Genomic DNA, 56,780 nt, shown 5'->3' on the forward strand with positions numbered 1-56,780 from the left:
ATGGGCAAAGGAGTCGAACTCGAACACGCCGACCGGGCCGTTCCAGACGATGGTGCCGGCGGCCTTGAGCTGCTCGGCCAGCATGGCGGCGGTCTTGGGGCCGATGTCCAGGATCAGGTCGTCTTCAGCCACATCGGCCGCATCCTTGACCGTGGCTTCGGCGTCGGCGGCAAAACGCTTGGCCACCACCACGTCCACAGGAATCGGCACGGCCGCGCCGCGCGCCTTCATGGCGTCGATCACGGCCTGCGCTTCGGCGACCAGATCGGGCTCAGCCAGCGACTTGCCGATCTTCAAGCCAGCGGCCAGCATGAAGGTGTTGGCGATGCCGCCGCCGACGATCAGGCCGTCGACCTTCTCGGACAGGGCCTTGAGGATGGTCAGCTTGGTCGAGACCTTGGAGCCGGCGACGATGGCCACCAGCGGACGCTTGGGCGCGCTCAGCGCCTGGCTGATGGCGTCGATCTCGGCGGCCAGCAGCGGGCCGGCACAGGCGATCTTGGCGAATTGGGCGAGGCCGTAAGTCGTGCCCTCGGCGCGGTGGGCGGTACCGAACGCGTCGTTGACGTAGATGTCGCACAGGGCGGCCATCTTCTTGGCCAGCTCTTCGTTGTTCTTCTTTTCGCCCTTGTTGACGCGGCAGTTCTCCAGCAGCACCAGTTGGCCCGGGGCGACATCCACGCCGTCCACCCAGTTGGCCACGACCGGGACTTCACGACCCAGCAGCTCGCCCATGCGCTTGGCCACCGGGGCCAGGGAGTCTTCAGGCTTGAATTCGCCCTCGGTCGGGCGGCCCAGGTGCGAGGTCACCATCACGGCGGCGCCGGCCTTCAAGGCCTGCTCGATGCAGGGGATGGAGGCGCGAATGCGGGTGTCTTCGGTGATGTGGCCGGCATCGTCCTGCGGCACATTCAGGTCGGCGCGAATGAAGACGCGTTGGCCGGCAACTTTGCCAGCGGCGATCAGGTCATTGAAGCGAATCACGTTCATGGGGTGAGCTCAGGGCTAGTTTGGAATTCGGGGCACGGCCGGGCATTCAGGCCTGGCCGTGCAATGGCCGCTAGCTTACCAAGCCCGCCGCCGGGCCCGCCGTCACAAACAGAAACCAAGCGGTTTCACCAACCGAGGCCGATGCGCAGGACCAGCATCACGGCCGTGCCGCAGACGATGGTGCCGAGGATGCCGCGCTTCCAGAAGAAATAGGCGGTGCCGGCCGCGGTGGCGTAGAGCCGGGCGTCTTGCCAGGTGCTGATCAGCTCACCCTGTGTCATGACGATCTCGGGCACGATCACCGCCGCCAGCGCGGCCAGGGGCGCGTAGCGCAGGCCGCTCTTGGCCCAGTCGGGCATGGGCAGCTCATTCTTGGGGATCATGAAGAAGCCTCGGGTCAGCACCGTGATCAAGCCCATGCCAACGATGGCCAGGGCGGTTTGCCAGTCGTTCATCATCACTCGCGCACCTCTCGCGCAGGCTCACTTTGCGCCGGCCACCAATGCTCCATCAGCAGGCCAGCCGTCACCGCCACGGCGATGGCCACCATGATGTTCAGGCGCAGCGGCAAGGCATAGGCCGCCACCGCGGCACAGCCTGCCAAGGCGGCCGAGACCCAGGTCTTGCGGTCCTTGAGCAAGGTGTAGGACAGGCCCAGCAGCGCCAGCACGCCGGCGAAACCCAGGCCCCACTGCGTGGGCACATGGTTGGCCAGCAAGATGCCGGCGATGGACGGGATCTGCCAAGCCGTCCAGTTCATGCAGACGCCGCCCCAGAAGTAAGGCGCTTGGTCGGGATGTGGCTTGGCCTCGGGAAAGCGCTTGAGGAAGGCCACGTAATTGAGGTCGGCCGCGAAGTAGGCAATGTGCAGGCGTCGCAGCAAGGGCAAGTGGCCGAAGTACATGCGCCACTGCACGCTGAAAATGATGAAGCGCAGGTTGACGCAAAAGGCCGTGGCCCAGAGCACCCACATCGGTGCACCGCTGGCGATCAGGGGCAAGGCGGCCAGCTGCGAGCTGCCGGCGAACACCACCAGGCTCATCAAGAGCGCCAGCCAGACGGACAGGCCGCTCTTGATCATGGCCACGCCGGTCACAAGGCCCCAGGCCGAAATGCCCAGGGTGATGCCGGCCATCTCGCGCGCACCGCGCTGGAATTCAGGGTGGCGGTACTGCGCCCTCAGAGATTGAAGCATGCGCCATTGTCGCGGCACGCCCGCTTCTGCGCTGTCGCGCCGACATCAAAGCCGGGCCGGGCGGGCGAACTCAGCACAGGCTCAGGGATTGTTGAGGCGGCGCACCCGGCCACTGCCGGCCACCGAAGTGCTGACCTCGGGCGAGCCCAGATAGGCGATATCGCCCGAGCCGGCGATCGAGATCTTGAGTGTCTTGCTGGCGTTCACCTCGGCATCGCCGCTGCCCGCAATCGAAGCCTTGACGTCATCGGCCAGCAGGCCGCGGGCACGCACATCGCCCGAGCCGGCAATCGACAAGCTCAGGTTGCTGGCGCGACCATGGGCCGTGACGGTGCCGCTGCCAGCCACCTTGAGGCCCAGGCGATCGCTGCTCAGATCCACGAACAGCACATCACCGGAGCCGGCGATGCTGGCGTCCACATCCGGAGACTTCATCGCCTCGACGCGCACATCGCCCGATCCACCGACCGCAATGCTGCGCAGCTGGGCCATGTCCAGCACGATCTCGGGTCGCACCGAGCCCTGGACCTCATAGCCACGCTTGGGGGCAATTTCCAAGGTACGGCCTTTCTTGCCGTCGACGACGCGCGTCTCGATATAGCTCTGCAGATTGCGATCGGTCTTCACCTCGACCCGGCTCTGTGCACCTTGTCGCACCAGCACCTTGAAACCTCCGCTGAGGCTGATGCTGTCGAAGCTGCCGAGATCGCGTGTCTCGCTGCTGACATCACCCGTGCCCTTGATGCGCTCGGAATTGCCCCAGCTCCAAGCATGGCTGCTGGTGGCGGCGAACAGGCTGAGGGCGCTCAAGGCGGAGAGGGCGAACAGGCGACGTTGCAGCATTGGGGGCTCCAGGTAAGTGAGGGGCGATCAAGATCCGTTTGGGATGACGGCATCTTCAGTGAATCACCCTCCAGCCCCCAGCTCGGTTCGACCAAATGCAAGGTCGGCGGCGCCAAGTGTAAAAAAGCCGTCACGGGCGGGTGACGGCAGCTTGACGGTCGTGAGGCAGCGGGCCTGACTCAATGGGCTTTGGCCTTGCCCTTGGCTTCCTTGCCGCCCTCTTTCTCTGCGCTGGCCTTGGCCTCGGCGGCTGCGGCCGCCTTTTCTTCCAGCGCGAGGGCCTCGGGACTGCCAGGCTTGGGCGGCCGCGGCACGACCGGGGCCACGCCTTCGAGCTTGTTCTCGCGCATGTACTCGTCCATCTCCTTCCAGCCATTGAAAACCGAGGCCTTGTGGGCCTTGGGGTTCAAGGTGTAGCAGTCTTCGATGGCGCGCATGGCGTGGCGGCAGGCGCTGCCGATGGCCTTGCCCTCGGCCTCCTTGGCGGCCATGACCTTGGCCGGGTCCTCGATGCCCAGCTGCTCGCAGCCAGCCAAGCCAAGCAGGCCGGCCAGCAGAGGCAAGGTCAGGAGGGCGCGATGAGGCGCAGTTGAAGAAGGCTTCATGTCATCAGTATCGGCCAGCCACGGGTCAGCTTGAGCACGGCGTTTGCATGCCTGCTTCAGCGCTGCGCCATGGCCATCAGCCGCGCCACCCGCTCCTCGGTGGCCGGATGCGTGCTGAACAGACCCGCCAAACCGCCGCCGGAGAGCGGATTCATGATCATCATCTGCGCCGTCTCTGGGTGGCGCTCGGCCGCCTCCATCGGCAGCCCTTGCGCAAAGCGATGGATCTTGTTCAGCGCCGAGGCCAGGGCCTGAGGGTCGCCGGAAATCTCGGCACCGCCGCGGTCGGCTTCGAACTCGCGGGCTCGGCTGATGGCCATCTGGATCAGGCCGGCCGCAATCGGCGCCAAGAAGGCGACCAGGATGCCGACCAAGGGATTGCTCTGCCGGCCCTCACTGTCGCGGCCGCCGAAGAACAGGGCGAAATTGGCCAGCATGGAGATCGCACCGGCCATGGTGGCGCTGATGGTGCTGATCAGAATGTCGCGGTGCTTCACATGGGCCAGCTCATGGGCCATCACGCCGCGCAGTTCGCGCTCGGACAGCACCCGCAAGATGCCCGTGGTCGCCGCCACGGCCGCATGCTCGGGGTTGCGGCCGGTGGCAAAGGCGTTGGGCGCGTCCTCGTCAATCAGGTAGACGCGCGGCATCGGCAGCTGGGCGCGCTGGGCCAACTCACGCACCATGCCGTAAAACTGCGGCGCCGAGGTCTCGTCCACCTCGCGCGCCTTGTACATCTTCAGCACCATCTGGTCGGAGAACCAGTAGCTGAAGAAATTCATGCCCAGCGCCACCAGCAGCGCCAGCATCATGCCGGCTTGGCCGCCGATCAGGCGCCCCAGGGCCATGAACAAGGCGGTGATGGCGGCCATCAGGATGGCGGTCTTCATCAGATTGAACATGCGATGGGCTCCTTGCAAAAGGACGGTGGAGTCCAGCAGATCGGGCCGAAAGACCCGGTTTCAAGCAAGTCTCAGGCCGCGCCGGACTCGAAACGAGCGCCCACAACCACCGGCCGGGCCTTCAAAAAGGCTGCGGCCGGCAAGCGTTTGCCCCCGGCGCGCTGCAGCTCGGTCAGGCGCACAGCGCCCTGGCCGCAGGCGACGACGATGCCAGACTCATCCACCCGCAAGACCTGCCCCTCAAGGGCAAGACCCTCCCCGCGCTCGCAGACTTCGGCGCGCCAGATCTTGAGCAGCTCGCCGTCCAGCTGTGACGCCCCGCCCGGAAACGGATCGAAGGCGCGCAGGCGGCGCGCGATCTGGGCGGCACCTTGCCGCCAATCGATCTGCGCCTCGGCCTTCTCGATCTTGTGGGCGTAGCAAACGCCCTCGGCCGGCTGGGGCGTGGCCGTCAAACCACCGCAAGCCCCCAGCTCCAGGGCCTCGACCACCATGCGGCCGCCCAGGGCCGCCAGCTTGTCGTGCAAGCTGGCCGTGCTGTCGTCCGCGGCAATGGGCAGGCGCTCGATCAGCAACATGTCACCCGTGTCCAAACCGGCATCCATCTGCATGATGGTGATGCCGGTTTCAGCGTCACCGGCCTCGATGGCGCGGTGGATGGGCGCCGCACCACGCCAGCGCGGCAGCACCGAACCGTGGATGTTGAGGCAGCCGCGCAGGCCCGTGCTGCGGCCGGCACCGGGCAGGTCCAGCACCCACTGCGGCAAGATCAGGCCGTAAGCGGCGACCACCATCACATCGGCACGGGCGTCCAGCAAGGCCTGGCGCGCGGCCTCGGCGTCTTCCGGGAACTTGCCATCCAGGCGCAGGCTGCGCGGCTGGGCGACTGTGATGCCATGCTGCAAGGCCAGCTGCTTGACCGCCGAAGCTTGCAGCTTCATGCCACGGCCGGCGGGCCGGTCCGGCTGGGTCAGCACCAGAGGAACCTCGAAGCCTGCCGCCAACAAGGCGGCCAGCGCAGTGGCCGCGAACTCAGGCGTGCCGGCGAACACGACGCGCGGGCCGTTCGAACGCGGGGCTGACACGGCAGTGCCGGCCATCAGCGGCGGCGCCCTTCTTCTTCGCGGGTCTTCTTGACCATCTTGGTCTTGATGCGCTCGCGCTTGAGCGGGCTCAGGTATTCAACGAAGACCTTGCCCATCAGGTGATCGAGCTCATGCTGAACGCAAACGGCCAGCAGGCCCTCGGCCTTGAACTCGTAGCTCTGGCCTTCGCGGTTGAGCGCGCGCACCGTGACGCGCGAATGACGCGGTACCTTGTCATAGATTTGCGGCACCGACAGGCAGCCTTCTTCGCCTTCGGTGAATTCGGCGCTGGTTTCGATGATCTCGGGGTTGATCAGGACCAGGGGCTGATCGCGCTCCTCGGAGGTGTCGATCACGACCACGCGCTCGTGGACATCGATCTGGCTGGCCGCCAAACCCACGCCCTCCGCGGCATACATGGTTTCCAGCATGTCATCGACGAGCTGGCGGATGCGCTCGTCCACAGCGGCGACCGGCTTGGCCACCGTGTGCAAACGAGGATCGGGATAACGCAGAATGTTCAGTTTCGCCATGAGCTTGCGTGTGTGGACTCAGCACAACGCCTGTTTGTAAGTGCTTGCAAGAGGGCGAAAGCGCCCTCTTTGTTCATTGCGACGCCCTGTTTTTGGGGGCAGAATCGTCGCGGCCTGGGGGGATTTTCGCTGAATTGGCGCCGCTGGTCTGAGGACGCGGCAAAGCACCCCGTGCAATGGTTTGAAAAAAAGACCCCGAAGTCTGTCCAACCCACCCGCAGCCGGTCTGCGGTAGAGAGTGCTCGATGCCTGTTTGTGAATCGCTGATGTCCGCCCGGCCCACCCAGAACACCCCCCTGAATCTGCTGCTGGCCGCCAGCCTGGCCGCCTTCAGCTTCGGCGCCGTCGCCCAAACCAGCAGCCTGCCCATCAGCGGCCAGCAGCGCGCCACCGCCGACCGGGTCGCCCAAGCCGGCGTGCCCCTCAGTGAATTGGCGGCCGATGCGCCGGACTCCCACACCGTCAAGGCCGGAGACACGCTCTGGAACATTTCCAAGCTGTTCCTCAAGAGCCCGTGGCGCTGGCCCGAGCTTTGGGGCATGAACCGCGATCAGATCAGCAACCCGCATCTGATCTACCCCGGCCAGGTGCTGGTGCTGGTCAAAATCGACGGCCGCGCCCGCTTGCAAGTGGCGCAGGCCCTAGGCAGCAGCGGCACGTTCAGCGGCGACACCGTCAAGCTGTCGCCGCGCGTGCGGAGTTCGGGCGTCGACGACGGCTCCATCAGTGCCATCGCACTCAATTTGATCGAACCCTTTCTGAACGATGCCGTGGTGTTCGACAGCGATGAGCTGGCAAAAGCACCGCGCATCGTCGCCACACCCGAGAGCCGCGTGCTCCTGACCCGCGGCGACTTGGCCTATGCCCGAGGCGACCTCAGCCAGGCCAGCGACTACCGGGTCTTCCGCAGCACCCGCCCACTGCGCGACCCGAGCACCGGTGAGATCCTCGGTTACGAAGCACCCTATCTGGGCACGGCCGAGCTGACTCGCCCGGAGCACAGCAGCCCCCTGCCCGACGGCAAGAGTGAGGTGGTGCCGGCAACGCTGACCATTAAGTCCGTGCGCCAGGAGATTGGCGTCGGTGACCGGCTTTCGCCGGTGCCGCAACGCAGCTTCTCGCGCTATGTGCCGCATGCACCGGCCCAGCCCATCGGCGGCCAGATCGTGTCCATTTACGGCGAGGGCCTCAATGCCGGCCAGAACCAGATCGTGGCCCTGAACCGCGGCAGCCGAGACGGCCTCGAACGCGGCCATGTGCTGGCCCTGTGGCAGCAAGGACGGCGCGTGGTCGACCGCACCGACGGCCTGCGCGAAACCATCAAGCTGCCCGACGAACGCCATGGCGTGCTGTTTGTGTTCCAGGTCTACGCCCGCGTGTCCTACGCCCTGATCATCTCGGTCAAGGACCCGGTTCGAGCCGGCGACCGCTTCAGCCAACCCTGAGGCCCGCCACGCGGCCAGCAGCGATGTGGGACCGCGCTGAACTGACCGCCTGGCTGCGTTTGCTGGAAAGCCCCGGCATCGGCCTGGAGGCCGCGCGCCAGCTGCTGAGTCAGCTGGGTTCACCCCAGGCGGTGTTCGAATTGCCCGGCAGCGCTTGGACCGATGCGCTCAGCCCTCGGCAGCGCGAGGCCTTGAGCCAGCCGCCCGAGTACCTGGCGTCGGTGCTGGAGCACACCTGGAACTGGCTGCAGGCCGACGCCTCGCACCAGATTCTGCTGCTCGGCGATGCCGACTACCCGGCGCAGCTGCTGGCCACGGGCGACCCGCCCTTATTGCTCTACCTGAAGGGCCGGCGCGAGCTGCTGCGCGAGCCCTGTCTGGCCATGGTGGGCAGCCGCAACCCGACCGCGCAGGGCCGCGACAACGCCCGCGCCTTCGCCCGCGAGCTCAGTCAATCCGGTCTGTGCATCTGCTCGGGTCTGGCCCTGGGCGTGGACGGAGCAGCGCACCAAGGTGCGCTCGCAGCCGGAGGCGCCACCATCGCGGTCATGGGCACCGGTTTCGACCAGATCTACCCCAAGCGGCACCGGGCCCTGGCCGAGGAAATCGGCCAGCAAGGCCTGCTGATCAGCGAGTACGCCTGGGGCATGCCGGCCCTGCCGACCAATTTTCCGCGCCGCAACCGCATCATTGCTGGGCTGAGCTTAGGGACCCTGGTGGTGGAAGCGGCCTTGGCCTCGGGCTCGCTGATCACGGCACGGCTGGCCAGCGAAGCGGGTCGCGAGGTGTTCGCGATTCCCGGCTCCATCCATTCACCGCTGAGCCGCGGCTGCCACGCCTTGATCCGCCAGGGCGCCAAGCTGGTGGAGACGGCAGCCGATGTGCTGGAGGAACTACCGCCGGGCATACTGGACCACCGGGAGGCTGCCTACCACGGCGACGTCAGCGCAGCCCTGTGCAGCCCGGCCCAGCAGCAGGTGCTGGACCTGATGGGCTTCGATCCCATCGGACTCGATGCCTTGCAGCAACGCGGCGGATGGACGGTGGCCGACTTGCAGGCCCAGCTGCTGGAGCTGGAGTTGGCGGGTCAGGTCGCGCGCCTGGCCGGGCAGCGATTTCAGCGCCGGGTCGGCGCTTGAAGGCAGGCTGCGGCTCGCGCGCCACAGGGGCTGAATGGGGCATTCCCGAGCATTTCCAGGCTCTTTGCGGCCATTTCTCGCCATTTTTCTGCGAAGTGCCTGGGTTATAGTCAGCCCATGTTTGACGTCCTGGTCTACCTCTACGAAACCTATTGGCGGCCGGACGCCTGCCCGGATCACGCCCAGCTGACGCGCAAGTTGTCGGCCGTGGGTTTCGAAACGGACGAGATCCAAGAGGCCTTGTCCTGGCTGGATGGCTTGGCCAGCGCGGCCACGTCCTTCCAGGGCCAGCAGAGCGAGAACAGCCTGCGTGTCTACTCGACCGCGGAACTTGACCATCTGGGCGAGCCCTCCGTCGGCTTCATCAGCTTCCTCGCCTCGGCCGGCGTGCTGCGCCCGCCCATGCGCGAGATGGTGATCGACCGCGCCATGGCCATTTCCGGCGGCCCCATGGATCTCGAAGACCTGAAGATCATCGTGCTGATGGTGTTCTGGAGCCTCGGCGAAGAGCCCGATGCGCTGATCCTGGACGAGCTTTTCGTGGCACCGGAAGACCGCCTGATCCACTGAGCGAATCCGTTCGCTCCATGACGACAAAGGGCTGCCTAGGCAGCCCTTTTGCATGGATACAGCGCAGTCTCAATTCAGCAGGCGAGAGGGGTCGACATCGAGCTTGGCCAGCGCATTGCGGGTGGCGCGCACGGTCAAGGCCTCGTCCTGAGCGGGGCGCAAGAGACCAGCTTGCAAGAAGGCGGCCATGCGGTTGAGAGGGAACAGCACGCCGCGGCCCGTGGGCGTGACGAACAAGGCCATCTGCCGGCGCATACCGCGCCAAGCCAGCTGCACGGCTTCGTTGCGGCCGCGGTAGTCCAGCATGAACCAACCGCCGACCTGGAGTTCGCGCGCCCAGGCCAGCATGGCCGGCGTCGGTGCCGAACCGCCTTCGGCCACCACCTCCATGCCGTCGGACTCATGCCCGGACAGATCACGCACCAACAGCTCGTTGATGTCCGCTTCCTCGCCGCCCTCAGGCAGCATGGTTTCCAGCGTTTCCAGCTGGTCCATCAGCTCGTCGAGGCGCTCGCGCGGGATGGCAGCGGTCTTGGCGGTGAAGGCCGCAGCCAAGGCATTGTTCAGGCCACGCACATGCTCGTCCTGCTTATCGACCGACAGCCCTGCCTGGCCCATGCCGTCGCGCAGGGTCTTGAGCAAGGGCGGCAGGCGACGAATCACCTCGGCACGCTCCTCGCGGGAGACCTTGGCACTGGCCGACCAGATCAGGTCGGCAGCGGCACGCTTCATCTGCTTAGTGTTGTCCGATTGGGCCCCAGTACGCACCGCAGTGACGGCGAGCACATCGGCCCAGATGTGGAACAGGAACTCGCGCACGCCGTCCTGCACCGGCACCTCGTTGAGCATCTTGCGCAACTCGATGGTGTACTGGATCGCCAGAGTCTCGCGTTGCTCGACCTGCTGGGCCAGCGAAACGCCATGTCGGGTGGTCTGGTTCTCGTTCTTGAAATAGTTGTCGAGGAACTTCTCGAACTCGGTCAGCACGGTCTGGAAGACACGGCGGCCGGTGTCCGGATAGGCCTCGACCACTTGCACCACACGCTTGATTTCGCGCTCCAGCGGGTCGCCGGCGGCGCCGCTGGTGCCGGTGTTGCCACTGAAACCCATGACGCAGGCGCCCATGCGGTCGATCAGCTGGCGGGCTGGATGGTCGGTGGTGGCAAAGAAATCAGGCTCGCTGACGGCGACGCGCAGCACCGGCATCTGCAGGCGGGCAAACCAGACCCGCACCGAGGCCGGGATGTGCTCCTCCATCAGGATGCTCTGGAACATCATGGCCACCAGCTCAATGGTGGCGCGCTCGGCCGGCGTGTCGGCGGCCTGTTTGAGCACCGACTTGAAGGCCTGGTTGCGGGTCTTGATCTCTTCCAGCAGCTTGGGGGCGGCCGAAGGCTGGCTCTCGGCGTGCACGGATTCGCGCTGCAGCGACTCCTGGGCATGCTTGATGGCCGCACTGAGACGGGGCGCGGCCGGGCGGGTGGCGGGGTGCGCCGGCTGAGCGGAAGCGAATGCCATGGGCTCGACCTGGGTCGGCGCCGAGCTGGGATCCATGCGAGCGGCCGCCTCACTGGCCACGGCAGCGGCACGCGTCGCCACGGTTTCGGCCATGGCCGTGGCGCCAAAGGCCGGCACCTGCCGGCCGACAATCTTCTGCAGCAGCTGCAGCACTTCTTCGGCCTGGCTGCTGGCCGGACTGCGCACGGCCGTGGCGGCACTGGCGTCGGGGAAGCCTGAAGCAGCCCGGATCTGCGGCGAACGCGCGGCGGCACCGAACTGGGTCGCGCCATAAGGCATGCCTGCACCGGGCACATAGGCCGAGGCGGAGGCCAGCGGCGTGCTGTCGCTGCTGCGGCGAATAAAGGGCCGCAGATCCACCTCGGGCAGCACCGACTGAGAAATCAGCCAGCGGTTGGTCTCGTGATAGCACTCGACCAGCAGCAGGGAGAACTCCTCATGCAGCGTGGTCCGCAGCATCTGCCAGTCCGAACCGGCCAGCCCGCTGCGTGTCCAAGCGTCCAGCACTAGCTTGGCCACAACATTGGCGCGAAGGAGGTCCTGCGCCGGCATGTCATCCTGCTTTTCCAGCACCTGCATGCGGGTGCGCAGGTCGGTGAACTCCCAGGTCGCCTTGTCCATCATGGCCAAGGCCAGGCGCGAGGCGGTGATCTCGCGCTCGATGGTGTCGTCGTCGACCAGGGACATGGTCACCTGCTCCGTCGGGCCTGAAGCCGCGGCTGCGGTAGACGCATCCACGATGCCGTAGACCGCCGCATGGCGCAGGCCGCTGATCACGCCAGACAGCCAGGCCGGGCCGTGCCGATTCCAGGATTGCACGCCATCACGGCGCGCCACCATCACCGCATACTCGGTCGTCTGCAAGAGCAGCTGGGCGGCAGCCTCATTGAGCACCTTGCCGAGTGCCGAGATGCCGCGCACCAGGGACTCGATATAGATGCGCCGCGCCTGGGAGGCCAAGGCCTGATTGCGGGCGGCTGCGCTCATGGGAATTCGTAGATCATGCTAAGTGGTTTTCGGCCACTCTACACCACGGCTCCAGAGTTTGGATCGTCAGGATCTTCCTTGTTGATGGGCGTCTTCACCAGATCTTCGCGCTTGACACCCAACCACATGGCGATCGCCGCGGCCACGAAAACCGAGGAGTAGATGCCGAACAAAATGCCAATGGTCAGCGCCACGGCAAAGTAGTGCAGGGTCGGGCCGCCAAAGATCAGCATGGACAACACCATCAACTGGGTGCTGCCGTGCGTGATGATGGTGCGGCTCATGGTGCTGGTGATCGCGTGGTCAATCACCTGATGGGTGTTCAACTTGCGGAACTTGCGGAAGGCTTCGCGCACCCGGTCAAAAATCACCACCGACTCATTCACCGAGTAGCCCAGCACCGCCAGGATCGCGGCCAACACCGCCAGAGAGAACTCCCACTGGAAGTAGGCAAAGAAACCAAGAATGATGACCACGTCGTGAAGGTTGGCGATGATGCCGGCCACGGCAAACTTCCATTCGAAGCGGAAGGCCAAGTAGATCATGATGCCGACCACGGTCACAATCAGAGCCAGGGCCGCGTCATGGGCCAACTCTTCGCCCACCGCTGGGCCCACCACCTCACTGCGAGAGAGCTTGACCGGCTCGGCGCCGGCCTCGGTCAGGCAGACCTGTTTGCTGATGGCCTCGCCTTTGTCGCTGACGACTTGACGCTGGCTGATACGGCCAGATTCGGCCGAGCACAGCTCGGAGAAAACGCGGTCCACCTGCTCGGTCTGCTTGATGTCGCCGCGCAAAGGCAGGCGCAGCATGACGTCATGCGAACTGCCGAAGTTCTGCACCACGATTTCGCCAAAGCCCATCTTTTCGACCACATGGCGGGTCTTCTCGAGTTCCGCCGTCTTGGCGTACTCGATCTCGATGACGGTGCCACCGGTGAATTCCACCGAGAAGTTCAGGCTGCGCGTGACCAGGAAGAAAACGGCTGCGGCAAAAGTCAGGAAGGAGATGACGTTGAAGATCAACGCATGCTTCATCAGCGGGAGATCCCGCTGGATTCGGAACAGTTCCATGATTCGAGGCTTTCTTGATTAGGCCTTGGCCGCGGGCTGCTGCTCAGCCTCGGGACTCGCTGCGGGTTTCCAGATCTGCCCAATCGACAGCGACTTCAGCTTCTTCTGGCGGCCGTACCAAAGATTGACCAGAGCGCGCGAGAAGACGACCGAGGAGAACATCGACGTCAGGATGCCCAGGCAGTGAACAATGGCGAAGCCCTTGACCGGACCGGAACCGAAGGCCAGCAAGGCGATGCCGGCGATCAAGGTGGTTACGTTCGAGTCCAGGATGGTCGCGAACGCGCGCTCGTAACCGATGCTGATGGCCGCCTGTGGCGCCACACCGGCGCGCAGTTCTTCCCGGATCCGCTCGTTGATCAGCACATTGGAGTCAATCGCCATGCCCAACACCAGCGCAATCGCGGCGATACCCGGCAAGGACAGCGTGGCCTGCAGCATGGACAGCAGGGCCAGCAACATCAGCAGATTGAAGCCGAGCGCCAGGGACGAGAACACACCGAACAGCATGTAGTAGACGCACATGAACACGGCCACGGCCACAAAGCCCCAGGTCACGCTCAAGATGCCCTTGGCGATGTTCTCTGCGCCCAGGCTGGGACCGACCGTCTTCTCTTCGATGATTTCCATCGGTGCGGCCAGGGAACCGGCGCGCAACAGCAATGCAGTGTCGTTGGCTTCCTGTGTGCTCATGGAGCCCGAGATCTGGAAGCGATTGCCCAGCTCGCCACGGATCACCGGCGCGGTCACGACCTCGCCCTTGCCCTTTTCGAACAAGATGATGGCCATGCGCTTACCGATGTTTTCGCGCGAGATGTCCTTCATGATGCGGGCGCCCTTGGCGTCCACGGTCAAGCTGACGGCAGGCTGTTGCTTGTCGTCGAAGGTCGTCTGAGCGTCGTTCAGGCTTTCACCGGTCAGCACCACCTGGCGCTTGACGATGATGGGGCCGAAACCGCGGTCGATGAACCGCTCGGTGCCGAAAGGAACAGGGCCACTACCGGCCAGTGCGGCCTGCGCCTCGGCGCTGTCGTCCACCATGCGCAGTTCCAGCGTGGCGGTGCGGCCGATGATGTCCTTGGCCTTGGCCGTGTCCTGCACGCCCGGCAGTTGCACGACCACGCGGTCAGCGCCCTGCTTCTGGATCACGGGCTCGGCCACACCGAGCTCATTGACCCGGTTGTGCAGCGTGGTGATGTTCTGCTGAAGCGCTGCATCCTGCACAGCCACCTGGGCCTTGGGCTTCAGCGTGCCGACCAAGCGCAGGTCCAGGCCTTCGGTCAGCGGCAGCCACTGGACATCAGGCAGTTGTTCGTTGAGCACGGCCAGGGCCTGCTTGCGCACCGCTTCCTCTCGGAAGGTGATGCCCACAGCATTGCCATCGCGGCTGATGCCGGCATGGCGGATGTTCTTCTCGCGCAGCATGGTGCGCACATCGCCGGTCAAGCTTTCGGCCTTCTTGGTCAGAGCCGACTTCATATCGACCTGCATCAGGAAGTGGACGCCGCCGCGCAAGTCCAGGCCCAAGTACATGGGGTTGGCGTGCAGTGCGGTCAACCAACGCGGCGAACGCGACAGCAGATTCAGTGCCACGATGTATCCCGGGTCATTCGGGTCGGCGTTCAAGGCCTTGCTGATGACATCCTTGGCCTTGACCTGGGTGTCCAGGTCGGCAAATCGCGCCCGGACCGAGCCGCCTTCAAATTGAACGAAATCGGCCTTGATCTGGGCATCGCTGAGCGCCTTTTCCACGCGCGTGGCCACTGCGGAGTCGACCTTGACGGTGACCTTGCCACTGGAGACCTGCACGGCAGGCGCTTCACCGTACAGATTCGGCAGCGTGTAGATGAAGCCGATCAGCAACGCGACGACCAGGATCGCGTACTTCCACAGCGGATAACGGTTCATGAAGGAATCCTCTCAGGCCCGAGCCCCCCAGCCGCCCATGCGCAGGCATGGCGGGGCGGCGGCGGTGCCAGGTGAGCCGGCACGCCAATGGCGCACTGGCTGGGTAGTCCTTGCCGCGCCTTGCGGCGGACAGGACCCGGTTTCTATTTACTTGATCGTGCCCTTGGGCAGCACTTGAACGACGGCGCCGCGCTGCACCTGCAGTTCCACGCCGTTGGCCACTTCCAGGCTCAGGTAGCTCTCGCCGACCTTGCTGATCTTGCCCAACAGGCCGCCCGATGTAACGACCTCGTCGCCCTTGGCGATGGCATCGATCATGGCCTTGTGTTCCTTCTGGCGCTTCATCTGCGGACGAATCATCACGAAGTAAAGCACCACAAACATCAGCACCAGAGGCAGCATGCTCAGCAGGCTGGACTCCGTACCAGTGGCAGCAGCAGGCGCGGCCTGGGCGAAAGCATTGGAAATGAACACGAAAATTCCCTTTTGATTTGAATGCGGACACCGGGCCATGCCCTTGCCACGCAGGGCCGGTGCCCGAATGAACGGCGGATTGTATGCGCCGCCTGCGGCCTGCCATGCTGGGGTCCTCCTGCATAGCGGCTGCGCGGCAAGCTTGCTGCACCGAGGCCCATCTGGGGTCGCCAGGGCTTGACAGCAAGTCGTGTCGTTAATATATTTACAGAATACCAACCCAAGCAGACCCCGCCATGACTTCATCCCTCGCCTCCCATCTGCCTCGCTGGACCGGCGTCTTCCCCGCCGTCACCACCAAGTTCAAGCCCAACGAGGATCTGGACATCGCCGAAATGGAGCGCCATTTCGAGTTCCAGATCCAGAACGGCGTGCACGGCCTGGTCACCGGTGGCTCGCTGGGCGAGGCCAGCACGCTGACACTGGAGGAAAAGCTGGAAGTGGCCGCCACCGCCCTGCGCGTCTCGGCCGGCCGCGTGCCGGTGCTGGCCAATGTGTCGGAAACCAGCACGCGCAATGCCATCCGCTATGTCGAAGCCGCCGCCAAGCTGGGCGTGCAGGGCCTGATGCTGATGCCCGCCGTGCTCTACCCGGCTGACACGCGCGAAGCCATGGCCAATGTGCGCACCATCGCCGAGGCCGCCCAGCTGCCCATCATGATTTACAACAACCCGGTGTCCTATCGGGTCGACCTCAAGCCCGAGGACATGGCCGAGCTGGCCGATTGCGAATGGCTGGTGGCCATCAAGGAATCGACTGACAACATCCGCCGCATCACCGACCTGCGCAACACCCTGGGCACGCGCTACCAGCTCTTCATCGGCGTCGATGACCTCAGCTTCGAGGCCCTGGCCTTGGGCTGCGAGGGTCTGCTGGCCGGCCTGTGCGACGCCTTTCCAGCCGAGACCGTGGCCATCTACAAACTCATGCAGGCCAAGCGCTACGACGAAGCACTGAAGATCTACCAGTGGTTCATGCCCCTGCTGCATCTCGATGTCAGCGCCAAGCTGGTGCAGAACATCAAGCTGGCGGAAGCCATGGCCGGGGTCGGCAATGAAATCGTGCGTCGCCCTCGCCTGCCTTTGGTCGGCGCAGAGCGCGAACGCGTGACAGCCATCATCCAGAAAGGCTTGGACACCCGCCCGGATCTGAGCGGCCTGTTCTGAACGTCGCTGACGCGGCCCGCCGGCCTGCGATGATGTGCGTATGAAACACAGCCCACAGGACGCCACTCCAACTTCAGCCGCAGCGGGCCTGGCCGACCCGGACAAACGTCGCTATGCCGACCAGGCTTACGACGCGCTGGAGTCCATGATTGCCACACTGGAGTTGCGCCCGGGCGCACCCATCGTCGAGGCGGAGCTGATCGAACGCACCGGCTTGGGCCGCACGCCCACGCGCGAGGCCCTGATGCGCCTGGTGGCCAGCGGCCTGATCGTGCAGCAGCCGCGCCGCGGCCTGCTGGTCAGCGACATTCGCTTGGCCGAGCACCTGGATCTGATCGAGGCGCGCCGGGCGCTGGAACGCTTGATTTCCGCCACCGCGGCGCGGCGTGCCACGCCTCAGCAACGCCAGGACCTGCTGCATTGCGCCCAGCAGATGATCGAAGCCAGCCAAGTGGGCGATCTGGCGGCTTATATGGCGGCCGACCAGGCTCTGGACCATGTGGCTCACGCGGCTTGCCGCAACCCGTTCGCTGTGGCCGCCGTCGTACCCATGATCATTCAGTGCAGGCGCTTCTGGTATGCCTATCAACACCAGGGCGATATGAGCGAAGGCTCGCGTTGCCATCTGATGCTGGCGCAAGCCATCGCGGCCGGCGAGTCCGAGCGCGCCAGCGCTGCGGCCGATGGCTTGATGGACTATCTACGCAGCTTCGCCAGCGTCGTCATCGCCTGACATTTTTTTCAGCCACCCTCACGCCATGCGCATCATCGATTCCCACACCGGCGGCGAGCCGACCCGCATCCTGATTGACGGCGGCCCGGACCTGGGCAGCGGCAGCATGGCAGAGCGACTGACGCGGCTGCGCGAGCAGCACGACGCCTGGCGCAGCGCCATCGTCAACGAGCCGCGCGGCTCGGATGTGCTGGTTGGCGCACTGCTGTGCGCGCCACAAGACCCAAGCTGCAGCGCCGGCGTGATCTTCTTCAACAATGTCGGCTACCTCGGCATGTGTGGTCACGGCACCATCGGCCTGGTCGCCACCCTGGCTTATCTCGGGCGCATCGAGCCCGGCGAGCACCGCATCGAAACGCCGGTCGGCACAGTCAGCGCCACGCTCCACGAAGACGGCAGTGTCACCGTCGCCAATGTGCCGGCCTACCGCTGGGCACGCCAACTGCCCGTCGAGGTGCCCGGCCATGGCTTCGTTCATGGCGATGTGGCTTGGGGCGGCAACTGGTTCTTTCTCTGCGAAGACCATGGTTTGGACTTGCGCCTGAGCGAAGTCGAAGCCCTGACCGATCTGTCCTGGCGCATCCGCCAGGCCCTGCAGGCGCAGGGCATCCGTGGCGAGCATGGCCAGGAAATCGACCACATCGAGCTGATCGGTCCGGCCCGGAACCCCGTCCACCATGGCCGCAACTTCGTACTCTGCCCGGGCAAGGCTTATGACCGCTCACCCTGCGGCACCGGCACCAGCGCCAAGATCGCCTGCCTGGCGGCCGAGGGCAAGCTGGCGCCCGGCGCGCACTGGGTGCAGGAAAGCGTGATCGGCAGCCACTTCACGGCCAGCTATCAGCCCGCAGACCACGGCCGTGTGCTGCCCAGCATTCATGGCCAGGCCTTCGTCACCCTCGATGCGAATCTGGTCTTCCAGCCCGGCGACCCCTTTGCCTGGGGCATCAGGGGCGAAAGCGGCGGCTGATGGCCGCCCAGTCCCTACCCACCCGACGTCATGCCGATGTGATCATCATCGGCGGCGGCATCATCGGCGCGGCCTGCGCGCGCGAGTACGCGCGCCAAGGCTTGAGCGTGGCCGTGGTCGAAGCTGGGCCCATCGGTGGCGGAGCGACCGCCGCGTCCATGGGCCATCTGCTGACCGTCGACGCTCTGGATCCGGCGGACCAGATTGAATCGGACCTGAGTCGTCGCAGCCTGCAGCTCTGGCAAGACTGGCTGCTGGAGCAAGAGGCGCACCGCGAGCTGGCCGAATACAGCCGCTGCGGGACGCTCTGGCTGGCCGCCGACGCCGAAGAGTTGGACCTGGCCGAACGCAAGCGAGACTGGTTCCACAAACAGGGCCTGGCCGCTGAGCTACTGAGCCCCGAAGAATTGGCACAAGCTGAGCCCATGTTGCGCCGTGACCTGCTCGGTGCTCTGCATGTGCCGGACGACGGCCGCGTCTACCCCCCGCGTGTGGCCGCTCGCTGGCTGCAGGAGGCGCAGGCCAAGGTCTTCCGCGCTCGGGCCGTAGGTTTCGAGGGTGCTTCCGTACGCCTGGACGACGGTCGCGAGCTCTGGGGTGCCATGACGGTGATCTGCACCGGCCTGGCCGCGCAAGAGCAGCTGCCTACCGGCTGGCTGCTGCCAAAGAAGGGGCATCTGGCCATCACCCAGCGCCACCCCGGCCGGGTGCAGCACCAACTGGTCGAGCTGGGCTACCTGAAACGCGCCCATCTGGTGGATCAGGACACCGTGTCCTTCAATTTGCAGCCGCGGCCAGGCGGGCAGCTGTTGATCGGCTCCTCACGCCAGATTGGCCGTGACGACCGAGAACTGGATCCCCTCTTGCTGCAGCAGATGCTGCGCCAGGCCCTGCACTACCTGCCCGGCCTGGCCGAACTCAGCCTGCTGCGCTGCTGGACCGGCGTGCGCCCGGCCAGCCGCGACGGCCAACCCTTGATCGGCGCCCACCCAGGCCTGCACCGCGGCTGGCTGGCCACCGGGCACGAAGGCCTGGGCATCACCACCGCCCTGGCCACGGCCGAGCTGCTGGTGCAGCTGAGCCTGGGGCAGGCCACGACATTGAAACCCGACCCGTTCAGACCCGAGCGTTTCCAAGAAAGCCCCGCCCATGCCTGATGCGCCCGCCGCCGATATCCAGGTCTATATCAACGGCCAAGCCCAACGCGTGCCCGCCCACTGCCATGTCGCCGCCGCGCTGAAGCGTGCGGGCCTGGCGCACAGCCGCCGCGCCGAGAACGGGCAGCCGCGGGCCGCGTTCTGCGGTATGGGCCAATGCCAGGAATGCCGCGTCCGTATCGATGGCCTGGATCATTGCCTGGGCTGCATGACACCGGTGGCCGAGGGCATGCGCATCGAGACCCAGGCATGAAAACGGTCGTGCAAGCAAGCTCGGCCCGGCGGGAGGCCGATGTCATCATCGTCGGCGCCGGCCCTGCGGGCATCGCGGCACTGCTCCCCCTGCTAGACGCGGGCCGCCGGGTCATCTGGATCGATCAATCGATGCGCGCCGGCGGCCAGATCTGGCGAGCCGGATTGCCAATGGACTGGCAGCGCCAGCTCGACAGCGCCTTGCGCCACCCGCTGTTGCAGACCTGCTTCGGATGTACGGTGATCGCCGCAGAGCCCCGAGAGCAAGCTCCGGGGGCTCTGCACGGCCTGCGCCTACAGACGCCTGCAGCGACGGGATCGCAGGCCTTGCACGTCGCGGCGCCACAACTGCTGCTGGCCCTCGGTGGCCGTGAGCGTCACCTGCCTTTCCCCGGCTGGACCCTGCCCGGCGTGACGGGCGCCGGCGGCCTGCAAGCGCTGGTCAAGCAGGGCTGGCCCATTGCCGGCCAGCGCGTAGTCCTGGCGGGCAGCGGTCCTTTGCTGCTGGCGGCGGCCGACACGGTGCGACAGGCCGGCGCTCAGGTCCTGCTGATCGCCGAACAGGCCTCGCGTGGGCAGCTGATCCGCTTTGCGGCCGGCCTGAAAGCCAGCAAGGCCACGCAAGCAGTGAGCCTGGCCTGGCGCTTGCGTGGTATTCCATACCGAGCTGGCACCTGGGTGCAGGCGGCCATGGGGCAGGACCGTTTGCAATCGGTGCAAATTACTCAGGGCCAGGCTCGCTGGGAACTGCCATGCGATGCCCTGGGCATTGGCTTTGGCTTGCTGCCCAACACCGAATTGGCGCAGCTGCTGGGCTGCCAGCTGCGACCGGACGGCGCGATTGCCGTCGACGAAGGCATGGGCAGTTCGGTCCCCGGGATCTATGCCGCCGGCGAGTGCACCGGCATTGGCGGCGTGGACAAATCCCTGGCGGAGGGCGCGCTTGCGGCTCAGTCGCTGCTGTCATCTCAAACGCTGGCGACGGCAACAGCGCGTCGACATGCGTTGCGCTTCGCCCGGCATTTGGAGACGCACTTTGCTTTGCGACCGGAATTGCTGCAATTGCCCGATGCCCAGACCTTGGTGTGCCGCTGTGAAGACATCCGTCTTGGCGCCCTCAAGGCCCACAGCGACTGGCGCGATGCCAAGTTGCAGACCCGCTGCGGCATGGGCGCCTGCCAAGGCCGCATCTGCGGCCCGATCACAGAATCCCTGCTGGGCTGGCCTGCGCAACAGACTCGCGGACTCCGAGCGCCCTTACAGCCAGGGAGGCTGGGCGCCTTCGCAGAAGACTGATCGCCCAGTTCGCCGGCCAGTGCATCGACCATGAAAAAAGCGACCCGAAGGTCGCTTTTTGCTTGTGATCGGGGTCGATCAGAAGTTGTGGCGGATACCAGCGGCCAGCGAGCTGAAATCGCCAGCGCTCTTCGCTGCTGTCGAATCGATGGCCGTGTAGAAACCGTACAGCTTGGTGCGCTTGCTCAGGTTGTAGTTGTAACCCAGGGTGTACTGCTTGGCACCATTGGAGCCGATCGAACCGCCAGCCTTGGAACCACCGACATTCAGGTGGAATTCCGAAGCGCCCATGACGTACATGGCCGAAACGCGAGCGATAGTACGCGAGTCGTTCTTGCCAGTACCCATGTCTTCACGCTGGACATAGGCGCCCAGGATGACCGAACCCAATTCATACAGACCGCGCACGGCATACTGCTTGGCGCTGCCGACCTTGCTGTAGCCAGCACCCAGGTGCAGAGGGCCTTGGTCGTAGTAACCCGAGGCGTCGAAGCTGCGTTTTTCAGGTGCGCCTTCGCCGGCACCAACGGAGAATTCGCCGGAGAATCCACCCACGGTGGGGGTGAAATAGCCGACCTTGTTCTTTTGCTTGAAGGTCGCAAACGAATACAGCTCGTCCGAGGAAGAACCGGTGTCGTGGTTGTGGTTGCTGATGTAGTCAGCAGTGGCGAAGTAGGAGCCCGGGGTCCAACGACCCAGACGCACGGCACCGAAAGCGCCGCTCAGCTGCACGGAGGACTCACGGCCCCAGAAGTCGCCGGAAGCCTTGCCGTCGTCGGAATTCAGGCCGTGCTCCAGGGCGAAGCTGACCTTCAAGCCGCCACCCAGATCTTCTTGGCCCTTGAAGCCAAGACGCGAGGCGTTGTTTGCCACGACGACCTTGCGATCACCGGCGCCAACCTTCTGGCTCTCAACGGTGGTGTTGATACGGCCCCACAGGGTGACCGAGCTTTGGGCGAAAACAGCGGGAGCGGCCAGTGCTGCAATAGCAGCCACGAGTGCGATCTTTTTCATCGTATGCCTTATGTGAGTTGAATTTGTGCCGGGCTTAGCCACCCGGTCTTCTACGCAATGTGACGGGAGTATAGAAGTCGACCGCGCAAGGAATCAGTCAGCGACGCGAAATTGCAACACTTCTCTGTTAAACCCTTTTCTGTGCGCTTCAGCACTTGCGCCGACCGTCAGGCGAACTCGTCTTGCGCGGCCCCATCCAAGTGAGCGCCATCATTCCAGCCCACCAGGATGAAGCCCGCATCCGAATAGAGCAGACGGTTGATGGCTGCATTACCCAGGGTCCAGGTGCGGGCCGCTTGCAAGGGCAGGCGGGTGGCGGCCCGATAGAGGCAGTCGAGCACGCCGCCATGCGTCACCAGGACCACGGTCTGCCCTGCATGCCGGGCCAGCAGCCGCTCTGTAGCCGCCACGCTGCGGGCATAAAAGTCGGCCAACGTTTCGCCGCCGGCAGCGCCGAATTCGGGATCGCGGCGGCGCCAGCGTTCGCTCTGCTCGGGCCACCGCTCGGCAATTTCTGACCAAGTCTGCCCTTCGAAGATGCCGAACTGGCGCTCACGCAGACCCGGATCCAGTTGCAAGGCTTGCCCGGCCCCTTCCGCCAGCGCCATGGCGGTCTGACGGGCTCGCCCCAGATCACTGCTGTAAACCGCATCAATACGCTCACCCGCCAAGGCGGCAGCCAACCGTCGGGCCTGCGCCTCGCCAACGGCGTTCAGGGGCACATCGAGCTGACCCTGGATGCGCTTGTCGCGATTCCAGGCGGTTTCACCATGGCGTATGGCCAGAACGCGGGTGCTGCTGTCGAGCGGCATGGACTCAGCCACCCCAGACCACATCAGCCTCGGCCCGCTGGGCATGACCGATCAGCTCCAGCAAAGGCCAGACGCGTTGACGCAGACTGATGCCTTCGCGCCGCGGCGGCGACTCGCCAGCCGCAGCGGCTTCGTCTTGCAGTCGGGCAAAAGCGGCTTCGTCCTCGGCCACGGCCCGCTCCAGCGCGGCACTGGCTTCAGGTAGCTGCGCGCCTCGCAGCAAGCCTGGGTCGGCCGTTTCGCGACCCAACAGGCGAAGGATCTGTTCGCCCTGGGGCTGAAGCATGATGACGTCAGCACCAGCCTTGGATTTGAATCGATAAATCATGGCGGACATCCTCCACGAGATCGCTGTTGAACACGCCTCATTGTGGGCCTAAGCCCAGCGCGCATCTGGCGATTCAGATCAGCAAGCCACCCATCAAACGCATACCCACACCCGGTGGATTGGGGCCGCCGCGCCGCCAGACTCGCTCCTCGAACTCCTGCGGCCCCAGAGCGGGTGCGTAAAGATAGCCCTGGAACTCATCGCAGCCGGCGCGCAGTAGAAAGTCGCGCTGGGCCTCGGTCTCCACCCCTTCGGCAATGACGTGCAGGCGCAAGGCCTGGCCCATCTGGATGATGGCATTGACGATGCCGGCGTCGCTGGCATCGGCGGGCAGGCCGGTGACAAAACTGCGGTCGATTTTGAGCCTCTGGATCGGGAAGCGCTTGAGATAGCCCAAGCTTGAATAGCCGGTACCAAAGTCGTCGATGGACATGCCGACGCCGAGCGCAGCCAGTGACTGGAGCCGGCGCAGCGCTTCCTCGGCATCGCGCAGCAGGATGGATTCGGTCAGTTCGAGTTCCAACAAGCCCGGCGGCAGGCCCGAGGCACGCAAAGCATGGGCCACCGTGTCGGCAAATTGGCTTTGCTGAAACTGCAGGGCCGAGACGTTCACAGCCACCGGCATGCGCCAACCCTGGCGCAACCAACGCGCGGCCTGCTCCACGGCCTGATGCAAGACCCACTCGCCAATGGCGACGATGAAGCCGCTTTCTTCGGCCACAGGAATGAACTCCGACGGCGAAATCTCGCCGCGCAAGGGATCACGCCAGCGGATCAGCGCCTCCGCGCCAATCACCTGGCCATTGGCCAGATTGATCTGTGGCTGGTAGTGCAGACGGAACTGTCCTTCCTGCAAGGCTTGCCGCATGGCATGGTCCAAGCGCATGCGCGACAACAGGTCGACGTCCTTGCGCGGCTGGTGGAAGTGGAAAGCCGCGCGACCGCTCTCCTTGACCCAATGCATGGCCTGCTCGGCACTGCCCAGCAACTCGTCGGCGCTGCTGCCGTCGCCCGGAAACAGGGCGATGCCGGTGCTGCAAGTGACGGTGAAGCTCAGGGTGTCGAAGCAAAAAGGCCGCGCCATGGCTTCTTGCACGCGCCGGGCCGCATTCTCGGCACCGCGGGCATCGGCCTGATGAATCAGCAGCGCAAACTCATCGGCGCCCAGTCGGGCCACCAGATCCACTTCGCGCAAGCAAGCCTTCAAGCGCTCCGCCACCTCGCGCAGCACCCGGTCGCCATACGAGTGGCCAAGGGTGTCATTGATCTGTTTGAAGCGGTCCAGGTCAACGTTGAGCAGCGCAAACGGCGCACTTTCGCGTTTGGCCATGGCCTGGGCGTGATCGATGCGTTCGGCCAGGGCGCGCCGGTTGGGCAGGCCGGTCAACATATCGGAATGCGCGAGCTCCTCGATGCGCTGGCTGGCGGCCAGCTTTTCACTGAGGTCGCGGTAGGAATAGACACGCCCGATCGGCCGACCGCGGCTGAACTGCGGCAGCGACACCCGCTCCAGCACACGGCCATCGAGCAGGCTGATGACATCGCTGCTCTGCAGCAGAGCAGCGTCCTGGATGGCTGCTTGGCGCGCCATATAAGCCGCCCCGTCGACCACGCTGCGCCGCATCCAGGTTTGCACGGCCTCGTCATTGCGCTCGCGCAAGAGGTCCGGCGGGATGCCCCAGAGCGAGGCAAAACGACGATTGAAGGAGCGAATGCGCCCGGCCAGATCGACCACGAGAATGCCATCGGCCGTCGACTCCAGCGTGGCCTGCAACTCGGCCACCAAGGCCTCGCGCTCTTCCTCGGCCTGGCGCTGCGGCGTCTGATCCCGCACCGAGACCAGCCAGAAGCCACCGCCCGGCGCTGCCCCATCACGGATGAAACTGATGCGCCGAGTCACCCAGAGCATCTGGCCATCGGCATGGCGCAGCAAGGTATCCGAGAGCAGCTGAGCGCTGCTGTCCTGCGCTGCCTCTTGCCAGAACAGCAGGTCCTCGGGTGTGCAGGCCAGGGACTCCACGCTCTGCCCGACCCACTGCCCGGCACTCGATCCGAGCAAGGCCACGGCGCCCGCATTCACCGCAAGGATGCGGCGGCTGCCCCCATCGACCAGCCACGCGGCCTCCAGCATGCCCTCGAGAAGGGCGGCTTGAGCGAGCGGGGCGGCGGTCGGAAAGGGGGGAAGCTGCAGGCTGACCAGGGTCACGCAGCCAGCTCCGAACTGCCGAGCCCTTGGACGGGCTCGAAGAAATAGGCCACGCGGGTGCGCGGGCTCAGGTATTCCAGCGAAGCGCGCGGCAGGTGCTGCGGCTTCAGGCTGCGCCGTATGCCCAGATCGGCATGCTGCTCCAGGTTCAGGACCAAGGCCTCTTCCCGCGGCACGCGCGGGTCGTGAACCATGACCTTGGGCTTGAGCGGCCTCGACGAATTGACCGCCACCACCAAGGCGAAGCGGTCATCGGTCAACTGCACCGTCGAGCCCGGCGGATAGACGCCCATCATGCGGATGAAAGCATTCAGCATGGTGGCGTCAAAACGATTGCGCCCTTGCGCAAACATCAAGGACAAGCCTTCATGCGGCGTCATCGCCTTAGAAGCCAACAAGGGGTTGCACAGGCCGTCGAAACGGTTGACCAAGGAGACGATGCGGGCACCTGCGCTCATACGATCGACGTTGATGCGCTGCGGAAAGCCACTGCCGTCGGCGTTCTCATGGTGCTGGGCGATCACCAGCAGTGGGCCGGTCGAAAGCCCCATGCTCTGCGCCAGAGCCACACCTTTGGCCACGTGGTCCTGATAGCCTTGCAGCTCGGCTGCGGTGAAGCTGTCGTCACGGTGGCGCAGACGAGCCAGCACCTCGGTCTTGCCGATATCGTGCAGCAGCGCTCCCACGCCCAGGTCCATCATCTCCTCGCGCCCCAAGCCAAAGGCACGGCCCAGCAACAAGGAGATGATCGAGACATTGAGCGCATGTGCAGTGCCGCGGTCGCCGGCACCTTCGTTGAGCAGGCGGATATTGAGATCGCCCTCCACCAGCATCTTGTCCAGCAAGGCGGCGGTCAGGGCGGTGGCCTGGTCCCGGGAATTACGTGGCTGCGTTGCCAGTTGCTCCATCACGCCGCGAAAGGCTCCGGCCGCCTCGGCATACTGGCGCTCACACAGGCTCAGCGCGGCACGCTGTGCCTCCAGAGACTTGCGATGAGCCTCACGGGCCAACTCTTCGGCCGACAACTCCGCGGGCAGCGTCGCCGCAACCGACTCGGCGGGCAGGGGGACAGCCTCCGCCTGCAACTCGCTCTTGCTCGGGCTCCAGCGCACCTGCGTCAGCCCAAGCCGACGCAGGATCAGCAATTGGTCCTCAGAACTCAGCTTGAAACTGCTGAGCGGAAAGGGATGCGACATCCAGCCCAAATCCAGGTGGATGAACATCCCCACCTTGAGCTGGCCCACATCGATCAAAGGATCGGCAGTTGTGTCCTTCATATTCTTCCTACGCCTTTTTTTTGCGGCGCCCTCTGGCTGAGCTTCGGCCACGCTGCGGCCAAACTTGAGCCCTTCTGCGAGTATTGCCGATGGAAGCTGACCGCCCGCCGAATCGCGTGCAAATTGTCACGCTGTCAAGCGCTTGAACAGGACCCTGCATGCCGGGATTGTTCATCAAATGAACCAATGTTCTAATTAAGAACCAAATCCCAATCGACCCACACACTGCCTGACTGATATCGGCGCTCCGCGGCTCAGCTGCAGCTGGGCGAGATGCAAGGGTAGTTTTACCTTTTCGCTGGAGCCAGAGCCATGAACCACGCCTACATCTGCGACGCAATCCGCACACCTTTCGGCCGCTACGGTGGCGCACTCGCCTCGCTGCGCGCCGACGATCTGGGCGCGATTCCGCTGCGCGCCTTGATGTCGCGACACCCCAAGCTGGACTGGGAGGCCATTGACGATGTGTTCTATGGCTGCGCAAACCAAGCCGGCGAGGACAACCGCAATGTCGCGCGCATGTCGGCCCTGCTGGCCGGCTTGCCGGTCGGCGTTGCTGGCATGACGCTGAACCGCCTCTGCGGTTCGGGCCTCGACGCGGTCGGCTCGGCGGCGCGCGCCATCCGAGCCGGTGAAGCCGAGCTGATGTTGGCCGGTGGAGTTGAGAGCATGAGTCGGGCGCCTTTTGTCATGCCCAAGGCCGAAAGCGCCTTTGCCCGCAGCAATGCCATTTATGACACCACCATCGGTTGGCGTTTCATCAACCCATTGATGAAGGCGCAGTACGGCGTGGACTCCATGCCGGAAACAGCAGAAAACGTGGCCAGCGACTTCGGCATCTCACGCGCCGACCAAGACCGTATGGCCCTGGCCAGCCAAGAGAAAGCCGTGGCAGCGCAGCGAGCCGGCTTTTTCGCCAACGAGATCGTCGCTGTGAGCCTGGCGCAGAAAAAGGGCGAGCCCATCATCGTGGACCAGGACGAGCATCCGCGCGCCACCAGCCTCGAGGCCCTGGCGCGACTCAAGCCCATCGTCCGGCCCGATGGCACGATCACGGCCGGCAACGCCTCGGGCGTCAATGATGGTGCCTGCGCTCTGCTGCTGGCCAGCGAAGGCGCCGCCGCGCGCCATGGCCTGACCCCGCGGGCCCGCGTGCTGGGCATGGCCACCGCCGGCGTGCCGCCTCGCATCATGGGCATAGGCCCGGCGCCGGCCACGCTCAAAGTACTGGCTCAGACCGGCCTGAGCTTCGCGCAGATGGACGTGATCGAACTCAATGAAGCATTCGCGGCCCAGGGCCTGGCCGTGCTGCGCCAGCTGGGGCTGGCCGATGATGACGCTCGCGTCAACCCAAACGGTGGGGCCATTGCACTGGGTCACCCGCTCGGCGCCAGCGGCGCACGCCTGCTGACCACAGCGGTCAACCAACTGGAGCGCAGTGGCGGTCGCTACGCTTTGTGCACCATGTGCATCGGGGTGGGTCAGGGCATCGCGGTGGTGATCGAGCGGGTCTAAGCCCGGCGGCACAAAGCCAAGAAAGGGAAAGATTTTCGATTGAAAATCGCGTCAATCGAAATTTTTCCCGCTCAAACAAAAGCCAACACCCCAAGCAATTGCACCCAAGAACGCCAGATTGGAACTTTCGGGGCAGCCTCACAAGACCTCCGCATGTCTTTTGGCATGGACTGATGTGCATGGGATACTGAATTCAATTCACCGAGCGGACATCACGCGAGGAACTTGCTCTGAGGGGGGCAAGACCGGGGCCAAACACCCGAAGTGATGTGCGCTGAGGCCATAGATTTCAGCTTTCGTCTTTCTCTTCTTTCACTCTCGCCGGACTTCCAAGCGCCGATTTCGCCGCACTCATCGACTTGTTTTTGTCCGTCAGCGCAAATGCGAAGCATTCGCTGATAGAAAATGCGCGCTGCAGCAGGCCATGGCTGCACCGCGTGTGTGTCTGCCCTGATCGGGCGGCCTTGCAAGACGGTGAGCGCGCCAGCTCGACGCCAGTGCCTGAACCGGGACGCGGTGCCCGGCGGCAGTGAAATTTTTGATTGTTCTTGAATCCTGAAACGCGCTCTGAGCCTTGAGGGCGCCCAACACACATCATCATGTCTGCTGCCCGCGCATTTGAAGACCTGTCCGCCCTGGCGCTCACAACGCCTGCCGAACCCGCCCTCGACAAGGGTGGCCTGAACTCCAGCTCCCAGAAGCCAGAAGCTGCCGCAGCGAACGAAGGTCCGCTCAAGCGCGATCTCGTGGCCGGCTTGGAAAAAGGCCTGGCCGTGATCGAAGCCTTCGATCAGGAGCGCCCCCGCCTGACCATCAGCGAAGTCGCCGGCCGCACCGGTCTGACCCGAGCCGCTGCACGCCGTTACCTGCTGACCCTGACCCATCTGGGCTTTGTCACCCAGGACCGCAAGATGTTCGCCCTTTCGCCCAAGGTGCTGCGCCTGGGGCAAAGCTATATGCACTCGGCCCGGCTGCCTCGCATCGTCGAGCCTGAGCTGCACAAGCTGGCCTATGCGCTCAAGGAAGCCAGCTCGGCCGGCGTGCTGGATGGCGGCGACGTCATCTGCATCGCCGCCACGAGCGCAGGCCGCGTGGTCTCCCCCACGCTGCAGCCGGGCGCCCGCGTGCCGGCCTACTGTGCCGCCAACGGTCGCGTCATGCTGGCCGCCCTGCCGCAGGCCGAAGTGGACGACTGGATCGCCCGCCAGCAGCTGACCCCGCTGACGCCGCACACCATCACCCACCCGGAACGCCTGCGCATCGAGATCGCCCGCGCCCGCGCCCTTGGTTACGCCTGCATCGACCAGGAGCTGGAGCTGGGCCTGCGCACCGTGGCCGTGCCGCTGCGCAACTACCGCGGCGACGTGGTGGCGGCCATGAACATCAGCGTCCACGCCTCACGCATGAGCATGGACCAGATGGTCGAGCATTGCTTGCCGCCGCTGCTGCAGGCGCAAGCCCATCTGCGCATGCTGCTCTGAAGCTCGCACTGCGCCCATGAAAAAAGCCACCCCGCCGAACCGGCGCGGTGGCTTTGTTTTTTGCCGCTGAGGCGGCCGCTGATCAGGCCCAGCGGCGCTGCTGCAGCAAGGGGCTGACGCGGTAGCGCTCGCTGCGGTAGGCGGCAAACAAAGCATCCAACAGCTCGACCACGCGCGCCGCGCCCAGCAGCGCCAGCCACTCGAAAGGCCCGGCCGGGTAGTTGACACCCAGCTTCATCGCCAGATCGGCGCCTTGCTCGTCGCAGACGCCCTGCCAGACGGCATCGCTGCCCTCGTTGACCAGCATGGCCACGGTGCGTGCCACAGCCAGGCCCGGCACATCGCGCAACTCCAGTAGCTCCCAGCCCAGCGCATGCCAGAGCTGACGCACCGCCTCGCGTGCCGCCGCCGAACAACGCGGGCCAAAAGCGACGGCCAGGCCGTCGATACGATCGGGCGCCACCGGCCAGTCCATCACGGCCAGCTCGCCATAGCGGCGCTCATGCGCGAGCTGAGCGGCCGTGCGGCCATCGCTGAGGTGCAGATGCATCTCGCCCAAGACCAGACCCGCCCAGTCGGCCGATTCGCCGCGGCTGAAGCTCAGGCCCCGATGACTGAACCAAGCCGCCAACGCCTCGACCAGCGGACCACGCCCCACCAGGCTGAGCGGCGGCAGAGCAGAACTGGCCGGCTCAAGCGGTAAGGGCGGCGCCGGCGGGCCGGCGTAGAAGCCCTTGCCGACCTTGCGGCCCAGGCGGCCGCCGTCGACCAAGGCCTTTTGCACCAGCGAAGGCTGGTAACGCTTGTCGCCGAAATTGGCCTCGAACACCGACTGGGTGACCAAATAATTGGTGTCGTGCCCGATCAGATCCATCAGCTCGCAAGGCCCCATGCGGAAGCCTGCACTGCGCAAGGCGCGGTCGATCAACTCGGGCGTTCCAGCCTGCTCTTGCAACAAGGCCAGGGTCTCGGCGTAGTAAGGCCGGGCGATGCGATTGACAATGAAGCCCGGCGTGCTCTTGGCGTGCACCGGCGTCTTGCCCCAGCTGCGCGCCAGCTGAGCGATCACCCCGGCCACGCCGGCATCCGTCTCAGCGCCCCAGACCACCTCGACCAGCTTCATCAAGGGCACCGGGTTGAAGAAGTGCATGCCGACCAGGCGCTGCGGATGCTTCATGCCATTGGCCAGCGCCGTGACGCTGATGGACGAGGTGTTGGTGGCAATGATGGCGCCCTCGCCGAGCAAGCCGTCCAGCTCCTGCAGCAAGGCCTGCTTGGGCTCCAGCTTCTCGACGATGACCTCGATCACCAGAGTGGCCTGCGCCAGCTCGCTGGCGAGGCGGGCTGGCTGGATGCGAGCCATGATCTCGGCCCGCTCGGCCGCTTCCATGCGGCCCTTGTTGACCAGGCCGTCCAAGCCCTTGCCGATTTGGGCCAAGGCCGCAGCAGCTGCGCCTTCACGGACATCGAGCAAACGCACCGGATGGCCGGCCTGGGCCGCCACCTGGGCAATGCCTGCGCCCATCACACCCGCGCCAACCACGCCGACCAGGGCATCGGCAGCCGGCAGCCGGGCGATCTGCCAAGCGCTGGAATTCAGCGAATCCGTCATCACACGCCCTCCTTGGCGGAATCATCGAGCGCCGGCACCCAGGCCGCCGGTCGTTTGGCGAGAAAGGCCGAAAACCCTTCGCGCGCCTCGTCGCCCAGGCGCACACGAGCGATGGTCTGCGCGGTCAGCTCGCGCACCTCGGCCGTCACCGGGCCCACCTCCAGCTGGGCAAACAGCTGCTTGATCTCGCCTTGCGCACCGGGCCCGTTTTGCAGCAACTCGTGGATCCAGCGCGCCAGCGCCGCGTCGAGCTGATAAGCATCGACCACCTCGTGCACGAGACCCAGACTCAAGGCCTCGGCGGCACCGATGCGACTGGCCGTCAGGGCCAGTCGCTTGGCCTGGCGCGGGCCGACGGCATTGATCACATAGGGGCCGATGACGGCCGGCAGGATGCCGAAGCGGGCCTCGCTGACCGCGAATTTGGCCTCGCTGCTGGCCACGGCGATGTCACAGGCCGCAGCCAGGCCGACACCACCGCCCAGGGCCAGACCCTGGATGCGTGCGAGCACCGGTTTGGGGCAATGGGCGATGCGCTGCAACATATCGGCAAACTTGCGGGCATCGGCCAGATTCCAGTCCTGGCTGGCCTCGGACGCTCGCTTCATCCACTGAATGTCGGCGCCGGCGCTGAAGGCCTTGCCGGCACCGGCCAGCACGATCATGCGCACATGAGGGTCGGCCACCAGACGCTCAAAGGCCTGGGCCAATTCGGCAATCATCAGCTCGTTGAAGGCGTTGAACACCTCGGGGCGGTTCATGGTCAGACGCGCAACGCCGCGCGCATCGACCTCGATATGCAATGTCTCCACGGAAGAATGCTCCTTGTTGTGCGACAAGTATCGCAGCGCAGTGGCACCGGGCTGGAGGCTTGGCGGCACAATCGCCGCATGTTCGCGCCCTTCATCCAGCCCCGGCAATTGCAGGGCGAAGCGTTGCAGATCGAAGCCATCGCGCGGGAGCAGCCTGAGGCCGACTCTGAGCACACCCAAGCGCTGTTTCAGCGCTGCCTGGCATGAGCCTGCCACGCCGCTCCTTGCTGAGCCTGCTGGGCGGCGCCCTGCTCAGCCCACTCAGCCAAGCGCAGGACGAGACGGTTCTGGTGGTGCGCCACGCATTGAGCCAAGGGCAGAACGCCAAGGTCTTGAGCTACGAGCAAACGGTTCTGCAGCTGCTGCTGGACAAAACCGTGGCCAGCCACGGACCCTACCGCCTGGAGGCGAGCGAGGTGGTGTCGCAGAACCGCGCGTTTTTGCAGATCCAGAGTGGCGAGATCGACTTGATCAGCGCCATGAGCTCGTCGACCCGCGAACGGCAAAGCTTGCCGGTGCGCGTCTGCCTCTACCGCGGGCTGATGGGCGTGCGCCTACCGATTGCCTTGCGCAGCCGCATGGCCGAGCTGGACGCGGTGAGCAGCAACGCCCAGGCGCAGGCCTTGCGCATGGGTCAGGTGGCCGATTGGCCGGACACCCAGATCCTGGCCGCGGCCGGCTGGCGCCTGGAGCGACTGCCCAAGCTCGCCACTTTCCCGGAGATGCTGCGCCGCCAGCGCGTGGACCTGTTCGCCCTGGGCGCCACCGAGGTCTACCCAATCATTGACGCCCTGCCTGATTTGGGGGTGCTGGAACGCTGGCTGATTGCCTACCCGGCCGCCTTCTATTTCTTCGTCAGTCCGCAGAAACCGATCTTGGCCGAGCGGCTTCGCAAAGGCTGGGAGCTGGTACTGGCCGATGGCAGCTTTCTGGCCCTGTTCGAACGCACGGTGGGCGCGCAACTCACGCGGGCCCGCCTGGCCGAGCGGCTTTGGTTGCGCGTGCCCAACCCCGATCTGCCGCCCGAAACCCCGCTGCAGGACAGCCGCCTCTGGCACCCTCTGGTGCGCAGCCGCCTGCATCAAGCGGACGGGCACTGATCCGAGCCCCGTCTTCATCCCTGACCTTTCCCTTGCCCACGAAGGAAGCCCGCATGATTCTTGAAGTCGCCGACATCCGCATACAGCCCGGCCAGCAGGCCGATTTCGAAGCTGCCATTCAGCACGGCATCGCCAGCGTCATCAGCCAGGCCCGAGGCTTCATCAGTGCCCAGGTCCAACACGGCATCGAGTCGCCCGAACGCTATCTGCTGCAGATCCAATGGGCCACGTTGGAAGACCACACCGTGCATTTCCGAGGCAGCCCGCTGTTCCCCGCCTGGCGTGCCATCGTCGGGCCCTTCTTCGCGGAGCCGCCCAAGGTCGAGCACTTCGGCGCCATCTGAGGCTCCCCAGCCACAGCGGGGAATATTCACGGCGGCTCGCAGCAGATGCCATGAATCAAAAAAGCCGCTGACCCCGAACAGGGGCAGCGGCTTTTTCTTTCTTTCATCGCTCGCCACGAGCGCCAGTCGGCGCTCATCGCTCAGACGGCAAGAATTACTTCTTGGCCTTCTTGGCAGCCGGCTTGGCAGCGGGCTTGGCGGCAGCAGCCTTGGCCGGAGCCGCAGCGGTCTTGGCAGCCTTGCGAGCCGCAGCCTTGGGGTCCACGGCGGCCTTGAAGCCAGCGCCCGGAGTGAACTTGGGCAGCTTGGCAGCGGCGATCTTGATCTTGTCGCCGGTGCTGGGGTTCACGCCGGTGCGGGCTGCGCGGGCGTGTTGCTTGAAGGAACCGAAGCCGGGGATAGACACAGCGCCACCCTTCTTGACGGTGGTGACCACAGCGTCCAGCAGGGTTTCCAGGATGCGGCCGGCTTCGGCCTTGGTCAGTTCGTGCTTGCTGGCCAGGTGTTCGATCAGTTCGGTTTTGTTCATTCCAGAATCTCGTCTCAGGTAGTTGCCCGACCATCTCGGGCGGGCCTATTTTCTACGAATCCGCGACAAGCCCGATGATTGCTTGCAAAAAGCTGGCTCTGCAGGTTCAATCAATGCAGTCATCGCAGTCCGGCGCCGCTCCGCTCTGGCAGTCGCGCCGTCCACTTTGAGCGTTTGAAGGCGGCCATGGCGCGACGCTCTCAACCGCTTGTTAGTCCCCGCAGCCTTGTTTCGATGCCGCAAGAGAACGCGACGCCCCGACAACCACTCTTGAGTGGACATGCGCCAGAGCCGGCCAGCAGCGCCCTGCTGCAAGCCTTGCCGCAGCAGCTGTGGCTGCTCGATGCCAGCCTGCAGCCCAGCCTCGCATCGCCCTCTCTGCTGGACTTCCTGGGCTTGAGCCTGCATGAGCTGCAAACCCTGGGTTGGCGCCAAATCATCCATCCCCTCGACCGCCTCGAATTCGACCTGCGCTGGCAACAAGCACTGCTTTGCGGCCGCTTCGAGATGGACTACCGCCTGCGCGACGCCGAAGGCCGCTACCGCTGGCAACTGGCCCTGGCCCAGGCCCTGCCCTCGCAAGCCGGCCAACCATTGCGCCTGCTCGGCACCCACACCGACATCAGCGCCCGCAAGGAAGCCGAGGCGCGCCTGCGCGAGGCCGACGAACTCTGGAAGCTGGCCTTGGAAAGCGTCGGAGACGGCGTCTGGGATTGGTACATCCAGGAGGACGTCGAGATCTATTCGGCCCGCATCCTGCAGATGTACGGCTTCTCGGAAACCGAGATCAAGCCCAGCCCGAGCGAGCTCGACGCGCGCACCCACCCCGAAGACCGGGCGCAGATGGAGCTGGACCGTGCCGCTCATTTTGCGGGTCAGGTGCCCATCTACAGCAACGAGCACCGCGTGCTGTGCAAGGACGGCAGCTGGAAGTGGATCCACAGCCGTGGCATGGTGATCAGCCGCGACGCCCAGGGCCGGCCGCTGCGCATGGTGGGCACGCACACCGACATCACCCAGCGCAAGCAAGCCGAAGCGCTGATCTGGCACCAGGCGCATTTCGACGCCCTGACTGGCCTGCCCAACCGACGCACCCTGCGCGATCGCCTGGAGCTGCTGCTGATGGCGGCGGAGCGCGGAGGTGGGCGCCTCGCCCTGCTCTTCATCGACCTGGATCACTTCAAGGAAGTCAACGACACCCTGGGCCACGATATGGGCGACGCCCTGCTGCTGCAGGCCGCCGAGCGGATACGTGCATGCGTGCGCCCGCAAGAGACCGTGGCCCGCATGGGTGGCGACGAGTTCACGGTCGTGCTCTCAGACTTGACGGACAGCGCCGAGGCCGAAGCCGTGGCGCAAAAAATCATTCTGGCCATGGCGGCCGCCTTCCATCTGCATGAAGAACGGGTGTTCGTCTCGGCCAGTGTCGGCATCAGTGTGTTCCCCGACGATGGCCGACAGATCGAAGAACTGTTCAAGCATGCCGATCAAGCGCTCTATGTGGCCAAGGGCGCCGGGCGCAACCGGCTGGGGCATTTCACGCCCGACCTGCAACAGGCAGCGCTGCTGCGCATGCGCCTGAGCAATGACTTGCGCGAAGCCCTGCCGCAGGGGCAGCTGAGCCTGGAGTACCAAGCCATCGTGGCCATGGACAGCCGCGTCATCTGCAAAGCCGAGGCTTTGCTGCGCTGGACCCACCCGAGCCGTGGCAGGATCGGGCCGGACCTGTTCATCCCTCTGGCCGAAAGCAGTGGTCTGATCATCGAGATCGGCGAATGGGTGTTCCAGCAAGCCGCACGCCAGGTCCTGGATTGGCGCCAGCGCCTGCATCCCGGCCTGCAAATCAGCATCAACAAAAGCCCGGTGCAGTTCCGCCAACAGCAAGGCCAAGCCGACCACGACCAGTGGGTGGCCACCGCGCAAGAGCTGGGCCTGGCGGACGGCGCACTGGCGATCGAGATCACCGAGGGACTGCTGCTCGAGGGCGACAGCGAGGTCAACCGCCAGCTGGAAACCTTGCGCCAGGGTGGCTTCCTGGTCTCGCTGGACGACTTCGGCACCGGTTTCTCGTCGCTGTCCTACCTGCATCAGTACGCGATCGACCTGCTCAAGATCGACCAGCGCTTCGTACGCAATCTGCGCCCTGGTACCAAGGATCTGGCCTTGTGCAAGGCCATCATCACCATGGCGCATGAGCTGGGCCTGCAGGTGGTGGCTGAAGGCGTGGAAACCCAGGAGCAGTACGAGCTGCTGCGCAGCGCCGGCTGCGACTACGGCCAGGGCTATCTGTTCGCCCGCCCACTGCCGGTCGAAGCGTTCGAGCTGCTGCTGCGCCAGGGCAAGGCCTGAGCTTCCACAAAAAGGCGTCGCGCAATGACAAAAGGCCAGCACTTTCGTGCTGGCCTTTTTCAATTTGGTGCCCAGGAGAGGACTCGAACCTCCACGGAGTTACCCGCTAGTACCTGAAACTAGTGCGTCTACCAATTCCGCCACCTGGGCTTTTCTCCACTGCCGTAACAGCGAAGACCGCTAGTATAGCCTTAATTTTCTGGCTTGCAAGGACTAATTGAAAAACTTGGGGCTCAGGCGCTCTGGACCAGCGCCAGCAAGGCGGCATGAACGCGCTGTACATCGCGGGCCTCGCTGCGCCAGTTGCTGAACGCCGCACGCACGGCCCAGCGGCCGAGGAAGTAGGTCGGCGTCAGAAACGCCTCTCCGCTGTCGCGCAGTCGCTCCAGAAAGCGCTGCACGCTGGCGGCGTCCGTGCAGCCTGCCACGGCAAAGCAGACGATGTTGAGCCGGACCGGCGCCAGCAGCTCGAAGGCGGGGCCGCCGTCGGGCCCGGGGGTCAGGTCTTGCTGCAGCAGTTCGGCCAGCAGACGGGCGCAGTCGATATTGCGCCGCACGATCTCGGCCTGGCCGGCGCGGCCATAGGCCTGCACAGCAAACCAGGCTGGCAAGGCGCGCCAGCGGCGCGAGTTCTCGGGCGTCAGATGGACGAAATCGGGGCGCTCGCCGATCTCACCCAGATAGGCCGCCGAGTTCTGGAACACACGCAGCTGCAGGGCACGATGGCGGCTGAACTGCAAGGCGCTGTCATAGGGCACGTTCAGCCATTTGTGGCAGTCGATGCACACCGAGTCGGCGCCGTCCAAACCCTGGACCTGAGCGGCCACCCGCTCATCGAGGGCCGCAAAGGCCCCGAAAGCGGCATCAACATGGAGCCAGAAGGGGTAGCGTGCGCGCAAGGCCAGCAGGGCCGGCAGCTCGTCGAAATCACCGCTGTTGACCGTGCCGGCATTGGCCACCACGATCACCGGCGCGCCGGCCTGCGCTTGCAAGGCCAGCTCCAGCGCCTGCGGGTCTATCGCATCACGACCCGGCAAGGTCGCCACCGGATGGACCGCATTCCGCCCCATACCGAGCATGGACAAGGCCTTGTGGATGCTGGAATGCGCAGCGCCGGACAAGACCGTCACGGGGCCCAGTGCGGCCGCGCCGGCCTCGCTGACGCGCACACCGCGCTGCTCACCCAGCCATTCGCGCGCCAGGGCCAGGCCGACAAAATTGGACATGGTCGCGCCCGAGACGAAGGCGCCCTCATGCGCTTCGCTGAGGCCAAACCAGGAACCCAGCTCGCGCACGGTCTGGCGCTCCAGCTCCGGTGCTTCGGAATCCCAGCCGGCGGTCGGATTCTGATCCAGAGCCGAGGTCAGCCAGTCGCCCATCAGGCTGGCCGGGGTGGCGCCACCGGTGACAAAGCCCAGATAGCGTGGCCCGGCGCTGGCGCTCAGGCGCGGCAGCCAACGTTGCTCGAACAGGCGCAAGGCCGCCTCGGCGCCACCTCCGGCTGCGCGCTGCAGCTCAGCCTGCGGAGTCTGCGGCTGCACAGCCACCGGCTGCGAGTCCAAGCCCTGCAGGCTCTGCAGCGCCGTCGCGCGCGTCTGCGCCAGCAGCTCGGGCAGCGTCTCCAAATCGTGTTTCAACAGCTCATGCATGGCAAGCTCCAGGTGATGCAAGCCGCCATGCTAGAGTCGATTGGACTGATTCAAGCAATCCAATTCAAACGCCGTGGACTGGCCCCTTCAACCTTCTCTTCTTGCAGCCTTGCGCGCGGCCCTGCAGCAATCGCCACGCTACGCCGCCCTGGCAACCACGCTGCAAGGCCTGATCCTGCAAGGCGAGTTGCTGCCCGGCGACCGCCTGCCCGCCGAGCGACGCCTGGCCGACCAGCTGGGTCTGAGCCGCAGCACGGTGGTGGCCGCCTATGCACGCTTGGCCGAGGGCGGCTGGGTCAGCACACGACAGGGTCAGGGCAGCAGCGTCTGCGCCGGCCCGCCCGGCCATGTCGCCAGCCGCAAGCGGCGCGTGGCGCTGGGCAGCCCGGCTTTGCGCCGACTCAGCGGCAGCGAGCACGAGACCTGGATTGATTTCGCCCTGGCCACCGCCGTGCCCGATCTGGCCTGGCTGCAGCCCAGCGCCGCCGCCGCCAGCCTGGTGCTGCGCGAGAGCGCCTACCAGCCTGAAGGCATGCTGGCCCTGCGCGAGCGCATCGCCGCGCGCTACAGCCGGCAGGGTCTGGCCACGACACCCGATCAGATCCTGGTTTGCGCGGGCGCGCAGCAAGCCATCAGCCTGGTCGCCCAGCAATACCTGGCGCCGGGCGACTCGGTGCTGATGGAGACACCCAACTACTTCGGCGCCATCGATGTGCTGCGCAGCTGCGGCGTGCATCTGGACGGCATCGCCGTGCAAGCCCAGGCCCGGCATGCGCCGGCCTTCATAGCCGCCCTGGCACAAAGCCGCCACAAGCTCGCCTATGTCTGCCCGGCCCTGCACAACCCCACGGGCCTGAGCTGGAGCCAGGCGGCCGTCGAGCGCCTGGCGCGCACGGCCGCCCAGAGCAGCTGCCTGCTGCTGGTGGACGACTCCCTGGCCGAGCTGCACTTCGAGGCCTGCCCTCGGCCGCTGCCGGCCGCAGCGGGCGCACCGATCGTTCACATCGGCAGCCTGTCCAAGACGCTCTGGGCCGGCTTGCGCATCGGCTGGCTGCGGGCACCTGCGCCCATCATCGAGACCTTGCGGCGCGCCAAGGCCAATGCCGACATCGCCTGCAGCTCGCTCAGCGCCGCCCTGGCCTGCGATTTGCTCGACCGCTACGACAGCTTGCTCACGCTCCGGCGCAGCCAGTTGCAGGAGCAAGCCCGCCATCTGCACGCCTTGCTGCAAGAGCATCTGCCCGGCTGGCATGTGCGCCAGCCCGAAGGCGGCCTGTTTCTATGGGCCGGCCTGCCCGCGCAAGGCCGCGATGCCTCCGCCTGGGTCGAGACGGCCGCGGCCCTGCGCGTGCGCCTGAGCCCAGGGCCCGCCTTGTCCGTGGGCGCCGGACATGAGCGTCATCTGCGCCTGGCCTTCACCCAGGCGCCTGCCCTGGCTCGCGAGGGTGTGCTGCGTCTGGCGGCAAGCCTGGCGTGTTGATGGCAGCAGTGCCCCAATGGGTCAGGCCGAGCAGGGCCTGCGGGTCGAACAGGCGCTGCAAGCGGCCCGACCAATCGAGCAGGTTCGTCTCGCTGAGCTGCCAGTAGCTGTCCTGCAGCTGCGGGCCAATGCCATGCTCGGCACTGAAGCTGCCCTCGAATTGCTGCACCAGAGCGTAGACCCCGGCGCGCAAGCGCGCCTCATCCAGGGCCGGCGCACTCTGGGGCCAGACCAGGTTGAAATGCAGGCCGCCATCGCCCAGATGCCCGAAGTCAGCCAGCTCGGCGGCCGCGAAGTGCTCGGCCAACCAGGCGCGGCCGGCCTCACGGAAGGCCATGAAGTGGCGCCGCGGCAGCGACACGTCGAAGCCCAACACCTTGCCACGCGCGCGCAAGCCTTCGCTGATATGGTGACGCAAGGCCCAACAGGCGGCGTCGGCCCCGAGCACAGCGTCGCTGACCCGCTCGCCGAACTCGCCTTCCAGCCAAGTTTGCAGCAAGGCCTGCAGATCGAGCTGCTCGGCGCGCAGATCCGAGCTCAGCTCGACCAGCAGCGTGTACTCGGGCAGATCACCGCCGAACCAGCGCATGCGCTCCGTCCCCAGGTCGCCGCCACAGCTGAGCGCCGCCTCCATGGCCGGGCGCGACATGCCTTCACAGGCACTGACCAGACTGCCCATCGCCGCCATCAGGCTTTGGTACAGCGGCAGCACGGCTTCCAGGCTGCTCGGCGACACCAGGGCCACCGCCTGCTGACGTGGGCGGCTGGCGAGCTTGAAGACCGCTTCGCTGATCACGCCCAGGCTGCCCGAGGAGCCGATGAAGAGCTGCTGCAGCGGCAAGGCGGCATTGTCTTTTTGCAGGCCACGCCCCAGGCGCAAGACCTGACCCTCGGCCAGCACCACGGTCAGACCCAGGGTGTTGGCGCGCACATCGCCGTAACGCAGCATGCGCGTGCCGCCCGTGTTGTGCGCCAGCATGCCGCCGACGCTGGGGTCGGCGCTCAGGTCGATGGCCAGCATCAAATCATGCGCGGCCAGGCGCTCGTTGATCTCGCTGAGCCGGAAACCCGCCGAGACACGCAGCGTGCGGTCCAGCAGGTCCAGCTCGAACACCTCGCGCAGGCGCTCGGTGGACAGCAAAAGATCGCGTTCAGCGTCCACCGGCGTGGCCGCGCGCACCAGGCCGGTGTGGGCGCCTTGCGGCAGCACACGCAGGCCATGGCGGGCAGCCAGGGGCAGCAGCTGGGCCAGCTCGGCCGTGCTGGCAGGTCGCGCCAAAGCAGCGGCCTGGCCCGGTGCATAACGCGCCGGTTCCAGATAGCGCGGCTCGATGGCGCTACCGGCGCTCACATGGGCGGCGCCGCAAATGCGCGCCGCGGCCAGGAGGAAATCCGCCGACATCGGACTCAGCAAGCCGAGACCGCGCCTTGCGCCGTCATCTTGAAGATGCCGGTGGCATTGCCGGCGTCGAAGGCCAGGTCGAGTTCGCTGCCCACCCGCGCCCGCTCGATGAACTCGTAGAAGGAGCCCGGCACGGTCAAAGCGATCAACTTTCCTTCGCTCAAGAACTGACGCTGCACCTGAGCGGCATGAAAGGCGGTCTGCTTGACCCGGCCCGAGCGCGAGACTTCGATCTTGGCCTTGACCGGCCGTCCCAGGGCACGCTGCGCCTCGGCCAGTGCCTCAAGGTCGGTGACGCGGTCGGTGGCATGGTTGAAAGCCGTGCCTTCGGTGGCGATCCAGGCCATCTCGGCCGACTCCTGCAGCAGCAGCTGGTAGTCGCTCAAGCTGACCGGGCCATGCTGGCGGTCGAAGCAGGCGATCAAGCGCGGCAAGAGCGCCAAGGCAGCAGCCCAGGGCAAGGTCTGGTCGCGCGCCAGCTGCTCCAGCCAGGCCATGTCTTGCGGGCCCAGCGGATCGCGGGAACTGGCCAGCACGCGCGTCACCGCCGCCTGGAATTCGGCCGAGAAACGCTCGGGATGCAGCTCGGAGACAAAAAACTGGGCAATGTCTTCGGGCATGTCTTCGTGGCACCAGGCGCGGCCGCTCATCTTGAGCGCCGGCAGCGGGTAGTTGTCGGCCAGGGCAAAGCCCAGCGGGCGCAGCACCCGGGTGATGGCAGCTTCACCGGGTGGCAGCGCACCACTGGGCCAGGCCACCGTGCGCAGTGCGCCATGGTCGAAGCACAGGCGCTGGCCGCGGCCCTGCTGCTCGGCCACATAGTCGGCTGCGGCCGGCACACGCAGCGTGACGTCTCGGAACAGCGCCATATTGAGCGCCTGTGCCAGCTCAGCCCGCGAGACAAGCTCGCCCACGGGCCGCAGCAAGGCCGGGGCGACCTGCAACTGTGCAAAGGTTTCGGTGGCTGCGGCGGCGCCCAGGGCGCTGTCGAGCAGACGGTACAAGCCGGATTCCAGCATCATGAGGATCGATCTCCAGGCAGGGCAAAACAAAGCCCGGGCATGCCGGGCTTTGCGCCATCAATGAAACAGGGGGGGTCAGATGTCGAACTTCACGCCTTGTGCCAGCGGCAGCGAGCGCGAGTAATTGACCGTGTTGGTCGTGCGGCGCATATAGGCCTTCCAGGCGTCGGAGCCGGACTCACGGCCACCGCCGGTTTCCTTCTCGCCACCGAAAGCGCCGCCGATTTCGGCGCCCGAGGTGCCGATATTGACGTTGGCAATGCCGCAGTCCGAACCGCTGGCCGACATGAAGGCCTCGGCCTCGCGCACATCGTTGCTGAAGATGGCCGAAGACAAGCCTTGCGGCACCTCGTTCTGCAGGGCGATCGCTTCGTCCAGGGTCTTGTACTTCAGCGTGTACAGGATGGGCGCGAAGGTCTCGTGCTTGACGATGTCGGTCTGCGCCGGCATGCGCACCAGGGCCGGCGTGGCGTACCAGGCGTTCGGGTACTGGTTGGCCAGGGCGCGCTCGCCGCCGGAGACCTCGCCGCCTTGCTCGCGCGCGGCAGCCAGAGCCTTCTGCATGGACTCGAAGCTGGCGCCGTCGATCAGCGGGCCGATCAGGGTGCCGGCCTCGACCGGGCTGCCGATCTTGAGCTGGGCGCGGGCGCGGTCCAGGCGAGCGACCAGCTCATCATGGATGCTCTCGTGAATGATGACGCGGCGGGTGGTGGTGCAGCGCTGGCCGGCCGTGCCGTAGGCACCGAACAAGATGCCGCGCACGGCCAGCTCCAGGTCGGCACTGGGCGTGACGATGATGGCATTGTTGCCGCCCAGCTCGAGCAGGCAACGGCCGAAGCGGGCCGCCACACGCGGGCCGACCGCGCGACCCATGCGGGTGGAGCCGGTGGCCGAGACCAAGGCGACCTGGGGGTGGTCCACCATGGCCTCGCCGACGGCGGCCCCGCCGTTCAGTAGCTGGGACAGGTGCGCGGGCGCCGTGCCGCCGGCCGCGTTGTAGCGGGCCAGCGCGCGCTCGAACAAGGCCTGGGTGGCGATGGCTGTCAGCGGGGTCTTCTCCGACGGTTTCCAGATGCAGCTGTCGCCGCAGACCAGGGCCAGGGCCGAGTTCCAGGCCCAGACGGCGACGGGGAAGTTGAAGGCCGAGATGATGCCGACCACGCCCAGGGGCAGGTACTGCTCCATCATGCGGTGGCCGGGGCGCTCGCTGGCGATGGTCAGGCCATGCAGCTGACGGCTCAGGCCGACGGCGAAGTCGCAGATGTCGATCATCTCCTGCACCTCGCCCTCGCCTTCGCTGCTGACCTTGCCGGCCTCCAGCGAGACCAGGCGAGCCAGGTCCATCTTGTGCGCGCGCAGCTCTTCGCCGAACAGGCGCACCAGCTCGCCGCGCTTTGGGGCAGGCACATTGCGCCAGTCCAGGAAAGCGGCATGGGCGCGCGCCACGGCGGCGCGCATGTCTTCAGCGCTGGCCTCGTGGACGGCGCCGAGCGCGGCGCCGTCGATGGGCGAGCGCACGTTCAGCGTGCCGCCGGTGAAAGCCGAGGAAGGAACGCCGAGGGCGCTCAGGAGTTCAGTGATGTGCGTAGTCATTGCGAGATTCTCCGCTCAACCGATGCTTTCCACTTGGCGCGACTGCTGGTAGGCCTTGCCGAACTCATTGGCCAGGAACTCGGGCAGCGAGACTTCCTCTTGCGACACGAAGCCCGACTGCGGCAGCTTGCCCTGACGGAACAAGTCGACGGCGGCGCACATGCCGGCCGCGGTGGTGATCTGGATGGCCGACAGCGGGCGGGCGCCGTCGCGCTCGGCGAAGATCTTGCGGGCGAACACTTCCTGCACCAGGCGGCCGTTCTTCATGCCCGAGACGGTCACGAAGACCAGGACCACGTCCTGCATGGTGGCCGGCATGCTCTTGCGCATGATGTCCTTGAGCAGTTCCTGGTCGCTCTTCAGGGCCAGGTCGCCGAGCAGGAATTGCATCAGGTCGCGGTGGCCGGGGTAGCGCACGGTCTTGTAGTCGAGGTTCTTGACCTTGCCGGCCAGAGTTTCGCACAAGGTGCCCAGGCCGCCCGAGGTGTTGAAGGCCTCGTACTCGGTGCCGTCCAGCGAGAAATGCTCCAGGCCTTCCAGCGGCAAGGCGTCGATCTTCTCGCCGTCGTGGATGCATTCGCAGGGGTGGCAGTACTCGTTGATCAGGCCGTCGACCGACCAGGTCAGGTTGTACTTCAGGGCATTGGTCGGGAAGGCCGGCAGCGCGCCGACGCGCATTTTGACGTCGTTGAGGCTGTCAAAGCTCTTGGCCAGATGGGCGGCGACGATGCCGATGAAGCCCGGGGCCAGGCCGCATTGCGGCATGAAGGCGGTCTTGGCGCCTTCGGCGATGCGCATGATCTCCTTGGTGGCGGCCACATCTTCGGTCAGGTCGAAATAGTGGCAGCCAGCTTCCAGAGCCATATGGGCTGCGGGGATCGCCAGTTGGTAGGGCAAGGCATTGACGATGGCGGCATAGCCTTTGACCAGGCCGGCCGCGCCGGCGCCGATTTCGGCGATCACCTGGGTGCGGATGCCCTCGGCGGCCAGCACTTGCAAGGCGGCGGCGTTCTTGTCGAAAACGGTGACTTCGTAATGGCCCGAGCCATGCAGCAAGCGAGCAATGGTTTCACCGATATGGCCTGCGCCCAGCAATGCGATCTTCATTTGATTTGCCTCAAGAGGATTGGATGAGCCGCAGTCTAGGCAGAGACGCTGACGAAAAAAAGCCGGAGTTCGTCGAACTTTGAAGAGAAAATGACGAATCGTCGATGAATTTCGCCACAATGAATCAAACAAGGGTTTCCCATGAGCAGCTCCGAGAACGACCCTGACGCCGCAAGCGCCGCAGTCAAACCTCGTGCGCCGGCCCAGGCCAAGGACCAGACCGACCGCGAGCTGATCGCCCTGCTGCAGGCCAATGCCCGCGAGAGCACGGCCAATCTGGCGCGGAAATTGGGCGTGGCGCGCACCACCGTGGTGGCGCGGCTGGCTCGGCTGGAGGCAGAGGGCGTGCTGGTCGGCTACACCGCCAAGCTCGGTTCGGACGCGGCCGATCGCGGCGTGCAGGCCTTTGTCGGCATCACCGTGCAGCCCAAGGCCGGGCGCGAGGTGGTCAAGCGCCTGTCGGGCCTGCCCGAGCTGCGCCAACTGGCCTCGGTCAGCGGCGAGTTCGACTACATGGCCTTGCTGCGCGCCGACTCGACCATGCGCCTGGACGCCCTGCTCGACGAGATCGGCGAGATCGACGGCGTCATCAAGACCACCAGCTCGGTGGTGTTGGCCTTGCGCGTGGACCGCAGCGCTTGAATGCACAGGCACAGGGGCCGACGCTGCGCACAAGCGCACGGCCCAGCGGCTCGTCTCTAGCCAAGTGCTAGGCAGACAGGCTACGCTGCACATCTGTGAGCAATGGGGGGTCTGTGTCAAAACACCAGCTTGGGCCGGCACCGCGGTTCAATATCGCCCTGGCCAGCGGCGCCCCGGGAGGGGCGCTGAAAGCGTTGATCATTGACGAGGGCGAGCTGTCGCGCTCGGTGATCAGCACCATGCTGCGCGATATGGGCGTGCAGCAGGTGCACACCGCACGCCGCCCCGAGCAAGCGCGCCGCCAGATCAAAGAGGCCGGTCATGCCTACGACATCATCATCACCGAGTTCCATTTCCGCCGCCTGAGCAACCACGACATGAGCGGGCAGGACCTGCTCGATGAGCTGCGCCAGGCGCGCGGCCTGCCCATGCAGACCATCTTCATCATGGTGACCGATGAGGCTCGCTACCAGCATGTCGCCGACGCCGTGGAAGGCGCGCTCGACGACTACCTGCTCAAGCCCTTCACCGCCCGCCAGTTCGAGGAGCGGCTGCAGATCATCCTGGACCGCAAGCATGCGCTGCGCGAGGTCTTCGCCGCCATCGAGGCCAGCGACTACGCCGGCGCGGCCGAGCTCTGCGAGGCCATGTTCCGCAACAACGTCCAGTACAAGGTCTATGCCGCACGGATCGGCTCCGAGCTCTACCTGCGGCTGGGCCAGCTCGATGCGGCGCGGCGCATGTTCGAAGCCTTGCTGGAATACAAGGCCGTACCCTGGGCACGCCTGGGTCTGGCCAAGATCGACCTCGGCAATGCAGACACCGCCACCGCCTGCCGCAGCCTGGAGACCCTGCTGGCCGACAACCCGAGCTATGTCGATGCCTACGACGTCTACGGTCGAGCCCTGTTGGAGGAGATGAATTTCACCGGTGCCGCTGAAATGCTGGCCAAGGCTGTGCAGATCACCCCCGGCAATGTCGCGCGCTTGCAAAAGCTCGGCTCCCTGCAGCTGTTCCTGGGCTTCAGTGAGTCGGCGGCCAAGCACCTGATGGCGGCGCTCAATATCGGCTCGCAGTCGCGCTCGCTCGACTACCAGGGCCTGGTCGCCCTGGGCCTCGCCTGCCTGGACGAGGAGGACCGGGACGGCTGCGAACGTGCCGCGCGCTTTTTGCAGGACGCGCAGCAGCGCTTTCCGGACAGCTTCCGCGTCCGCACCCTGGCACAGACTCTGGAGGTGGTGCTGGCCTTGTCAGAACGACGCGCCGATGCTGCCCAGAACGGGCTGCGCCAGCTGGCGGCCGAGCTCGACCACCCCGAACTGAGTTTCGAGATGGGCTGCAATCTGATCATGCTGCTGGTGCGCAGTGCCGGCCGCCAGGCCATGCCCGAGGCGCGCGCCTGGACCGAGCGGACCACGCAGCGCTTCGCCGTGTCACGGCCACGCACCCGCATGCTGGAAATGGCGGCCGCGGCCATGCCGCCCATCGAGGCGATCGTGCGCAATGCTGCGGCCGGCATCAACGAGGCGGCGCGCGAGGCCATGTCCCACTTGGTCAGCAAGCAGCACGAACGCACCTTGCAGGCCTTGCTGGAGCTGGCCCAGCGCAGCCTCAATGCCCGCATCATCAATCTGGCCCACGCAAGCCTGAAGCATCACGGCCAGCACCTGCCCGAAGCCACCGCACAGCGCCTTGGCATGGTGATCGATGACTTGCACGCACGCTACACGGACGGCGGACGGCGCTTCGTCGAACGCGAGCAGCAAAGCTGAGCAAGGCCTGAACGGCGCGGCCGAGCGGCTCAGTCGGCTGGCGGCGCCCAGCGCTCCAAGGCCTGCAACAAGGCCTGCAGGCTGATGGGCTTGCTCAGATGGGCATCGCAGCCCGCCGCCAGGCATTGCGCCACATCTTGGGCGAAGGCATTGGCGGTCAGGGCGATGATGGGCAGGCGCTTGCGGCCCGCGGCCGCTTCTTGCTCGCGCCAGCGCCGGGTCGCCGTCATGCCGTCGAGTCGCGGCATCTGCACATCCATCAACACCAGGTCATAGCGCCCCTGCAGCAAGCAAACCAAGGCCTGCTCGCCATCGCCGGCCACTTCAATGACATGGCCCAACGGCTCGAGCATGGCCTCGATCACCAGAACATTGACCTCGTTGTCTTCGCACAGCAAGAGGCGCAGCGGCCTCACTGGCCCGGCGGGCGCCTGCGCCGGGGCCGGAGAAGCAGCAGGCGGTGCCTCATGCGGCGGCAGCGGTAGATTCAGCTCGAAGCAACTGCCCTTCCCTGCTTCACTGTGCAAGCGCAGCTCGCCGCCCATCAGCTGAACCAGGCTGCGCGAAATGGCCAAGCCCAGCCCCGTGCCGCCGAACTCGCGCGCGGTGCTCGCATCGGCCTGGCTGTAGGGCTGAAAGATGCGCTCTTGCAGATGAGCGGGAATGCCGATGCCCGTGTCCTGAACGCTGATCCGGACCCAGCCGGCCGCATCGCGCCCGGCCGTCACGCGGACGCCGCCGACCCGCGTGAACTTGATCGCGTTGCTGAGCAGGTTGGCCAGCACCTGGGCCAGGCGCTGGGCATCGCCCCAGACCCAGGCCTGCACTTCCACTGCACAGCTGAGCTCCAGGCTCAGGCCGCGCTCCTGGGCGCGGCCACGCTGCAACTCAATCTGCTGACGCAGAAGCTCACCCAGATCGAAGGCATGAGGCGACAGACTCAGCTTGCCGGCTTCGATCTTGGCGTTGTCCAGCAAGTCATTGATCAGGGCGAACAGCTGCTGGCCGGCCCCCTGAAAGACTTGCACATAGCGGCGCTGCTCAGCACTCAACTCGGTGCGCGCCAAAATCTCCGCCATGCCCAGCACCGCATTCATGGGCGTACGGATCTCGTGGCTGACGTGAGCCAGAAAGCGGGTCTTGGCCTGGTTGGCCGCCTCGGCCACTTCGCGTGCGTGGCGCAGCTCACGGTGGTGCAGGCTTTGCCAGCGCTGCTCGGCCAGGCCGGCCAACATCAAGGCCAAGGTCAGCGTGGCCAGGGGGCCAAGCAAGGAAGGCAGCAAGAGCTGACTTTGCACCAGCCAGACCGCCAGGCCCAACAGCAAGACCAGACTCAGCGCCGAGCTTCCCAGCAGCACGGCCCGGCGCTGCTGCGGTTGAAACGCGCGCGATCGGGCATGCAGCACACCCGGCACCGCGGCAAGTGCCAGCAAGACCGCCGCCCAGATCCAGCCGGCTGGCGCCAGCAGATGGCCGCGCGCAAGCAAGGCCGTGGTCGTGGCAAGAAAGGCCGAGCCGGACAAACGACCTTGTGGCGTGCTCACCGAATCGGCAAAGAAGGCGCTGCTGCCGACGAACACGGTGCGGCCGCGCAAGCTCTCGCGCAAGGCCGGGTCATCACGCTGGCCCAGCGCCGCGCGCATCAGCCGGCCCCAGCTCAGATCGGGAAGCCCCTCCAGCCGGCTGGGCAGCTTGAGCTGCACGCGCCCTTGGGCATCGAGCGGCCAAGCCTTGATCGTCTGCAGCCGCTCGGGCTGCTCTTGCAGCAGCACCGCCAGTGGCAGCGCAGGCAAGACCTGACCCTGGTAGCGGTGCCAGAGCGGCTGCCGGCGCAGCAGGCCGTCGCTGTCCAAGGGCGAGGACACCAGGCCGACCCGGCCCAGCGCCACCGGCGCCTCGCGCAGCAGGGGCGTGGCCGGCAACATCAAGGCATTCCAGCTCAGACTGGACTGGCCCGGTGGCGCGTCGGACCAGGCGAGTCGCTTGAGCAGATCCTGCTCTTCGGCCGGCAAGGCCGAAGGAGCCGCCTCCAGCTGCAGGCCGGCCGCCGCCAAGACCGAGGGCGGCCCCTTGTGCAGCGCTCGTGCCAGCTCAGCATCGCCCTCGCGCTCGCCCGCGAGCACCAGATCGATCACCACCCGGCGCGCACCGGCCTGCTGCAGATAGTCCAGCAGCAGGGCGTAGACCGAGCGCGAATAGGGCCAATCACCCAGCTCGGCCTGCATCTCGCGCAGGGCGTCGTCGTCGATGTCCAGCAGCGCCAGCTCGTCCACGCGCAAGGGCTGTGCGGTCCAACGCAGCAGACCGTCTTCGAGCGCCAGGTCCAGGGGCCGCAAGGGGCCGCTGCCCTGCGCTAGCACGATCACGCACAGGGCCAGAGGCAAGGCCAGGCAAGACGGCCCCCAGCGCCGTAAGTGGCGCCAACTGCGCCATCCCCACCCGCGATCCGCGGCCATCAAAGCCCCAGCAGGAGCAAAGGCAGCAGCCAGAGCCAGCGCGGGTACGGCACCTCGATCTCCTGCACCTGTCCATAGGGGCCGGCTTGCCCCAGCTCATCCAGCCCGCGCACGCGCAGGAAGTAGCGGCCAGGCCCGGGGCGCGGCAGGCTCAGGCTGGGGCTGTCGCTGCTGAAATTCTGCAGCTCCTGGCTGAAGGATGCATCGCGCGCCCATTGCAGCTCATAACGCGCCACGCCCGCGGATGCACGCCAGCGCAGGTTCAGCTGCTCGTCGGCCACTTCGGCCTCGGCCGGTTTCGGGCTGGGCGGCAGCGGTCGCAGCTCGAAGGCCTGGCCATCGCCGAAGGGACCGCGCGCCTCGCTCTGCATCGAAGCCAGACGCCAGTGGTAGCGGCCATGAGGCAGGCGGGCGCTGTGGCTGACATCGGCGATGTCGGCCTGGTCCAGCTGCAGCTCGCGGAAGACGACATCGCGTGCGACCTGAAGTCGGTAGGCCTGGGCGGCGCTGTTGCGGGTCCAGCGGAACTCGACCTGCTCGCCATAGAGGCGAGCATCGGCCGCTGGCGCCTGGCTGAACGGCGGCTCGGGCCGGGCCTGAATCTGCAGCAAGCGATCGCTGGCCAGCCCCTCCAGGCCGAGCGTGTCGATGGCGCGCAGGCGCAAGCTGTAGCGTCCATCGGGCGGCAGCGCCTCCCAGCTCAGCTCGGGCTCGCTGCCGCGGTGGTCGAGCAGCAGGCGGCTGAAATCGCCTTCGGCAAAGAGCTGGGCACGGTAGCCATGCGCGCCCGGATGCGCGGCCCAGCGCAGGCGCAGCGGCAAGCGGTCGACCACGGCCAATTCGGCCGGCAAGGCCGGCGCAGCCAGCAAGGGCGCCGACTGGGGGCGGCCTCGGCCGTCGGCCACCATGCCCATGCCGGCCGGCACCGCCAAGAAAGCGTGGCCGCTGCTGTCCGCCGCCACCCGACCTTCCAGCACCGCCATGTGCGCCTTCTCGGCCTGCACTTGCACGCGGAACTCGGTGCCACGCACGCCCAGATTCACATGCGGCGTGCGGATCTCGTAATGCGGTACGCGTCCGCCCTTGGGCGCGACCTGGCTGTCCGCCCCACCTTCGTGCAAACGCAGCTGCACCGCGGGGATGGCGCTGCGGCCGTAGACCAGCAGCTGCTCGAGGCTGAGGTCGCTGAGCGGCGGGATCAGCAGCCGCGAACCATCGACAAAGCGCAGAGTGACGGAGGACTGGGCCGCGCTGCGCAAGCGGTCGCCGCTGCGCAACTCCTGACCGACGGTCAGGCGCTGCTCAGCCTGGCCGCTGCGGAGCAACATGACCTCACCCTGCACAAACACGGTCTGGGCCACGCTGGCCTCACGATTCAGCCAGGCCAGAGGCATGCGCAGCACCCCGCCCGGCGGCAGGCGCAAGGGGTCGGCCACCCGGTTGAGACGCTGCAGCTCGCGCCAATGACGGCCCGGCAGCAGATAGCGCTCGGTCAAACCGATCAAGGTATCGCCCGCCTGGATGCTGTAGTGCCAGTCGCTGTCGGCCGCGGCAGGGCTGGAGGCCAAGGCCGGCCGGCTTTGTGCCCATGCCGGAGCCGGCATCAGCGCCCACAGTCCAAGTGCCAGTACAGCGGCAGCGGCTGCGCCTCCGTGGCCACCCGAGTTCCTGATGGTGTGTCGCATGCGCCTTCTCCCTGGCCTTGGCGGCCATCAGCGTCCTTATTGCCGGCATGGTAGCCAAAAAGGGCTGTGGGCTGGACGGGAATGGCCCGGGGGCGCAGCACCGATTTACGGCTGACAGCGTGCCAGGCTGGGACGGCTGAGAGCGCTCAGCCCAAAACGCAAAAAGCCCGTCGCAAGCGGCGGGCTTCGAGAGCGGCAATTCAATGGTGCCCATGACGCGGATCGAACGCGTGACCTCTCCCTTACCAAGGGAGTGCTCTACCACTGAGCCACATGGGCAGTTGGAGGGCTTCCAGCTGCTTCCGGCCCCGCAGAAGGAACCGGAAAAACAAAAGCCCACCGAGGCGATGGGCTTGTGTCTGATATTTTGGTGGCCTGGGGCGGAATCGAACCACCGACACGCGGATTTTCAATCCGCTGCTCTACCAACTGAGCTACCAGGCCGTCGTCTTGAATGACGTTCTTGCTTTTTTCGCTGCCTTGCTTTGCTTCTAGAAGCGCTGCAAATCAGCGAAGACCACGACTATAGCACTAAATTCCGGCTCCGCGCTTATTTCTGCTGAGGTCGACACCCAATTGTTTCAACTTTCTGTACAGATGGGTGCGCTCCAGGCCGGTTTTCTCAGCCACGCGGGTCATGGAACCGTTCTCCTTGGCCAGATGGAACTCGAAATAGCTCTTCTCGAAGGCATCACGGGCTTCGCGCAAGGGGCGGTCCAGCTCGAAGCTCTGCTCCGAAGCCAGGCCGGCCGACGGCAGGCTGCTCTGCGGCAGGGTGCTGAGGCTGGGCGCCACGTATTGCGGCGTCAGTTCGCTGCGGGCATAGCTGCTGGGCAGACCGACGGCCGGCGCCGGGCGCGGCGCTGCCTTGACCAGGGACTGCTCCACCGCGCGCAGCAGCTTTTGCAGGGTGATGGGCTTTTCCAGGAAGGCGATGGCGCCGAACTTGGTCGCTTCAACCGCGGTGTCGATGGTGCCGTGGCCGCTCATCATGATGACGGGCATGGTCAGCAAGCCTGCACCGCCCCACTCCTTCAGCAAGGTGATGCCGTCGACATCGGGCATCCAGATGTCCAGCAGCACCAGGTCGGGGCGCATGCGCTCTCGCACCGCGCGCGCCTGCGCTGCGTTTTCTGCCAACTCGATCGTGTGGCCCTCGTCACTGAGGATTTCAGAGAGCAGAGCACGTATGCCCAGCTCGTCGTCGACTACAAGAATGGTTGCCATGGAGTCCTAGTTCAATGGGGCTTTTCAGCAGAGCCCGCATCGGCTGCTGCAGTCGCGAGTTTTGAAAATGATAACGAAACTTGCGCACCGGTCACCGCTTGCGCCTCGTCGCCCTGGGCGTGCAGGTTGCTGAGGCGTATGCGTGCGGCGTGTTCATCGGCAATTTTCTTGACCACCGCCAGACCCAGGCCGGTGCCCTTGGTCTTGGTGGTCACATAAGGTTCAAAGGCGCGTTTGAGCACTTTCTCGGCAAAGCCCGGGCCGTTGTCAGTGATCTGCAGCCGCACGGAGCGGGGCGCGCCGGCCTCGGTGAAGGCCTGCTGGGTGCGCACCAGCACCTGCCCGCCCGCCTGCTCCTGCACGGCGTCGAGCGCATTCTGTACCAAGTTGTGAATGACCTGCCGCAATTGCGAGGCGTCGCCGAGGATGCGGCTGGCGTCAGGCGCCAGTTCGGCGTGCAGGCGACCTTGTTCCTGGGCCTCGGCATACAGGGTCAGCACCTCGGCGACCAGGGCATTGAGATCCAGCGCCTTGAGCTGGGCCGAGGGCAACCGGGCGTAGTCGCGGAACTCATTGACCAGCTGCTTCATGGACTGCACTTGGTTGACGATGGTGGCCACCGAACGCACCAGCATGGCCTGGTCGGCGCCTTCCAGCTTGGCTTCGAGCTTGTGCTGCAGGCGCTCGGCCGAGAGCTGGATGGGGGTCAAGGGGTTCTTGATCTCATGGGCCAGGCGCCGCGCCACCTCGCTCCAGGCGGCCGAGCGCTGGGCCGAGACGACTTCGGAGATGTCATCGAACACCATCAGCCGCGCGCCCTGGGGCAGCGGCGCGCCGCGCACCAGCAGGGTCTGCACATCCTGGCTGCTGTCGAGCTGCAGCTCAAAGGCGTCCTGCCAATGGTCGCGTTCGCCGCTCTCGGGGTTGTACTGCTCGAAACGCTGCCAGACGGCCTCGGCAAACGCCTCCAGATGCGGCACCTCGCCCAGCTGCCGGCCCTGGTAGACCGACAGCGGCAGGCGCAGGATGCGGGTAGCGCCGGGGTTGACGGTGTCGATGTGGCGCTGGGCGTCGAACACGATCACGCCGGCGGTCAGGTTGTCCAGAATCGTCTGCAAATGGGTGCGCGCGCTTTCCAGCTGGGCCACACTGCGCTCGACCATGACCCGCGCCTCGGACAGCTGCTCGGTCATGTCGGCGAAGGAACGGGTCAGGCCGCCGAGCTCGTCGCGCGTGCTCAGCATGGGCTTACGGCTGAGGTCACCCTGGGCCACCTGGCGCACGCCGTCGGCCAGCAGCAAAAGGGGCCGCGCCAGCTGGTTGCCGAAGGTGACGGCCAAGAGCAAGGCGGCAAACACCGCCAGCACCAGCACCAGGGTCAGGGTGCCCAGATACATGCGGCGCAGGCCGTCGCGCTCCAAGGCGCGCTGCTGGTATTCGCTGCTGGCGTTTTGCACCGCCAAGGCATTGGCCAGCACCGTGGCCGGCAGGCGCTGCACCACCATCAAGAAACGCTCGCCCGAATTGCCCAAGCCCAGGCGCATCTCGCTATTGGGCAGCTGGGCAATGGCTCGGATGCGGGCTTGGCCTTGCAGGGCCTGAGCCTCGTCCTCCAGGCCCTCCAGATGGCTGACAACACGGGCATTGCGCGCCTGGCGCAGCAGGGACTCTGCCGGCCGGTCGGTCATCAAGGAATTGGTGTCGCCACCGACCGACAGCAGGATCTGGCCATTGCCGGCCACCACCGCGACCACACGAGCACCCATCTGCTCGCGCAGACGTTCCAGCACCAGGGGCTGCGGCAGGCTGCCGGCTTCGCCGAGACGCTCGGCAGCATCCAGGGTGCGGTTGGACAGGTCATTGACCAGACCGTCCAGGGTGCCGCGGCCCAGATTCAAGCCGGCCTCCAAGGCCGAGGCCAGACGCACATCGAACCAGCTGTCGATACTGCGGTTGACGAACTGGTAGGACACGCCGTAAATCAAGATGCCAGGCACCATGCCCACCAAGGCAAAAATGCCGGCCAGTTTCATCAGCAGGCGGCTGCCGAACTTGCCGCTGCGCACGCGCAGGAACAAGCGCAGGGCCGCGCCGACGATGACCAGCAGCAGCAGCCCGGCGACCAAGGCATTGAGCCAAAACAGCCACTCGTAGTGGCGATCGAAGAAGCCGCGCTGGCTGGTGGCGCTGATCGACAGCAAAAAGGCCAGAACGCCACAAATGCCGGTGATGATCACCAGGGCGATGATCCAGGCCCAACGCGCCCGTTTGCTCATGGGGTGGGCGCGGATGCTGCGGCCGTTCGCAGGCTGAAGTCGGGGTTCAGCCCCAGATTGCGCTCCACCCCCAAATTCCAGCCCTGGCCAATGCTGAGGCCGATCTGCATGGGCTTGGGCAACTGTGAGGTGTCGAGCCGGTAACTAAATTCCAGGTAATGGCTGCCGTCCTCGTCGAGCTCGCGCGCTTCGGCGATGCGCCAGCCCGAGACGCCGCGCAAGGAGGCCAAGGCCTCGGGCAGGTTGTTGAAGCTCTGCGTCAGCCCGCCGGAGCTGACCCGGTACTGCCGCGTCAGCGCATACCAGTACAGGCGCCAGCTTCGCGACGCCTTGCTGGCCCGCGCATCGCGCCAGTACCAGCGCTTGCGCTGCACCGACACCTCAGCCACAAAGTACAGCGAGACCCCTTTCATCAAGGCGTCCTCGGCGGCGCGCGGCAGCTCGAAGCGGGTGCTGAAACTCAGCTCCAGGCCCTCATCGCTGCGTATCGTGCTCATGGCACTGAGCTCCACGCCATCGGCTCGAACCGGCATGGCCGAGGCCGCCAGCAGACAAGCCAGAGCCCAGGTCAGCCAAAGCCGCCAGAAACTGGCCGGGCGGCTGGCGCGGCGATGAAGGATGACAGGCGAACTCAAGGGCAATGCAAACGGAGTAAAGACGAGAAATTGGGGTCAGAGCGATTTTTGCCAGGCTGCCGCAGCCCTCGCAAGCTCAGGCCCGCTTGTGCAACAAGGCATAGAAAAAGCCATCGAACACCGCCTCGGCCGAAGCTCGCGGCTGGGTCGACACGGCCATGTCCTCCGGCGCCTCATTGTGTGCGAGCGGCAGCAGATGCCCCGTGAAGCCGCTCACCTCCAAGCGACTCGCGTCGGCTTGACGTTGCAAAAATGCATCGATCTGCGCTTCACCCTCGGCTTTGAACATGGAGCAGGTGGCGTAAACCAGACGACCGCCCGGCCTCAGCGTCGGCCACAGGGCGGCCAGCAGCTCCGCCTGGATGGCGGCCAGTTGGGCGATGTCGCCGGGCCGGCGCAACCAGCGCACATCGGGGTGGCGGCGCACGATGCCGGAGGCGCTGCAGGGCGCATCAAGCAGGATGGCATCGAACATACGGCCATCCCACCAGGACGCGGTCGTGCGGGCGTCGGCCGCCTTCAACTCGGCACGCTGGCCCAAACGGGCCAGGTTGTCCTGCACGCGCAGCAGGCGCTTGGGGTCGCTGTCCAGGGCCAGCAGATCGAAGTCACCCAGTTCCAAGAGATGGGCGGTCTTGCCGCCCGGCGCGGAGCAGGCATCGAGCACGCGCGCGCCGGCCTGCAAGGCCGGCAGCACGCCTTGGGCCTGGACCAGCAAAGGCGCGGCGATCTGGGCGGCGGCGTCCTGAACCGAGACCGCGCCCTGGGCGAAACCGGGCAAGGCCGTGACCGGCACGGCGCGCTCCAGCAGCAGCGCCTGCGGTACCAACGGCCCCAGGGCGTGAGCGGCAATGCCGGCCTCCTGCAAGCGCTGCAGATAGTCGGCCGCTGAACCCTGCCGGGCATTGACGCGCAAGGTCATGGGCGGATGCTGGTTGTTGGCGAGCAGCAGCGCGGGCCAGACCTCGGGCCAGTCCGCACGCAAGCGCTCGCTCCACCAGAGCGGGTGGTTGTAGACCGCCACCGGCCCATTGGATCCCTGGCCAGCCTGAGCCTGCAAGGCCGGCCGTTCCCGCAAGAAGCGGCGCAACACGGCGTTGACGAAGCCCGCGCTGGCGGGCAGGCGCTTGCGCACAGCGCTGACGGCCTGGTCCACCACCGTGTGGTCGGCATAGGGCGCAGGCGGCTGGTCCGGGCCGCCGGCCCAGAGCAGGGCCAGCGCACTCAAAAGCAGACCCTCGACCTTGGGCGGCGGGCTCTTGGGCGCGAGGATGGCGCGCACCGCCTCGGCACTGCCCAGGCGACGCAGCACATGGAAGCTCAGGGACTGGGTGGCCGGGCGCAGCTCGGCGGGGCATTTCGCCAGAACATCGGTCAAGGAGCGGCCGCCGCGCACGGCCTGCACGGCATCGGCCACTTGCATCAACAGTTGCTGAAGCGGCGGCGCCAGGGCAGGACCGGCGGGGTTCGACGGCGCGGGCTTGGGCATGGGGGGGGCAGAGGGAAGGCTCACCCTTTCAGTGTAGGTGAGCCCTCCGTACGCCGAGCAGGCAAGACCTGGCCCTGCACAGTCTTTGCAATCCGTACACAATCGCCCGATTGCACCGAACAGCG

The 56,780-nt window shown here is 65.9% G+C and carries 49 protein-coding genes and 3 tRNA genes (1 of these 52 only partly in view); 18 read left to right on the forward strand and 34 right to left on the reverse strand.

The window, feature by feature from the left end; genetic code table 11:
- From LNV28_RS03025 to def, 8 genes are all read right to left on the reverse strand, one after another.
- Positions 1 to 990, reverse strand: the 5' portion of a protein-coding gene (locus tag LNV28_RS03025) for a phosphoglycerate kinase (protein WP_263516570.1). 216 nt of this gene lie to the left of the window's left edge; only the first 990 of its 1,206 coding nucleotides appear in the window; its start codon is at positions 988 to 990; its stop codon lies beyond the left edge, outside the window.
- Positions 991 to 1,115: 125 nt separating this feature from the next.
- Entirely contained in the window at positions 1,116 to 1,445 is a 330-nt protein-coding gene (locus tag LNV28_RS03030; protein ID WP_411910529.1) for a branched-chain amino acid transport AzlD family protein, read from the reverse strand.
- Positions 1,446 to 1,447: 2 nt separating this feature from the next.
- Positions 1,448 to 2,185 (reverse strand): AzlC family ABC transporter permease, encoded by a 738-nt coding sequence (locus LNV28_RS03035; RefSeq protein ID WP_263516568.1) that lies wholly within the window; start codon positions 2,183 to 2,185, stop codon positions 1,448 to 1,450.
- Between the two features lie 81 nt (positions 2,186 to 2,266).
- Positions 2,267 to 3,028: a head GIN domain-containing protein gene (locus LNV28_RS03040; protein WP_263516567.1), complete on the reverse strand. Its 762-nt coding sequence runs from the start codon at positions 3,026 to 3,028 to the stop codon at positions 2,267 to 2,269.
- 179 nt (positions 3,029 to 3,207) lie between these two features.
- Complete coding sequence (locus LNV28_RS03045) at positions 3,208 to 3,633, reverse strand: hypothetical protein (RefSeq protein WP_411969892.1); 426 nt, start codon at positions 3,631 to 3,633, stop codon at positions 3,208 to 3,210.
- Between the two features lie 56 nt (positions 3,634 to 3,689).
- Positions 3,690 to 4,535: a zinc metalloprotease HtpX gene (htpX, locus tag LNV28_RS03050; RefSeq protein ID WP_263516566.1), complete on the reverse strand. Its 846-nt coding sequence runs from the start codon at positions 4,533 to 4,535 to the stop codon at positions 3,690 to 3,692.
- Between the two features lie 71 nt (positions 4,536 to 4,606).
- Positions 4,607 to 5,635, reverse strand: coding sequence for a methionyl-tRNA formyltransferase (gene fmt / locus LNV28_RS03055; protein ID WP_263516565.1), 1,029 nt, complete (start codon positions 5,633 to 5,635; stop codon positions 4,607 to 4,609).
- Entirely contained in the window at positions 5,635 to 6,153 is a 519-nt protein-coding gene (gene def, locus LNV28_RS03060) for a peptide deformylase (protein ID WP_263516564.1), read from the reverse strand. Before def ends, fmt begins: the two co-directional genes overlap by 1 nt.
- 266 nt (positions 6,154 to 6,419) lie before the next feature.
- Here def and LNV28_RS03065 point away from each other — a divergent pair, with 266 nt between their 5' ends.
- From LNV28_RS03065 to LNV28_RS03075, 3 genes are all read left to right on the forward strand, one after another.
- A complete protein-coding gene (locus LNV28_RS03065) occupies positions 6,420 to 7,598 on the forward strand; it encodes a LysM peptidoglycan-binding domain-containing protein (RefSeq protein WP_263568733.1) in 1,179 nt (392 codons plus the stop codon).
- Positions 7,599 to 7,621: 23 nt separating this feature from the next.
- Positions 7,622 to 8,737 carry a DNA-processing protein DprA gene (dprA, locus tag LNV28_RS03070; RefSeq protein WP_263516562.1) on the forward strand — a complete coding sequence of 372 codons (1,116 nt, stop codon included), beginning with the start codon at positions 7,622 to 7,624 and terminating at the stop codon, positions 8,735 to 8,737.
- Between the two features lie 117 nt (positions 8,738 to 8,854).
- The gene (locus LNV28_RS03075) at positions 8,855 to 9,307 is read left to right on the forward strand and encodes a Smg family protein (RefSeq protein ID WP_263516561.1); all 453 of its coding nucleotides are present in this window, start codon (positions 8,855 to 8,857) and stop codon (positions 9,305 to 9,307) included.
- Between the two features lie 69 nt (positions 9,308 to 9,376).
- Here the strand turns inward: LNV28_RS03075 and LNV28_RS03080 are convergent, their stop codons facing one another.
- From LNV28_RS03080 to yajC, 4 genes are all read right to left on the reverse strand, one after another.
- Positions 9,377 to 11,812, reverse strand: coding sequence for a DUF1631 family protein (locus tag LNV28_RS03080; RefSeq protein ID WP_263516560.1), 2,436 nt, complete (start codon positions 11,810 to 11,812; stop codon positions 9,377 to 9,379).
- 38 nt (positions 11,813 to 11,850) lie between these two features.
- Positions 11,851 to 12,885, reverse strand: coding sequence for a protein translocase subunit SecF (gene secF / locus LNV28_RS03085; protein ID WP_263516559.1), 1,035 nt, complete (start codon positions 12,883 to 12,885; stop codon positions 11,851 to 11,853).
- Between the two features lie 18 nt (positions 12,886 to 12,903).
- The gene (secD, locus tag LNV28_RS03090; protein ID WP_263516558.1) at positions 12,904 to 14,793 is read right to left on the reverse strand and encodes a protein translocase subunit SecD; all 1,890 of its coding nucleotides are present in this window, start codon (positions 14,791 to 14,793) and stop codon (positions 12,904 to 12,906) included.
- Between the two features lie 147 nt (positions 14,794 to 14,940).
- Entirely contained in the window at positions 14,941 to 15,267 is a 327-nt protein-coding gene (yajC, locus tag LNV28_RS03095) for a preprotein translocase subunit YajC (RefSeq protein ID WP_263516557.1), read from the reverse strand.
- Positions 15,268 to 15,503: 236 nt separating this feature from the next.
- Between yajC and LNV28_RS03100 the strand changes: the two genes are divergently transcribed.
- From LNV28_RS03100 to LNV28_RS03125, 6 genes are read left to right on the forward strand one after another with little or no spacing between them, the layout of a single operon-like run.
- Positions 15,504 to 16,433, forward strand: a complete 930-nt coding sequence (locus LNV28_RS03100; RefSeq protein ID WP_263516556.1) for a dihydrodipicolinate synthase family protein — start codon at positions 15,504 to 15,506, stop codon at positions 16,431 to 16,433.
- Between the two features lie 40 nt (positions 16,434 to 16,473).
- Positions 16,474 to 17,166, forward strand: coding sequence for a GntR family transcriptional regulator (locus LNV28_RS03105; protein WP_263516555.1), 693 nt, complete (start codon positions 16,474 to 16,476; stop codon positions 17,164 to 17,166).
- Positions 17,167 to 17,191: 25 nt separating this feature from the next.
- On the forward strand, positions 17,192 to 18,136 hold the full coding sequence (locus LNV28_RS03110) for a 4-hydroxyproline epimerase (RefSeq protein WP_263516554.1): 945 nt from the start codon (positions 17,192 to 17,194) through the stop codon (positions 18,134 to 18,136).
- Positions 18,136 to 19,293, forward strand: a complete 1,158-nt coding sequence (locus tag LNV28_RS03115; RefSeq protein ID WP_263516553.1) for an NAD(P)/FAD-dependent oxidoreductase — start codon at positions 18,136 to 18,138, stop codon at positions 19,291 to 19,293. Before LNV28_RS03110 ends, LNV28_RS03115 begins: the two co-directional genes overlap by 1 nt.
- Positions 19,286 to 19,546: a (2Fe-2S)-binding protein gene (locus LNV28_RS03120; protein ID WP_263516552.1), complete on the forward strand. Its 261-nt coding sequence runs from the start codon at positions 19,286 to 19,288 to the stop codon at positions 19,544 to 19,546. The genes LNV28_RS03115 and LNV28_RS03120 overlap by 8 nt, the downstream gene beginning before the upstream one ends.
- Positions 19,543 to 20,841, forward strand: a complete 1,299-nt coding sequence (locus tag LNV28_RS03125; RefSeq protein WP_263516551.1) for an FAD-dependent oxidoreductase — start codon at positions 19,543 to 19,545, stop codon at positions 20,839 to 20,841. Before LNV28_RS03120 ends, LNV28_RS03125 begins: the two co-directional genes overlap by 4 nt.
- 78 nt (positions 20,842 to 20,919) lie before the next feature.
- On the opposite strand, the gene LNV28_RS03130 is transcribed toward LNV28_RS03125, so the two are convergent.
- The 5 genes from LNV28_RS03130 to LNV28_RS03150 form a co-directional block, all read right to left on the reverse strand.
- Complete coding sequence (locus LNV28_RS03130) at positions 20,920 to 21,855, reverse strand: porin (protein WP_263516550.1); 936 nt, start codon at positions 21,853 to 21,855, stop codon at positions 20,920 to 20,922.
- A 167-nt stretch (positions 21,856 to 22,022) separates the two neighbouring features.
- The gene (locus tag LNV28_RS03135; protein WP_263516549.1) at positions 22,023 to 22,667 is read right to left on the reverse strand and encodes a histidine phosphatase family protein; all 645 of its coding nucleotides are present in this window, start codon (positions 22,665 to 22,667) and stop codon (positions 22,023 to 22,025) included.
- A 4-nt stretch (positions 22,668 to 22,671) separates the two neighbouring features.
- Positions 22,672 to 22,995 carry a DUF1840 domain-containing protein gene (locus LNV28_RS03140; RefSeq protein ID WP_263516548.1) on the reverse strand — a complete coding sequence of 108 codons (324 nt, stop codon included), beginning with the start codon at positions 22,993 to 22,995 and terminating at the stop codon, positions 22,672 to 22,674.
- Positions 22,996 to 23,068: 73 nt separating this feature from the next.
- The gene (locus LNV28_RS03145) at positions 23,069 to 25,201 is read right to left on the reverse strand and encodes a putative bifunctional diguanylate cyclase/phosphodiesterase (RefSeq protein ID WP_263516546.1); all 2,133 of its coding nucleotides are present in this window, start codon (positions 25,199 to 25,201) and stop codon (positions 23,069 to 23,071) included.
- Positions 25,198 to 26,478: an HD-GYP domain-containing protein gene (locus tag LNV28_RS03150; protein ID WP_263516545.1), complete on the reverse strand. Its 1,281-nt coding sequence runs from the start codon at positions 26,476 to 26,478 to the stop codon at positions 25,198 to 25,200. The genes LNV28_RS03145 and LNV28_RS03150 overlap by 4 nt, the downstream gene beginning before the upstream one ends.
- 312 nt (positions 26,479 to 26,790) lie before the next feature.
- Here LNV28_RS03150 and pcaF point away from each other — a divergent pair, with 312 nt between their 5' ends.
- Together pcaF and LNV28_RS03160 are read left to right on the forward strand one after the other, a co-directional pair.
- Positions 26,791 to 27,993, forward strand: coding sequence for a 3-oxoadipyl-CoA thiolase (gene pcaF, locus LNV28_RS03155; RefSeq protein ID WP_263516544.1), 1,203 nt, complete (start codon positions 26,791 to 26,793; stop codon positions 27,991 to 27,993).
- 599 nt (positions 27,994 to 28,592) lie between these two features.
- A complete protein-coding gene (locus LNV28_RS03160; protein WP_263516543.1) occupies positions 28,593 to 29,474 on the forward strand; it encodes an IclR family transcriptional regulator domain-containing protein in 882 nt (293 codons plus the stop codon).
- Between the two features lie 82 nt (positions 29,475 to 29,556).
- Here LNV28_RS03160 and LNV28_RS03165 read toward each other — a convergent pair whose 3' ends face one another.
- Entirely contained in the window at positions 29,557 to 31,086 is a 1,530-nt protein-coding gene (locus LNV28_RS03165; RefSeq protein WP_263516542.1) for a 3-hydroxyacyl-CoA dehydrogenase, read from the reverse strand.
- A complete protein-coding gene (locus LNV28_RS03170; RefSeq protein ID WP_263516541.1) occupies positions 31,086 to 31,898 on the reverse strand; it encodes an enoyl-CoA hydratase-related protein in 813 nt (270 codons plus the stop codon). Before LNV28_RS03170 ends, LNV28_RS03165 begins: the two co-directional genes overlap by 1 nt.
- Before the next feature lie 78 nt (positions 31,899 to 31,976).
- Between LNV28_RS03170 and LNV28_RS03175 the strand changes: the two genes are divergently transcribed.
- The 3 genes from LNV28_RS03175 to LNV28_RS03185 are packed head-to-tail and all read left to right on the forward strand — an operon-like array spanning position 31,977 to position 33,342.
- Positions 31,977 to 32,105 (forward strand): hypothetical protein, encoded by a 129-nt coding sequence (locus tag LNV28_RS03175; RefSeq protein WP_263516540.1) that lies wholly within the window; start codon positions 31,977 to 31,979, stop codon positions 32,103 to 32,105.
- Positions 32,102 to 32,998 (forward strand): transporter substrate-binding domain-containing protein, encoded by an 897-nt coding sequence (locus LNV28_RS03180; protein ID WP_263516539.1) that lies wholly within the window; start codon positions 32,102 to 32,104, stop codon positions 32,996 to 32,998. Before LNV28_RS03175 ends, LNV28_RS03180 begins: the two co-directional genes overlap by 4 nt.
- 53 nt (positions 32,999 to 33,051) lie before the next feature.
- A complete protein-coding gene (locus LNV28_RS03185) occupies positions 33,052 to 33,342 on the forward strand; it encodes an antibiotic biosynthesis monooxygenase family protein (protein WP_263516538.1) in 291 nt (96 codons plus the stop codon).
- 154 nt (positions 33,343 to 33,496) lie between these two features.
- Here the strand turns inward: LNV28_RS03185 and LNV28_RS03190 are convergent, their stop codons facing one another.
- Positions 33,497 to 33,871, reverse strand: coding sequence for an HU family DNA-binding protein (locus LNV28_RS03190; RefSeq protein ID WP_263516537.1), 375 nt, complete (start codon positions 33,869 to 33,871; stop codon positions 33,497 to 33,499).
- Between the two features lie 270 nt (positions 33,872 to 34,141).
- Between LNV28_RS03190 and LNV28_RS03195 the strand changes: the two genes are divergently transcribed.
- Complete coding sequence (locus LNV28_RS03195; RefSeq protein WP_263516536.1) at positions 34,142 to 36,220, forward strand: putative bifunctional diguanylate cyclase/phosphodiesterase; 2,079 nt, start codon at positions 34,142 to 34,144, stop codon at positions 36,218 to 36,220.
- Positions 36,221 to 36,285: 65 nt separating this feature from the next.
- Here LNV28_RS03195 and LNV28_RS03200 read toward each other — a convergent pair.
- A tRNA-Leu gene (locus LNV28_RS03200) sits at positions 36,286 to 36,370 on the reverse strand.
- Between the two features lie 83 nt (positions 36,371 to 36,453).
- Positions 36,454 to 37,869, reverse strand: a complete 1,416-nt coding sequence (locus tag LNV28_RS03205) for a pyridoxal phosphate-dependent decarboxylase family protein (RefSeq protein WP_263516535.1) — start codon at positions 37,867 to 37,869, stop codon at positions 36,454 to 36,456.
- Between the two features lie 73 nt (positions 37,870 to 37,942).
- On the opposite strand from LNV28_RS03205, the gene LNV28_RS03210 reads away from it, so the two are divergent.
- Positions 37,943 to 39,349, forward strand: coding sequence for an aminotransferase-like domain-containing protein (locus LNV28_RS03210; protein ID WP_263516533.1), 1,407 nt, complete (start codon positions 37,943 to 37,945; stop codon positions 39,347 to 39,349).
- Here LNV28_RS03210 and LNV28_RS03215 read toward each other — a convergent pair.
- From LNV28_RS03215 to LNV28_RS03230, 4 genes are all read right to left on the reverse strand, one after another.
- Positions 39,285 to 40,751 (reverse strand): FAD-binding oxidoreductase, encoded by a 1,467-nt coding sequence (locus LNV28_RS03215; RefSeq protein ID WP_263516532.1) that lies wholly within the window; start codon positions 40,749 to 40,751, stop codon positions 39,285 to 39,287. The genes LNV28_RS03210 and LNV28_RS03215 overlap by 65 nt on opposite strands.
- A gap of 5 nt (positions 40,752 to 40,756) precedes the next feature.
- Positions 40,757 to 41,767, reverse strand: a complete 1,011-nt coding sequence (locus LNV28_RS03220) for a 2-oxoadipate dioxygenase/decarboxylase family protein (protein WP_411969917.1) — start codon at positions 41,765 to 41,767, stop codon at positions 40,757 to 40,759.
- 81 nt (positions 41,768 to 41,848) lie between these two features.
- Complete coding sequence (gene amaB, locus LNV28_RS03225) at positions 41,849 to 43,366, reverse strand: L-piperidine-6-carboxylate dehydrogenase (RefSeq protein ID WP_263516531.1); 1,518 nt, start codon at positions 43,364 to 43,366, stop codon at positions 41,849 to 41,851.
- Between the two features lie 15 nt (positions 43,367 to 43,381).
- Positions 43,382 to 44,473 carry a saccharopine dehydrogenase family protein gene (locus LNV28_RS03230; protein WP_263516530.1) on the reverse strand — a complete coding sequence of 364 codons (1,092 nt, stop codon included), beginning with the start codon at positions 44,471 to 44,473 and terminating at the stop codon, positions 43,382 to 43,384.
- 141 nt (positions 44,474 to 44,614) lie between these two features.
- Between LNV28_RS03230 and LNV28_RS03235 the strand changes: the two genes are divergently transcribed.
- Complete coding sequence (locus LNV28_RS03235) at positions 44,615 to 45,115, forward strand: Lrp/AsnC family transcriptional regulator (protein WP_263516529.1); 501 nt, start codon at positions 44,615 to 44,617, stop codon at positions 45,113 to 45,115.
- 113 nt (positions 45,116 to 45,228) lie between these two features.
- Positions 45,229 to 46,887 (forward strand): response regulator, encoded by a 1,659-nt coding sequence (locus LNV28_RS03240; RefSeq protein WP_263516528.1) that lies wholly within the window; start codon positions 45,229 to 45,231, stop codon positions 46,885 to 46,887.
- A gap of 29 nt (positions 46,888 to 46,916) precedes the next feature.
- Here LNV28_RS03240 and LNV28_RS03245 read toward each other — a convergent pair whose 3' ends face one another.
- The 8 genes from LNV28_RS03245 to rsmB form a co-directional block, all read right to left on the reverse strand.
- Positions 46,917 to 49,271, reverse strand: coding sequence for a CHASE2 domain-containing protein (locus tag LNV28_RS03245; protein WP_263516527.1), 2,355 nt, complete (start codon positions 49,269 to 49,271; stop codon positions 46,917 to 46,919).
- A 71-nt stretch (positions 49,272 to 49,342) separates the two neighbouring features.
- On the reverse strand, positions 49,343 to 50,911 hold the full coding sequence (locus LNV28_RS03250) for a FecR family protein (protein WP_263568734.1): 1,569 nt from the start codon (positions 50,909 to 50,911) through the stop codon (positions 49,343 to 49,345).
- A 321-nt stretch (positions 50,912 to 51,232) separates the two neighbouring features.
- Positions 51,233 to 51,307: transfer RNA gene (locus LNV28_RS03255), tRNA-Thr, on the reverse strand.
- An 89-nt stretch (positions 51,308 to 51,396) separates the two neighbouring features.
- Positions 51,397 to 51,472 (reverse strand) — tRNA-Phe (locus LNV28_RS03260).
- Positions 51,473 to 51,559: 87 nt separating this feature from the next.
- The gene (locus LNV28_RS03265) at positions 51,560 to 52,255 is read right to left on the reverse strand and encodes a response regulator (protein ID WP_263516525.1); all 696 of its coding nucleotides are present in this window, start codon (positions 52,253 to 52,255) and stop codon (positions 51,560 to 51,562) included.
- Positions 52,256 to 52,266: 11 nt separating this feature from the next.
- Entirely contained in the window at positions 52,267 to 54,531 is a 2,265-nt protein-coding gene (locus LNV28_RS03270) for a sensor histidine kinase (RefSeq protein WP_263516524.1), read from the reverse strand.
- On the reverse strand, positions 54,528 to 55,166 hold the full coding sequence (locus tag LNV28_RS03275) for a DUF4390 domain-containing protein (protein WP_263516523.1): 639 nt from the start codon (positions 55,164 to 55,166) through the stop codon (positions 54,528 to 54,530). The genes LNV28_RS03270 and LNV28_RS03275 overlap by 4 nt, the downstream gene beginning before the upstream one ends.
- Positions 55,167 to 55,242: 76 nt before the next feature.
- Positions 55,243 to 56,655, reverse strand: a complete 1,413-nt coding sequence (rsmB, locus tag LNV28_RS03280) for a 16S rRNA (cytosine(967)-C(5))-methyltransferase RsmB (protein ID WP_263516522.1) — start codon at positions 56,653 to 56,655, stop codon at positions 55,243 to 55,245.
- Between the last annotated feature and the right edge of the window lie 125 nt (positions 56,656 to 56,780).

The sequence above is a fragment of the Paucibacter sp. DJ2R-2 genome (genome assembly GCF_025717675.1).
Taxonomy (GTDB): Bacteria; Pseudomonadota; Gammaproteobacteria; order Burkholderiales; family Burkholderiaceae_C; genus Paucibacter_A.

What these genes read in the sequence shown, in the direction of transcription:
- rsmB (WP_263516522.1), bottom strand. Translation starts at nt 56,655, where the DNA reads ATGCCCAAGCCCGCGCCGTCGAACCCCGCCGGTCCTGCCCTGGCGCCG.
- LNV28_RS03110 (WP_263516554.1), top strand. Translation starts at nt 17,192, where the DNA reads ATGCGCATCATCGATTCCCACACCGGCGGCGAGCCGACCCGCATCCTG.
- LNV28_RS03205 (WP_263516535.1), bottom strand. Translation starts at nt 37,869, where the DNA reads ATGCATGAGCTGTTGAAACACGATTTGGAGACGCTGCCCGAGCTGCTG.
- LNV28_RS03080 (WP_263516560.1), bottom strand. Translation starts at nt 11,812, where the DNA reads ATGAGCGCAGCCGCCCGCAATCAGGCCTTGGCCTCCCAGGCGCGGCGC.
- def (WP_263516564.1), bottom strand. Translation starts at nt 6,153, where the DNA reads ATGGCGAAACTGAACATTCTGCGTTATCCCGATCCTCGTTTGCACACG.
- LNV28_RS03270 (WP_263516524.1), bottom strand. Translation starts at nt 54,531, where the DNA reads ATGAGCAAACGGGCGCGTTGGGCCTGGATCATCGCCCTGGTGATCATC.
- LNV28_RS03160 (WP_263516543.1), top strand. Translation starts at nt 28,593, where the DNA reads ATGTCTGCTGCCCGCGCATTTGAAGACCTGTCCGCCCTGGCGCTCACA.
- LNV28_RS03040 (WP_263516567.1), bottom strand. Translation starts at nt 3,028, where the DNA reads ATGCTGCAACGTCGCCTGTTCGCCCTCTCCGCCTTGAGCGCCCTCAGC.
- LNV28_RS03075 (WP_263516561.1), top strand. Translation starts at nt 8,855, where the DNA reads ATGTTTGACGTCCTGGTCTACCTCTACGAAACCTATTGGCGGCCGGAC.
- LNV28_RS03190 (WP_263516537.1), bottom strand. Translation starts at nt 33,871, where the DNA reads ATGAACAAAACCGAACTGATCGAACACCTGGCCAGCAAGCACGAACTG.
- LNV28_RS03175 (WP_263516540.1), top strand. Translation starts at nt 31,977, where the DNA reads ATGTTCGCGCCCTTCATCCAGCCCCGGCAATTGCAGGGCGAAGCGTTG.
- LNV28_RS03235 (WP_263516529.1), top strand. Translation starts at nt 44,615, where the DNA reads ATGAGCAGCTCCGAGAACGACCCTGACGCCGCAAGCGCCGCAGTCAAA.
- LNV28_RS03035 (WP_263516568.1), bottom strand. Translation starts at nt 2,185, where the DNA reads ATGCTTCAATCTCTGAGGGCGCAGTACCGCCACCCTGAATTCCAGCGC.
- secD (WP_263516558.1), bottom strand. Translation starts at nt 14,793, where the DNA reads ATGAACCGTTATCCGCTGTGGAAGTACGCGATCCTGGTCGTCGCGTTG.
- LNV28_RS03165 (WP_263516542.1), bottom strand. Translation starts at nt 31,086, where the DNA reads ATGACGGATTCGCTGAATTCCAGCGCTTGGCAGATCGCCCGGCTGCCG.
- dprA (WP_263516562.1), top strand. Translation starts at nt 7,622, where the DNA reads ATGTGGGACCGCGCTGAACTGACCGCCTGGCTGCGTTTGCTGGAAAGC.
- LNV28_RS03185 (WP_263516538.1), top strand. Translation starts at nt 33,052, where the DNA reads ATGATTCTTGAAGTCGCCGACATCCGCATACAGCCCGGCCAGCAGGCC.
- htpX (WP_263516566.1), bottom strand. Translation starts at nt 4,535, where the DNA reads ATGTTCAATCTGATGAAGACCGCCATCCTGATGGCCGCCATCACCGCC.
- LNV28_RS03150 (WP_263516545.1), bottom strand. Translation starts at nt 26,478, where the DNA reads ATGAAGGACACAACTGCCGATCCTTTGATCGATGTGGGCCAGCTCAAG.
- LNV28_RS03230 (WP_263516530.1), bottom strand. Translation starts at nt 44,473, where the DNA reads ATGAAGATCGCATTGCTGGGCGCAGGCCATATCGGTGAAACCATTGCT.
- LNV28_RS03140 (WP_263516548.1), bottom strand. Translation starts at nt 22,995, where the DNA reads ATGATTTATCGATTCAAATCCAAGGCTGGTGCTGACGTCATCATGCTT.
- LNV28_RS03215 (WP_263516532.1), bottom strand. Translation starts at nt 40,751, where the DNA reads ATGTCGGCGGATTTCCTCCTGGCCGCGGCGCGCATTTGCGGCGCCGCC.
- secF (WP_263516559.1), bottom strand. Translation starts at nt 12,885, where the DNA reads ATGGAACTGTTCCGAATCCAGCGGGATCTCCCGCTGATGAAGCATGCG.
- pcaF (WP_263516544.1), top strand. Translation starts at nt 26,791, where the DNA reads ATGAACCACGCCTACATCTGCGACGCAATCCGCACACCTTTCGGCCGC.
- LNV28_RS03135 (WP_263516549.1), bottom strand. Translation starts at nt 22,667, where the DNA reads ATGCCGCTCGACAGCAGCACCCGCGTTCTGGCCATACGCCATGGTGAA.
- LNV28_RS03130 (WP_263516550.1), bottom strand. Translation starts at nt 21,855, where the DNA reads ATGAAAAAGATCGCACTCGTGGCTGCTATTGCAGCACTGGCCGCTCCC.
- fmt (WP_263516565.1), bottom strand. Translation starts at nt 5,635, where the DNA reads ATGGCCGGCACTGCCGTGTCAGCCCCGCGTTCGAACGGCCCGCGCGTC.
- LNV28_RS03125 (WP_263516551.1), top strand. Translation starts at nt 19,543, where the DNA reads ATGAAAACGGTCGTGCAAGCAAGCTCGGCCCGGCGGGAGGCCGATGTC.
- LNV28_RS03115 (WP_263516553.1), top strand. Translation starts at nt 18,136, where the DNA reads ATGGCCGCCCAGTCCCTACCCACCCGACGTCATGCCGATGTGATCATC.
- LNV28_RS03065 (WP_263568733.1), top strand. Translation starts at nt 6,420, where the DNA reads ATGTCCGCCCGGCCCACCCAGAACACCCCCCTGAATCTGCTGCTGGCC.
- LNV28_RS03265 (WP_263516525.1), bottom strand. Translation starts at nt 52,255, where the DNA reads ATGGCAACCATTCTTGTAGTCGACGACGAGCTGGGCATACGTGCTCTG.
- LNV28_RS03030 (WP_411910529.1), bottom strand. Translation starts at nt 1,445, where the DNA reads ATGAACGACTGGCAAACCGCCCTGGCCATCGTTGGCATGGGCTTGATC.
- LNV28_RS03180 (WP_263516539.1), top strand. Translation starts at nt 32,102, where the DNA reads ATGAGCCTGCCACGCCGCTCCTTGCTGAGCCTGCTGGGCGGCGCCCTG.
- LNV28_RS03120 (WP_263516552.1), top strand. Translation starts at nt 19,286, where the DNA reads ATGCCTGATGCGCCCGCCGCCGATATCCAGGTCTATATCAACGGCCAA.
- LNV28_RS03100 (WP_263516556.1), top strand. Translation starts at nt 15,504, where the DNA reads ATGACTTCATCCCTCGCCTCCCATCTGCCTCGCTGGACCGGCGTCTTC.
- LNV28_RS03105 (WP_263516555.1), top strand. Translation starts at nt 16,474, where the DNA reads ATGAAACACAGCCCACAGGACGCCACTCCAACTTCAGCCGCAGCGGGC.
- amaB (WP_263516531.1), bottom strand. Translation starts at nt 43,366, where the DNA reads ATGACTACGCACATCACTGAACTCCTGAGCGCCCTCGGCGTTCCTTCC.
- LNV28_RS03045 (WP_411969892.1), bottom strand. Translation starts at nt 3,633, where the DNA reads ATGAAGCCTTCTTCAACTGCGCCTCATCGCGCCCTCCTGACCTTGCCT.